Origin of the sequence: Hydrogenophaga sp. (assembly GCF_050250835.1) — a bacterium.
Classification (GTDB): domain Bacteria; phylum Pseudomonadota; class Gammaproteobacteria; order Burkholderiales; family Burkholderiaceae_C; genus Hydrogenophaga.
On sequence record NZ_JBFWNX010000009.1, the window covers coordinates 1 to 41,421 of the forward strand.

Below are 41,421 nucleotides of genomic sequence, written 5' to 3' on the forward strand. Positions count from 1 at the left end.
CGGGGGGCAGCGACCCGCGCAGCGGCGGAGCGTGGGGGCCAGGGGCCAGCCGCCGGGCCGCCCCAAGGCAGGCCCAGCCCCCTCGGGGGGCAGCGACCCGCGCAGCGGCGGAGCGTGGGGGCCAGGGGCCAGCCGCCGGGCCGCCCCCAAGGCAGGCCCAGCCCCCTCGGAGGGCAGCGACCCGCGCAGCGGTGGAGCGTGGGGGCCAGGGGCCAGCCGCAGGGCCGCCCCCAAGGCAGGCCCAGCCCCCTCGGGGGGCAGCGACCCGCGCAGCGGTGGAGCGTGGGGGCCAGGGGCCAGCCGCAAGGCCGCCCCCAAGGCAGGCCCAGCCCCCTCGGGGGGCAGCGACCCGCGCAGCGGCGGAGCGTGGGGGCCAGGGGCCAGCCGCAGGGCCGCCCCCAAGGCAGGCCCAGCCCCCTCGGGGGGCAGCGACCCGCGCAGCGGTGGAGCGTGGGGGCTCTACCTCTCCGGCCACATCACGCCGGTGTCGCTCAGGATCGCGTCCAGCGGCACGTCGTGCGCTTCGGGTTTGAGGTGCGGCAGGTAGCCGAAGTCGTAGCCCAGGCCCACCGTGAAGGGTTTGGGTTGCAGGCTGGCCAGCGTGCGGTCGTAGAAACCGCCGCCATAGCCCAGGCGAAAACCACCAGGCCCATAACCGACACAGGGCACGAAGATCAAGGTGGGTTCGATGATTTCGGTGTCCTTGGGTTTGGGAATGCCATAGGCGTCCTCTTCCATCGGGCAGCCGGGGTACCAGGTATAGAAGGTCAGCGTCTTGTCGATCTTGTTGACCACCGGCAGGCCGATGCGGCGATGCCGCTGCGCGCCCTGCGCGTCCTCTTCCAGCCCCGCCTCCTGCCAGCGGAACAGCGCGGGCAGCGGATCGAATTCGCCCTTGATTGGCCAATAGGCACCAATGACTGCATCGGGCCGCTCGATCAGCCACACCCGCATGACACGCTGCAGCAAGTCGTTGCGCAGGTTGCGGTCCGCCAGAGCCTGGCGCTTCTCGATCAGCGACTTGCGCCACTCGATCTTCAGCGCAGCCGCCGATCCTTCAGCGGGCGGTGTGTGGGGTCGTGAGGCACTGTGACCGTCTTTGTTGTCCATAATCAGCGCATGAAACGGGTTGGTATGACACAGGGAATTCAGCAGCGGATCGCAGGCAGCTGGCGGCTCATTATGGCGGGCGCGCTGCTGCAAGCCGGCGTGGCTGGTGCGCAGCCCGCTTCGGGCGGGGCGGATGCCGCCTTGCTGGAGATGCGCGAAGCCTTCCGGCGCAACAACACGGCGCAGCTCGCCAGCTTGCTGCCCCAGGCTCGGGGCCATGCGCTCGAACCCCTGGCCCAGTACTGGAACATGCGGCCGCAACTTGAATCCGCCAGCCCGACCGACGTCCGCGCTGCGCTGGCCCGCATGGCCGGCACCTATTGGGAAGACCGGCTGCGCAACGACTGGCTGCTGCTGCTGGGCAAGGCGCGCAACTGGACCGACTTCGAAACCGAGTTGCCCAAATTCCGCATGCAGGACGACCGCCAGGTTCGGTGCTATGGGCTCATGCTCGATGCAGCGGCCGGACGCATCGCCTCCGAAGCCGCAGCTGCGCAGGTGCAGGCCAACTGGCTGGCCCAGCGCGAAGCGGAAGACGGCTGCGCCACCGCCGCGCAAGCCCTGCTGGCCAGCGGCCACCTGAAGCCCGAAGCGGTGTGGCAGCGCGCGCGCCTGGCCATGGATGCCAACCGCCCGCGTGTGGCCAGCCAGGCGGTGGCCCTGCTGGATGCCGAGCGGGCACAGACCGTGGAACAAATCGCGAACGATCCGGCGAAGTACCTGGACCACAAGATCACGGCCCTGCGCACACCCACCAAGGAACTGGTCACGCTCGCCATCATCCGCCTGGCCGCCAGCGACCCGACGGCGGCGGCGGTCGAGGCCGACCACGTGCGCTGGAAAACGCAGCTCACCCGGGAAGAGCGAAGCTGGATCTGGGGGGTGATCGGCAAGCGCGCGGCGCAAAAGCTGCAGACCGAAGCGCTGAGCCATTTCGCCAACGGCGAAGACCGTTTCATGCACGACGAGCATCTGGCCTGGAAGGCCCGCGCCGGCATGCGTGTGGGCGCCTGGAGCGATGTGCGCGACGCCGTCAACGCCATGAGCGACGTCCAGCGCAGCGATCCGGCCTGGGTGTACTGGAAGGCACGCGCGATACAGGCGCTCAGGCTGCCCGACCCGATCGCCGCGAACTCGCAGGCCAACGCGCTGTTCGAGTCCATCGCCGCCCCACGCGGCTTCTACGAACTGCTCGCCATGGAGGCACTCGGCCTTCCGATCGCCGTGCCGCCCGCCCCTGAGGCGCCAAGTGCCGACGAGATCGCGGCGGCCCAAGCGAACCCCGGCCTGCGCCGTGCACTGATCGCCATGCGGCTCGGCCTGCGCAGCGAAGGCGTGCGCGAATGGAACTACACGGTGGGACTGCACACGCCGGGCGGCATGCCCGAGCGCGAACTGCTGGCGGCCGCCGACCTGGCCTGCCGCGCCGAGCTCTGGGACCGCTGCATCAACACCAGCGAGCGCACGCCGCTGGTGCTGGATCACGCTCAACGCTACCCCATGCCGCACCGAGACACGGTGGTCCCGCGCGCGAAAGAGATCGGACTGGATCCTGCCTACGTGTACGGCCTGATCCGCCAGGAAAGCCGCTTCATCGTCGAGGCACGCTCGGGCGTCGGCGCCTCCGGCCTGATGCAGGTGATGCCCGCCACCGCCCGCTGGACCGCTCGCAAGATCGGCCTGACCGACTTCAAGCCCGGTCAGATCACCGAGCGCGACACCAACATCCTGATCGGCACGGCCTACCTCAAGTTTGCGCTGGACGATTTCGAAGGCTCACTGCCGATGGCGGCCGCCGCCTACAACGCCGGGCCCAGCCGCTCACGCGCCTGGCGCAACGGCCCTACGGTGCCAGGCGATGTGTGGGCGGAGAACATTCCCTTCGAGGAAACACGCGACTACGTCAAGCGGGTGCTGGCCAACACCACCCACTACGCCGCCATCATCACGGGGCAGCCGCAATCGCTGCGCGCGCGCCTGGGCACCGTCGGGCCGCGCTCGCAGACGGCACAGGCCATCAACACCGAACTGCCATGACGACACCCATCGGAAACGTCCTTGTCCTCGGCGGTACCGGCTTCGTCGGCCGCCACGTCTGCGAGAAGCTGCACCGCCAGGGTTGGCGCATCACCGTGCCCACGCGGCGCGCCATCAACGCCGCACAGGTTCAACACCTGCCGCGTGTGACGGTGATCGAGGCCGACGTGCACGATCCCGCGCAACTGCTCAGCCTGCTGCAGGGTCAAGACGCCGTGGTGAATCTCGTGGCGATCCTGCACGGCAGCGAAGAGGCTTTCGAGAAGGTCCATGTGGAGCTGCCGCTGGCCATCGCCGAAGCCTGTGCGGCGGACGGCCTGCGGCGGATGGTGCACGTCAGCGCACTGGGGGTGAGCCAGGATGCACCTTCGCGCTACCAGCGCAGCAAGGCGAACGGCGAAGAGGTCTTGCGCGGAGCCAGCCTGGACCTGACCATCCTTCGTCCCAGCGTGATCTTTGGCGCCGGGGACCGCTTCCTCAACCTGTTCGCCCGCATGCAGGCGGTGCTGCCACTGGTGCCGCTGGCCGGCGCCAGTGCGCGCTTCCAGCCGGTGTGGGTGGAAGATGTGGCGCAGGCGGTGGTAGCCAGCCTGCGCGACACCGACCTGCCCATGAGCAGCGTAGGCCAGACCTTCGAATGTGCCGGGCCCGAGGTTTTCACGCTGGCCGATCTGGTGCGCATCGCCGGGCGCCATGGCAGTCGCCAGCGCGCGGTGCTGCCGCTGCCCGACGCCCTGGCGCGGCTGCAGGCGCGCGTCATGGAAATGCTGCCGGGCGAGCCGCTGTTGAGCCTCGACAACCTCGACGCCATGACAGTGGACAACGTGGCCACCAACCAGTGGCCCGGCCTGGCTTCGCTGGGCATCGCTGCCGCCAGCGTACACACCGTGGCCCCCACCTACCTGGGCGATCATGGCGCCCGCAGCCGGTTGCTCGCTTACCGTCATTCGGCCCGTCGTTAAGGCATTTGGAGAACGAACCCCCCAGGGTGAGGTATTTGTTTGGCACACTTCGTCGCCTCGCCAAAAGCGAGTACTTCCAACCGACAGGAGAGCCCATGACCGCCACCCTTGTACCCTCCCCGCTGCCCACCCCGATCCAGCCCCGCGTCAGGTTGATGCAGGACAACCCAGGTGTCCGCACCGAACACCAGCGAGAGGTGATCAACCGCCTCAAACGCATCGAGGGCCAGGTGCGTGGCCTGATCGAAATGGTCGACAGTTGCCGGTCTTGCGAGGACGTGGCGCAACAGATGTCGGCCGCGCGCAAAGCCATGGACAAGGCGTTCTACCGCATGATGGCCTGCACGGTCATGGAAGCCGTCTCGGAATCGGCCACGGAAGTCGAGACCTTCCGCGAGGTGGAGCGCTCCACACGCATCCTGGAAAAATACGCCTGAGGTCTGTTTGCCCCCACGCTCCGCCGCTGCGCGGGTCGCTGCCCCCCGAGGGGGCTGGGCCTGCCTTGGGGCGGCCCGGCGGCTGGCCCTTTCTTGTTGCCCCCACGCTCCGCCGCTGCGCGGGTCGCTGCCCCCCGGAGGGGGCTGGGCCTGCCTTGGGGCGGCCCGGCGGCTGGCCCTTTCTTGTTGCCCCCACGCTCCGCCGCTGCGCGGGTCGCTGCCCCCCGAGGGGGCTGGGCCTGCCTTGGGGCGGCCCGGCGGCTGGCCCGTTCTCGTTGCCCCCACGCTCCGCCGCGAAGTGAATCAATGGGGCCTGGTTTGGCATCAATGCCATGAACAGGCCCTAACATTCCGGGATTCAACCGAGGAATCCCATGGCACTGCAGCTCTACGTCGGCAACAAGAACTACTCGTCCTGGTCCATGCGCCCCTGGGTGCTGATGAAGCAGGCTGGCATCGAGTTCGAGGAAGTGATGGTGCGCTTCGATTCCTTCGACGCGGATTCCGCCTTCAAGAAAAACCTGCGCGCCGTCAACCCGGTGGGCAAGGTGCCGGTGCTGGTGGACAACGGCTTTGCCATCTGGGACACGCTGGCGATCGCCGAGTACCTCGCCGAGATGTTCCCCCACCATCAGTTGTGGCCCGCTGACCCGAAGGCCCGTGCCCGGGCGCGCAGCGTCTGCGCCGAGATGCACAGCGGCTTCAGTGCCTTGCGCAATCACTGCCCCATGAACATCGAGGCCTCGCTGCCCGATGTGGGCCGCCTCATCTGGCGCGACAAAGCCGACGTGCGAGCCGACGTCGCGCGGCTCTGTGGACTGTGGGGCGACCTGCTCGCGACCCAGCCCGGGGGCAGCCTGCTGTTCGGCGCATTCACCATTGCCGATGCGTACTTCGCCCCGGTCTGCATGCGCATCAACACCTACGAACTGCCCGTGCCGGCCGATCTGGCGGCGTATGTGGCCCGCGTCACCGCGCTGCCCGGCGTTCAGGCCTGGATCGAGGACGCGCTCGCCGAGAAGGACTTCATCGACTTCGACGAGCCCTATCGACTTGGGCGATGAGAGGGGCGAAGCCCCCTAAACTCGCCCCATGAAAACCTACCTCGTGGGCGGCGCCGTGCGCGATGCGCTGATGGCGCGGGCCGCTGGCTCGCTCCAGGGCTCACACGTGGATCGCGACTGGGTGGTGGTGGGCGCCACGCCCGAGTCCATGGTGGCCCAGGGCTTCCTGCCGGTCGGGCGTGACTTCCCCGTTTTCCTGCACCCGCAAACGCGCGAGGAATATGCGCTGGCGCGAACCGAGCGCAAGACCGCACCGGGCTACCACGGCTTCGCGTTTCACGCGGCGCCCGGCGTCACGCTGGAAGACGACCTGGCGCGGCGCGACCTGACCATCAATGCCATGGCGGTGGCGGCCGAGCACGCCAACGAGCCCGCACACGCCCCCGTGATTGATCCGCACCACGGCCAGCAGGACCTGCACGACCGCCTGCTGCGCCACGTCACCGACTCGTTTGCCGAGGACCCCGTGCGCATCCTGCGCGCAGCGCGCTTCGCTGCTCGCTTCCCCGACTTCACCGTGGCCCCCGAGACCCAGGTGCTCATGCGCCAGATGGTCGAGCACGGCGAGGTCGATCACCTGGTGGCCGAGCGTGTGTGGCAGGAGCTCTCACGCGGGCTGCTGGAGCAGCGGCCCAGCCGCATGTTCGAGGTGTTGCGTGACTGTGGCGCACTGCAGCGTCTGTTGCCCGAAGTGGCTCGCCTGTGGGGCGTGCCCCAACGGGCCGAACACCACCCTGAGATCGACACCGGCGTGCATCTCATGATGGTGCTGGACATGAGCGCGCGCCTGAACGCGAACCTGGCCACGCGCTTCGCCTGCCTGTGCCACGACCTGGGCAAGGGCACGACATCACCGGAGGTGCTACCGCGCCACATTGGCCACGAAGCTCGCAGCGCCAGCCTGCTCAGGCAGGTGTGCGATCGCTGGCGCGTGCCGGTGGAGTGCCGTGAATTGGCCGACGTCGTGGCACGCGAACACGGCAACATCCATCGCAGTGGCGAACTCGGCGCGGCCGCGCTGGTGCGCCTGCTTGAGCGGTGCGACGCCATGCGAAAGCCCGGGCGGTTTCAAGACGTGCTACTGGCCTGCGAGTGCGACGCACGGGGCCGCCTGGGGCACGACGAAAGCGCCTACCCCCAGCGCCAGCGCCTGGCTCAGGCGCTGGCGCTGGCCCAATCGGTGGACACGGCGCAGGTCGCCCAACAGGCGCAGGCAGACGGGCTCACCGGCCCGCGGGTGGGGGAGCGCATCCAGCGAGCCCGCGTGAAAGCGGTGGCCCAGGGCATGGGCCTCGATTCGCCGGACTGACTCCGAAAAAAAAGCAAGAGCGGCAACCAGTCCCGCACCACTGCGCTTGGTCAAATGCGCACGCGGCTCGGCTCGTCGCTGCGTCTGTTACGGTAGAGGCTTGATGATCACATTCCCCAGACTGCTGACAGACCGCTCGGCCCTGTTTCTGGATTTCGACGGAACGCTTGCCGATCTGGCCCAACGGCCCGACTCGGTGCAGGTCCCCCGGGAACTCGTGCCGCTGCTGGACCGCCTGCACGATCGGCTGCATGGCGCACTCGCGTTGGTCACTGGACGTGCGCGCGAAGACATCGAGCCCATGCTCTCGCCGTGGCGCTGGCCGGCGGCGTTCGAGCACGGATCGGTCCGCCAGTCCACTCACGGCAGTTCCCTGCAGCCCGAACCGCTTGGTCTGGCCGCGGTATTGCAGGCCGCACGCAACCTCGCTGCGCATCACACCGGCTTGCTGGTGGAACACAAGCGCACGTCCATGGCACTGCACTTTCGACAGACCCCGTCGCTCGAAGCTCTTTGCGTGACCACGATGGCCTCGGCCATTGCCAACGATCCAGACCTTCAGCTGCTGCGCGGCAAGGCCGTGGTCGAGGTGAAGTCCGCCCGCGTGAGCAAAGGCCGGGCGATCGAGGCCTTCATGCAGGAAGCGCCTTTCGCCGGCCGCGCACCGGTGTTCGCCGGTGACGATGTGACCGATGAAGCCGGCTTCGAAGTGGTGCAGCGCCTGGGCGGCGAAGGCATCAAGGTGGGCGATGGCCCCACCTGCGCGCTGCACCGCTGCCCCAGTCCCGACGCTTTGCGAACCTGGCTGTCCGACTCGCTGCACACCCACACCCCCACGCCATGAAGCCTGAAGATAGCCCGTCCGTCGCACGCGGATTTGCACCGCCCACCGCCGCTTCTCTTTCGCTGGGCGTGGTCGGCAATTGCGCCTTCAGCGCATTGATCGACCCTCACGGCCGAGTGGTCTGGAGCTGCCTGCCACGCTTCGACGGCGATCCAGTGTTCCACGCCCTGCTGGGCGGGGAAGACGCCCAGCAGGGCTCGTTTGCGATCGAGATCGAGGACCTGGCCGAGGCGCGCCAGCGCTATGAACCCAACACGGCGGTGCTGGTGACCGAGCTTTGGGATCGACACGGCCAGGGCATCGCCATCACCGATTTCGCGCCGCGCTTCCTCTCGCGCGGCCGCTACTTCCGCCCCACCATGCTGGTGCGCCGAGTGCGCCCGCTGCAAGGTGCGCCACGCATCCGCGTGAGCCTGACACCGCGTTTCGACTGGGGGCGCCAGGAGCCCACCATCACCTCGGGCAGCAACCACATCCGATACGTGGGCGACCAGCAAACGCTGCGCCTGCAGACCGACGCGTCGATCAGCTATGTGCTGGCGCGCGAGCCCTTCCTGCTCACACGCGAACACAACTTCCTGCTCGGCCCGGACGAAACCCTGGAAGGCGGCATCGGCGACACGGCACGTCATTTCGAGCAGGAAACGCTGGCCTACTGGCGCGGCTGGAGCCAGCGCCTGGCGCTGCCCCTGGAATGGCAGGACGCGGTGATCCGCGCGGCGATCACGCTCAAGCTTTCGCTGTACGAGGACACGGGCGCGATCATCGCCGCCATGACCACCAGCATCCCTGAGGCGCCGGGCACGCAGCGCAACTGGGATTACCGCTACTGTTGGCTGCGCGATGCCTTCTTCGTGGTGCGCGCGCTCAACAGCCTGGCCGAGGTCGGCACCATGGAGGACTACCTTCGCTGGCTGGCCAATGTGGTCGTGGGCGCGGGCGGCGGACATGTGCAACCGTTGCACGGCATCGGCCTGGAGCGTGAGTTGCCCGAGCGCATCTGCGAAACGCTGCCGGGCTACCGGGGCATGGGACCGGTGCGCGTGGGCAACCAGGCGCAGGAACATTTTCAGCACGACGTGTACGGCAACATCGTGCTCGCCGCCGCACAGGCGTTTCACGATCGCCGCCTCCTGCACCCGGCGGGTCAGGCCGAGTTCGAGCGGCTGGAGGCAGTGGGCGAGCAAGCCGTTCGCATCCATGACCAGCCCGACGCAGGAATGTGGGAGCTGCGCACGCGTGCGCGCGTCCACACCAGCTCGGTGCTGATGTGCTGGGCCGCCTGCGACCGCCTGGCCAAGATCGCCCACACGCTGGCCCTGCCGGAACGCACGGTCTACTGGCGGCGGCATGCCGATGCCATGCGCGAACGCATCCTTCACGAGTCGTGGAGCGAGGAACGCCAGGCCTTTGCAGAAAGTTTTGGCGGCCGCGACCTGGACGCCAGCGTGCTCCTGATGGCCGAGGTCGGGCTCATCGACCCCAGGGACCCGCGCTTCATCTCAACGCTCGACGCGCTGGAGAAACACCTGTGCGACGGCCCGTTCATGCGCCGCTATGAAGCGGCCGACGACTTCGGCAAACCCGAGACCGCGTTCAACATCTGCACCTTCTGGCGCATCGACGCGCTGGCGCGCATCGGCCGCGTGGCCGAGGCCCGCGCCATTTTTGAAACCATGCTGGCCGCACGCAATCCGCTGGGCATGCTCTCCGAAGACACCCACGCCACCACCGGCGAAATGTGGGGCAACTTCCCACAGACGTATTCCATGGTGGGCATCATCAACGCGGCGGTGCGCCTCTCTGCCGACTGGGACACGGTGATCTAGATGGGAAGACTGGTCGTCGTCTCCAACCGCATTGCCGATCCGCGCAAGACCGCCTCGGGCGGGCTCGCTGTGGCACTGGGTCAGGCACTGGAATCGTCGGGCGGGTTGTGGTTCGGCTGGAGCGGCAAGGTGGTGGAGGATGGCACGCCCGGCGAAGGCGAGGTCCATCTGCATGCCGCGGGCAAGGTGCAGCTCGCCACCGTGGACCTGAGCCGAGAAGACCACGACAGCTACTACCTGGGTTACAGCAACGGTGTGCTGTGGCCGGTGTTTCACTACCGCCTGGACCTGGCCGATTTCGATGCCGGCTACATCGGTGGATACCGGCGCGTGAACCAGATGTTCGCGCACAAGCTGGCCAGTCTGCTCCAGCCCGACGATGTGATCTGGGTCCACGACTACCACCTCATTCCGCTGGCCGCCGAACTGCGCGCCATGGGCTGCAAGCAGCGCATGGGCTTTTTCCTGCACATCCCGCTGCCACCGCCCTTGATTCTGGCCGCTGTGCCCGAGCACGACTGGCTCATGCGCTCGTTCTTCGCCTACGACCTGGTGGGCCTCCAGAGCGAAGCCGATGTGGCGCACTTCGCTCGCTATGTGGGCACTGAAACGCCGGCCGACATCCTGGGCGAGCACGAATTCCGCGCCTACGGCAAGACGCTGCAGGTGCAGGCTTTCCCGATCGGCATCGACGTGGACGAGTTCATCGAACTCGGCAAGGGCCGCGAATCGCGGGACATGTACGAACAGATGCGCACGGAATATTCGCGCCGGCGCCTGTTGCTGGGCGTGGAGCGCATGGACTATTCCAAAGGCCTGCCGCAACGCCTCAAGGCGTTTCGCCAATTGCTGCAGGAATACCCGGAAAACCTGGGCAGCGCCACGCTGATCCAGATCGCCGCGCCCAGCCGCGAGTCGGTGGACGCCTATGCCGCGCTGCGCCAGGAGCTCGAGAGTCTTTGCGGCGCCATCAACGGCAACTTCGGCGAACTCGACTGGATGCCGGTGCGCTACATCCACCGCAGCGTGGCGCGCAAGCGCCTGCCCGGCCTGTACCGCGCGGCCAGCGTGGCACTGGTCACGCCGCTGCGCGACGGCATGAACCTCGTGGCCAAGGAATTCATCGTCGCCCAAGACCCTGAGGACCCTGGCGTGCTGGTGCTCTCGCGCTTTGCCGGTGCGGCCGAGCAGATGCGCGAAGCCTTGCTGGTCAACCCTTACGACACCTCGCGCACGGCGCAGACCATCCAGCGCGCCCTGCAGATGCCGCTGGAAGAACGCCAGCGCCGCCACCAGGCGCTGCTGGCGCAGACCAGGGCGAACGACGTGCACTGGTGGCGCGAGCGTTTCCTGGCCGCACTTGCGGCCATTCCCGCTCCGTAATCCATCCTCGCCGCAGGCGCCGGTCGCAAGGCCGGCGCCTGCTTTGCTTTTTCTTTCTCTGGAGGAACTTCCCCATGACCGACAACTTCATCGACATCGCCAGCCGCTGGTGGATCAGCCTGGGTGGCGCCGCCGCCAGCCTCACGCGCATCGTGGTGATCATCCTGGCGGCCTGGTTGCTCGTGATCGTGTTGCAGCGTGCCGTGCGAACCCTGCGCGAGCGCATCGCCAACCGCATGGACGACCGCGAGGCCGTCAAGCGCGCGCAGACGCTGGGCCGCGTGTTTCGCTACCTGGTGGCCGTGGTGGTGAGCCTGGTGGCCGGCATGCTGGTGCTGGCCGAGCTCGGCGTCTCGGTGGCCCCGATCCTGGGTGCGGCCGGTGTGGTGGGCCTGGCGGTGGGTTTTGGCGCACAGAGCCTGGTCAAGGACTACTTCACCGGCTTCTTCCTGCTGCTGGAGAACCAGATCCGCCAGGGCGACGTGATCAGGATCGGTGACCACGCGGGATCGGTCGAAGAAGTCACCCTGCGCTACGTGCAGCTTCGCGACTACGACGGCAACGTTCACTACGTGCCCAACGGCACCATCAGCACCGTGATCAACATGTCCCGCGGCTTCAGCAACGCGGTGATGGACATTGGCGTGGCCTACCGCGAAAACGTGGACGAGGTGATGCAGGTGATGCGCGACGTGGCCGCCCAGATGCGGGAACAACCGGACTACCTGGGCAAGATCCTGGCCGACCTCGAGATCGCTGGCGTTGACAGCTGGGGAGACTCTGCCGTGGTGATCCGCTGCCGCTTCCGCACGCTGCCGCTGGAGCAATGGGGCGTCAAGCGTGAGTATTTGCGCCGGCTCAAGGCGGCGTTCGACGCCAAGGGCATCGAGATCCCCTTCCCTCACCTCACGGTGTACGCAGGCCAGGACCGCGACGGCAAGGCGCCCGCCTTCGCGCTGCGCCAGATGGCCGAGACCTGAGGAATCCCACGGTGGCCGTGGGATATCGGCCCTGAGCGCTGGTGGGACACGGCCGCGTGTGCCACCATGCGGCCAACCCATCCCACCACCATGGCCGCCCGAAATCCCCTCAACCGCTCGCTGGCGGACGGCATCCGGCGGGTGGGCTTTCGCAAGTGGTACGAGCGTGAGCTGCTCTCCAGCCATGCCCACATGCTTCTGGCCCTGCTCTCGGTGGTGGCGTTGCTGGCCAGCCTGGAGGCCATCGGCGGCGCCACTTCCGGCGAACGGTTCATGAATGTCGGCTTCGTGGTGCTCTGCGGCGCCATAGCGCTCTGGGCCTTGCGGCGTTACCTCTACCTGCTCATGCACGCCGAGGAAATGGCCAACCAGGCCAATTGCCCGCAATGCAAGTCCTACGGCCAGCTCCAGCTGATCGAGGCCCAGCACCGCCCAAATGCCGGCTGGGTGCCGGTGTGCTGCAAGCGATGCGGCTTCAACTGGAAGCTCGACGACGACGACGACAGCGGCGCCTGAGCGCGGCTCAGCCCAGGGTGTCCAGCGCGCACGCCGCACCGACCAGGGCGGGCGGCTGTTCCGAGGCAATCACCCACACGGGAATGGCGGCCAGGTAGGCGTGAAAACGCCCCTTCGCTTCAAACCGCTCGCGAAAAGGCGAGGTGTCGAACCAGGTGCCCAGGCGGGGGACGATGCCACCACCGATGTACACCCCGCCACGCGCACCCAGCGTGAGCGCCAGATCGCCAGCCACCGCCCCCAGGAGCGCACTGAACAGGTGCAGGGCTTCTTCGGCCTGCGGGTGTCGGCCTGCACGCGCGGCTTCACTCACCGCAGCAGCGCGGTCCAGTCCGGCGGGGCTGGCGCCGTCGGCCTCGCACAGGAGCATGAAGGTGTCGAACAGCCCCGGCCCGCTGAGCACGCGCTCGGCCGAGGCATGGCCATGCCGGCGCTGGAAGCCTTCCATGACCAGGCGCTCGCGGGGCGTGGCCGCCGGCAGGGTGACGTGCCCCCCCTCGCCCTGGAGCGGCACCCAGCCGCCACGACCGTCGGGCAGCAGGCCGGAGACGCCCAGGCCGGTGCCCGCGCCCAGCAGGCCAATGGCCGCGCCCGACTGCGGGGGGCCGCCGCCCACCTGGCGCAACGCTTCGGCCGGCAGGTGCGGCAGGGCCAGGGCCAGGGCGGTGAAATCGTTGATCACACGCAGCGTGCGCAAGCCGAATTCGGCCTTCAGTGCGGCCTGGGAAAACGACCAGTCGTGGTTGGTCATGCGCACCGCGTCGCCCGTGACCGGGTTGGCCATGGCGATGGCCGCCACCTGGGGCCGCAACGTGCCCAGCCCGTCGAGGTAGGCACGAAGGGCGTGCTGCAGGCTGGGGTGCTCGGCCACGGGCAGCACCCGGACCCGCTCGATGGGTGCGCCGGCGCCCGCCTGCCAGGCGAAGCGGGCATGGGTGCCGCCCACGTCGGCCAGCAAGCGGCCAGAAAGGGGACTCGAAGACATGGATGCGGAGGGTCTGGCTGTTGAAGGCCACACCATACCGCGTCGAGCGCTCGCGCGTCAGGCGCCCCGATGCGATCGCACCCAGCGCACGATATCGGCCGCGCCCATGGCGCCAGCCTGGCGTGCGACCTCGCGCCCACCGACGAACAACGCCAACGTGGGAATGCTGCGAATCTGCAGCCGCGCGCCCAGCGCCTGGGCTTCCTCGGTGTTGACCTTGGCCAGGCGGATGGCCGGTTCGAGTTGTTGGGCTGCGGCTTCGAACTGAGGCGCCATGGCCCGGCAGGGGCCGCACCAGGGTGCCCAGAAATCGACCAGCACCGGCACGTCGGAACGGGCCACATGCTTGTCGAATGCCGCCTCGTCCAGCGCCACGGGGTGTCCGTCGAACAGGGGGCGATGGCACTTCCCGCAATCGGGCGCCTGGGTCAGCGCCTCCCGGGCCACTCGGTTGGTGGTGTGGCAGTGGGGGCAGACGACGTGCAGGCGATCGGTGGACATGAGTGGCTCCGTGAGGGTATGGCTCCCAGATGGTCGCCAGGCGACGGAATTCAAGCCGGGTCAGATCACCTGGGCGATGAGGCTGGCCACGAAACTCAGCAGGATGGTGGTGGTGAAGGGCAGGAACCACTCGCGGCCGAAGGCCTTGAAGCGGAAGTCGCCGGGCAGCTTGCCAAAGCCCAGCTTGTGCAGCAGCGGCGTGAACCAGCTGATCAGCAGCAGGGCCAGGAAGATGACGATCATCCAGCGGATCATGCTCAGACCTTCACAGTCGATGGGTGCGGTCGCCCGCCGAGAAACCCAGCGGCACCCAGTCCGCCGCACCGCCGGAGGGTGCCAGCGCCAGTACCTTGAAGAGCTCGCCCATCTCGTGCTCGTTGAGCAGCTTCTGCATCATGACGTTCTGGCGCACGTCGGCGCGCGCTGCCAAGTCCAGCAGGCCGCAGTTCAGCAGAAAGCGGCCCTGGCTGGTGTAGCCGATCACGTCCAGCCCCGCTTCCTGTGCGGCCAGGGCCACGCCGGTGAAGTTCACATGGGCGGTGATGTCCTTCATACCCACATCGGCCAGGGGCTCGCTGTCGCTGCGGTGGCCTCGGTGGCAGATCAACGTGCCCATGGTGCGCTGCGGGTGGTAGTACTCGGCCTCGGGAAAGCCGTAGTCAAGCAGGAAGGCGGCGCCGCGTTCCAGGCGATCGGCCAGGGTCCGCACGAATGCCTCGGCCTGGGGATGGATTTCGGTGAGGTAGTCGTGCTCGCCAGTCACCCCCAGTGGCGGGCGCAGTTCGGTAGGTCGGTCGGCCCAGGCGAGCTGGCCGGCGCCGTCCAGCACGACGCCGCGTTCAAACCACGCGCCACCCTGGCGCGCCAGCAATTGCACCGGCATGGCGTCGAGCACCTCGTTGCCCAGCACCACCCCGTGCAGCCGCTCGGGCAGTGCGTCGACCCAGTGCACCCGGCCCGCGTGCGCTTGCAGCGTGGCGCGCTGGCGCTCGCGCAGGCTGCCGGAAAGATCCACGATGGTGTAGCGTGCGGGCGCCTGGCCGAGCACGGCCAGCGCATCGAGCACCTGCCGCGCCAGCGCACCGCTGCCGGCGCCGAATTCCCACACCTCTTCGGTGCCGGTGGCCGCCAGCGCCTGCGCCACCTGGCGGGCCAGCGCGTGGCCGAACAGCGGGGTGAGCTCGGGCGCGGTCACGAAATCGCTGCCGTCCTGGGGCAGATGGCCGAACTTCGGCGCTTCATTGGCGTAGTAGCCGAGGCCGGGTTCGTACAGGGCCAGTGCCATGAAGCGGTTGAAAGGCAGCCAGCCACCCGCCTGGGCGATGGCCCCGGCCACCCGCGCCAGGAGGGGGCTCGCTACACTCTCGGGTTCTGTTGCCATGGGGGTCCGCACCCCCGGATTGTCCGTCATGTCCAGCACCGCCTCCCCAATCCACTCCACCCCGCGCACCGTGCTCGTCACAGGCGCGGGCAAGCGTCTGGGCCGCGAGATCGCGCTGGCGCTGGCGGGCGCAGGCTGGAACGTCGCGGTGCACCACCGCCAGTCGGTCGACCAGGCCAATCGGACGGCCGCAGATTGCGAAGCCCTGAACGGCCGTGTTGGCGGCGCCCGGTCTTTTTATGCCGACCTCGGCGAAGAGACCAGCGTGCGCGCCCTGCTGCCCGCCGTGGTGGCGCATTTCGGGCAGCTGGATGCGGTGGTCAACAGCGCCTCCACCTTCGAGCACGACAGCGCCAGCAGCTTTGGCTTTGCCGCCATGGAGCAGCACCTGCGCGCCAACACCGGCGCCGCCGTGTTGCTGGCACAGGCGCTGCACGAGCACCTGCAGTCGCGCGAGACCGAAGGCGCGGTGGTCAACCTGCTGGACCAGAAGCTCTGGAACATGAACCCTGACTTCTTCAGCTACACGCTCTCCAAGGCCGCCCTGCAAGCCGCCAACACCATGCTGGCGCTGGCCCTTGCGCCGCGCGTGCGCGTGGTCGGTGTGGCGCCTGGCCTGACGCTCACCAGCCACTTGCTGAGCGACGAGAAGTTCGCCGAACTGCACCGCCAGTCGCCACTGGGACGCTCGTCCACCCCGCAGGACGTGGCCGCCACCGTGGTCTTTGCGCTGGACAACCGCTCCATCACCGGCACCACGCTGCTGGTGGACGGCGGCCAGCACCTGATGCGCTTCGAGCGCGATTTTTCCCTGATGTGATGTCCATGAACGCCAAACAAGCGGGGACGCAGATCCTCACGCTCACCGGCCTGCGCTTCAACGCCAACCTGGGCATCCTGGACCACGAGAAGTCCACACCGCAGCCCATCCAGGTGGACGCGGAACTCAACCAGGGCACGCAGCCGCTGCTGCCGCACGACGACGACATCGGCCATGTGCTGGACTACCGCAAGGTGCGCCAGATCATCATTGACGAATGCACCGCCGAGCACGTGAACCTGCTGGAGAGCCTGATCGGCAAGCTCACGCGCCGGCTGATGCAATTGCCTGGCGTGATCGGCGTGCGGGTGAAGATCGCCAAGCTGGAAATCTTCGAGGACTGCGAAGTGGCCATCCGGATGGAGAGTGGGCAATGGTGAGCACTCCACCTGCCAGGCCTTGAATCAAGCATGGTTTGACAAGTTATTCATTTTTCATAACTTGTCAAACTTCAGTAGAATCGCCCGCATGAACCCGATCCGCAACCCCTTCGCGCCTGGCGCGGGCACGCCGCCGCCGGAACTGGCAGGGCGCGATGCGCTGCGCGAATCGCTGCGCATCGCACTGGAGCGCGCGCGCATCGGGCGCCCCGCCAAGAGCGCCATGCTGGTCGGGCTGCGCGGCGTGGGCAAGACCGTGTTGCTCGACCGCGTGCGCGACGACGCGGAGGCCGCCGGCATTCATACCGTGCGGCTGGAAGCACCGGAAGGCCGGTCGCTGCCCGCATTGCTGGCGCCCCAATTGCGGCAGGCCCTGCTCAGGCTGAGCCAGACTGAGGCTGCCAAGGCGTTTGCCATACGCGGTTTGCGCGCACTGGCCGGCTTCGCCAGCCGCCTGAAGGTGACCTACAACGACATCGAGGTCGGCATCGACTACGAAGCCGAGCCGGGTCTGGCAGACAACGGTGACCTGGAGCACGACCTGCAGGCCCTGATGGAACAGGTCGGCCTGGCGGCGAAGGCGGCGGGCACCGCGCTGGCGATCTTCATCGACGAGCTGCAGTACGTGGAAGAAGCGCAACTGGCCGCGCTGATCACCTCCCTGCACCGCACCGCCCAGCGCCAGTTGCCGGTGGTGCTGGTGGGCGCTGGCCTGCCGCAATTGCGCGGCCAGCTGGGCAACGCCAAATCGTACGCCGAGCGCCTGTTTGATTTCCCCGAAATCGGCGCGCTGCCCAGCGATGCCGCCACGCAGGCGATTGAAAAGCCGTTGCACGACGAAGGCGTGGAGATCACGCCGCCGGCGATCAAGGAAATCCTGCGCCTGAGCCAGGGCTATGCCTATTTTTTGCAGGCCTGGGGCAGCCACACCTGGCTGGCTGCAGAAAGCAGCCCGATCGGGGTCGATGTGGTCCGCAAGGCCAGCGTCACGGCGGTGGCTGCGCTGGATGAGGGATTTTTCCGCGTGCGCTTTGACCGCTGCACGCCGAAGGAAAAAAAGTACCTGCGAGCCATGGCATCGCTGGGCCCGGGCCCGCACCGATCCGGCGACATCGCCAACTGCCTGGACGAAAAGGTCTCGTCGCTTGCACCGACCCGAAGCTCGCTGATCACCAAGGGCATGGTCTGGAGTCCGACACATGGCGATACGGCATTCACCGTGCCCATGTTCGACGAATTCATGCAACGCATCATGCCCGGTGACAGCTGGCGATAGCCGCCGGAAAAAGGAATCCGATGAACACCGAACTCGAAAACCACAAACTTGAAAAACGCCTGTGTCGCGAGGTCGGGCGCGCCATCGTGGACTACAACATGATCGGCGAAGGCGACCGCGTGATGGTCTGCCTGTCGGGCGGCAAGGACAGCTACGGCATGCTCGACATCCTGCAGAAACTGCAGGCGCGCGCACCGGTTCGATTTGAACTCATCGTGGTCAACCTGGACCAGAAACAGCCCGGCTTTCCGGCCGACGTGCTGCCCGCGTACCTCACGAAGCTCGGCGTGCCGTTCCACATCGAGAACCAGGACACGTACTCCATCGTCAAGCGCGTGATTCCCGAAGGCAAGACCATGTGCAGCCTGTGCAGCCGTTTGCGCCGGGGCATCCTGTACCGCGTGGCCAGCGAACTGGGCGCGACCCGGATTGCGCTAGGCCACCACCGCGACGACATCCTGCAGACCTTGCTGCTCAACATGTTTTTCGGCGCCAGGCTCAAGGGCATGCCGCCCAAACTGGTGAGCGACGACGGGCAGCATGTGGTGATCCGCCCCATGGCCTATGTGGCCGAGAAGGACCTCGCCCGGTGGGCCGAGATTCGGCAGTTCCCCATCATTCCCTGCACCCTGTGCGGCAGCCAGGACAATCTGCAGCGCAAGCAGGTGAGCCTGATGCTGCAGGATTGGGAGAAAAAATTCCCCGGTCGGGTCGAGAACATGTTCACCGCGCTTCAGAACGTGGTGCCCAGCCACCTGATGGACCGCACCCTGCACCCCTTCGCCCGGCTGGAAGCCACGGGCGAACCCGATGAAAACGGCGACAAGGCTTTCGACGAAGAAGCCGTGGCAAACCCTGCCGCGACGGTGGAACGCTTTGTAAATGTCGGGAACGCCGGGACGGAACGCGCGGTCATAACCATTTCAACGACGAACTGATTTCGCCGAGCGGGCGGGTGGGACGACTGCATGACCTGGATTCGAACCTTGATTTCCGGCCTGGCGCTGCTCGCCCTCAGCGGTTGTGCCAGCGTGTTCCTGGTGGACAACCAGGTGCAGAGCTATGCGCGCTGGGGGGAACGCACGGGCGCGCCCCCCAGCGCGGCCGTGCCACAGGCACCGCAGATCTACCGCTTCGACCGCCTGCCTTCCCAGCGCCAGGGACCGGGAGCTGCCGGGCAGACCGAGATCGAGAACCTGACGGCACTGGCGCTGGCCAAGTTCGGCTGGACGCGCGCTGCCGAGGGCACCGCCGCCCCCTGGACGGTGCAGGTCAATGCCGCCACGCTTCGCCTGCCACGCGCTCCCTGGGAAGATCCCTACGACGGTTGGCGCGGCTTCGGCCCAGGTTTTGGTTTTCCGGGCCGTGACTACTACGTGACCGGCACCGGGCAGGTGATTTTCGGTCCACCCGCGATGTTCATGCGCGTGGAAACGCCGTATTACCAGCGCCAGGTCTCCATCGTGGTGCGGCATGCGGCCACCGGGCAGGTGGTGTACGAAACCCGCGGCGCGCACGATGGCCGCTGGCACAGCTCGAATGCGCTCTGGTCGGCCATGCTCGACGCCGCGCTTCGCGGCTTCCCCTCGCCGCCCGAAGGCTTGCGTCAGGTCGACATCGAAGTCCCGCGCTGAGCCATCGGCAGGTTCAGGCGGCGGGTTGTTCGAGCAGGTTGCCGATCGCCTCGCCCAGGGCGTCCATGCTGTCCTGCTTTCCCAGCACCTCGCGCACGCCGGCCTCCGCAGCCTCGGCCAGCAGCTTGTCGTTCACATGGCCTGAAACGATGGCCACACGCAGCGCCGGGCGCAGGCGCAGCATCAGACGGGCCACTTCCACACCCGACATTCCAGGCATGTTCTGGTCGGTCACCACCAGATCCACCGGCTCCTGGGGATGGGCGCGCAGCCATTCCAGCGCCGCTTCGCCCGATTCGAAGGTGGTGGCCCGGTAGCCTTGCTTGCGCAGCAGGCGGCCCACCAGAAACACCAGCGCCTCGTAGTCGTCGATGTAGATCACATGCTTGCCCGCAGCGGCGACTTCGGCGCGGCTGTCGGGCAACTTCTGCACCGGCGCCTCGTCGCCTGGCGCGGCTTCGGAAGCCAGCGGCAGGTAGACGTCGAACCGAGCGCCCTCACCCGGACGACTCTGGATCTGAATGGCACCCCGGTGCGCCTTGACGATACCGTGCACCACCGCCAGCCCCAGTCCGGTGCCGGCGCCGGGTGCCTTGGTGGTGAAGAAGGGTTCAAAAATGCGGCGCTGGGTGTCCTCGTCCATGCCGGGCCCGTTGTCGGCCACGCTCAAGCAGGCGTAGGCACCGCTGGGTATGCCACCGAGCTGCAGGGCTTTCGAGGCGTCCAGACTCACCTCGCGCAAGGCCACGGTGATGTCGCCCGACTGACCGTCCATGGCCTGCCAGGCGTTGGTGCACAGGTTCATCAGCACCTGCTGCATCTGGGTCGCATCGGCCAGCACGGGCAAGCTGCGACCGGGCAGGCGCGCCGCGAGCTTGATGCCGGCAGGCAGGAGTGAACGCATCAGACCCAGCGCCTCCTCCACCAGCGGCGTCAAGGGCTGGCGCACCATTTCCTGCGTCTGGCGCCGGCTGAAGGTGAGGATCTGCTGCACCAGCTGACGCGCGCGGATGGCCGCGCGGTTGATTTCGGTGAGGCTCTCCTGGGCTGGATGCCCCTCACCCACGTCCTCGCGCGCGAGCACCAGGTTGCCCAGGATGGCCGCGAGCAGGTTGTTGAAATCGTGCGCGACGCCGCCGGCCAGCGTGCCGATGGCCTCCATCTTCTGCGACTCTCGCAATTGCGCCTCCAGTGCCCGCTGCTGGGCCTCGGCCAGCTTGTGTTCGGTGATGTCTGTGTGCGTGCCGACCATGCGCAGCGGCCGCCCGTCCTCGTCGCGCGAGATCACCATGCCGCGCGAGAGCACCCATTTCCAGCTGCCGTCCTTGCACCGGATGCGATGCTCGTTGCGGTAGACCGGCATGCGGCCCTCGAAATGCGCCTGGCGGTCGGCCTGCATCTGGGTCACGTCGTCCGGATGCGTGCGGCTGTCGAACTCGGCGGAGAGATTGGCGATATCCGAGTCCTCATAGCCAAACATGCGCTTGATGCCGGAAGAGAAAAACTCCTCGCCGCTGAGGAGGTCCCAGTCCCACACGCCATCGCCCGCGCTCTCCAGCGCAAGCTTCCAGAGGGCCTCGTTGGCATGCAGCGCCGCCTCGGCTTCCTTGCGCGCGGTGATGTCGAGCAGCACACCCACGCGATGCGTACCCTCTGGCCCCGCGGAGACGGCGTAGGAGCGACGGTAAACCCACTTCACACGGCCATCGGGCAAGACGATGCGGAATTCGCCACCCAGGTCCACCGGACCTTTCTGGATCTCCTGCATGTCCTGTTCCAGAATGGCCTGGTCGTCGGGGTGGCGGTAGCGCGAAGCCAGCAGGGAGTCGCGCATGAGGTCCTCGGGCTCGAAGCCGTAGATGTCGCGCACGCCCGGGCTCACGTACAGGTACTCACGCTGGCCGTCAGGCCTGACGAACACGGAGAACACCATGCCCGGCACCTGGGAGGTGATCAGCCGCAGTTTTTCCTCGCTCTCGTGCAAGGCTTTCTGGCTTCGGATGCGATCGGTGATGTCCTCCACCGTGCCTTCGTAATACCGCAGACCGCCAGCTGCATCGCGCACGGCGTGCGCGTTCTCGCTGATCCACACGCGTTCGCGAGTCTTGTGCCGGTAGATCTCGGAAACGAAGCCACGCACGAAGCCATCACGGTCGAGCAAGCGCTTGAACTCCTGGCGGCGCGCCGGGTCGACGTACCACTCGACGGCGATGTTCTTCACGCCCTCGATCAGGCCGGCTTCGGTGGCGTAGCCATTGAGCGCCACCAGTGCCTGGTTGGCCCGCAGCATCTGGCCATCGGGCGAGCTTCGATACGCCCCGATCGGCAGGAAGTTGAAAAGGGTGGAAAAATCACCATCGGGCGGCGGAGGCATCATGTGCGAATTGTGTCGCAAAGACCGGCCCGAACCGGTTCCCCGCCGACGCCCGACCCGCTACAGTGCCCGCTGTCCGACCATTCCCCGAAAGCCACCCTTGCAGATCACCCGCATCCTGGCCGTGCGCCACGGTGAAACCGCCTGGAACCGCGACACCCGCATCCAGGGCCACACCGACATCGCGCTCAACGAGCACGGCCGCTGGCAGGCCCGGCGCCTGGGTGACGCGCTCAAGGATGAGCCGATCGCCGCCGTCTATGCCAGCGACCTGGGCCGTGCGTTCGAGACCGCCGAGGCCGTGGCCCGCCCCAAAGGCCTGCCTGTGGTCACCCATTCCGGTCTGCGGGAACGCCATTTCGGCCAGTTCGAAGGCCACACCTGGGCCGAACTGGAACTGCGCTGGCCCACCGAAGCCCTGGCCTGGCGCAAGCGCATGCCCGACTTCGCGCCGGCCGGGGGCGAGTCCCTGCAGCAATTCCAGCGGCGTGTGATCCCCACCGTGCTGGCCCTGGCCGCGCGGCATCCGGGCGAGCAGGTGCTGATGGTGGCGCACGGTGGCGTGCTCGACATCCTCTACCGCGCCGCCACGCGGCTGGAGTTGCAGGCCCCGCGCAGCTGGGAACTGCCCAACACCGGCATCAACCGGCTGCTCTGGTCGCCTGAGGGCCTGAGCCTGGTCGGCTGGGGCGACACCCAACACCTGCAAGTGGAAACCGGAAACACCCTCGATGAACACAGCGCCTGACACGGCCACGCGCTGGGAGCGCGCGCGAGAGTGGATCGGCCAGGGTGTGGCGGTGGTCGACACCCCCTCGCTGGTGATCGACCTCGACGCCATGGACCGCAACCTGGCGCGCATGGCGGCGTTTGCCACCGAACGCGGACTGCGCCTTCGGCCGCACGCCAAGATGCACAAGAGCGCCGAGCTTGCGCGCTTGCAGGTGGCCCACGGAGCGGTGGGCGTGTGCGTGCAAAAGACCGACGAGGCCCTGGCGCTGGCCCATGCGGGTGCACACGACATCCTCATCACCAACGAGGTGATCGCACCGCACAAGCTGCGGCGGCTCGCGCAGGCGGTGCGCGACCTGCCGACGCGCTTCGGTCTGGTGGTCGACAGCGCGCTGGGCGTGGCGCGGCTGGCCGATGCCCTGGCGGAGGCCGGGGTGCGCGGCGAGCACCGCATCGACGTCTACATCGAGATCGACGTGGGTCATGGCCGCTGCGGCGTCGCGCCGGGCGAAGCCTCCGTGGTGCTGGCACACAGCATCCTGGCCAATCCGGTGCTTCATTTTGCCGGCCTGCAGGCCTACCACGGAGCTGCGCAGCACCGGCGCCTACCGGCCGAGCGCGCCCAGGCAATTGGCGAGGCGGCCTGGACCGCCGCGCTCGCGCGCGAGCGCCTCCAGGCCGGCGGCTTCTCCGTGCCCCTGATCACCGGCGCGGGCACCGGCACCTTTGTGCTCGAAGCCTCCAGCCGCGTGTGGGGCGAACTGCAGGCAGGCTCCTACCTGTTCATGGACGCCGACTACGCGCAGAACGAGCCGGCCCCCCAGGCGCCGGTGTTCGAACATGCGCTGTTCGTGAAGAGCCAGGTGATGAGCCGCAGCGCACAGCATGCGGTGTGCGATGCGGGCCACAAGAGCCACGCCATCGACAGCGGACTGCCAGCCGTGTGGTTCCCAGGAGGGCTGGCCTATGCCAACGGTGGCGACGAACACGGCTTGCTGCGCGCCTTCGGACCTGGCGCAACGCTGCCCGACCTGGGTGAGACGATCTGGCTCGTGCCAGGCCACTGCGACCCCACGGTCAACCTGCACGATTTCATGGTGGGCGTGCGTGGCGGCCTGGCAGCCGGGCATGTGGAACGCATCATCGCGGTGGACGCGCGCGGTCACGGCTGGTAGATCTGCGCCTCCAGCCCCAGCGCCCGGATGCGCTCGGCCGCCGCCTCGGCCTCGGCCCGGGAGACAAATGGGCCGACCCGCACGCGGGTGCGCACCCCTTTGGGCATCTCCACTGTCTGCGTGAAAGCGGGCAGGCCCTCTTGCAGCAGACGGGCGTGCGCCTTCTCTGCATTGGCGGGATCGGCGAACAGTCCCACGTTGATGGCGAACGCCCTGGGCACCGACGGGCTGGCGGCAGGCCCGGAAAGCGCAGGCGGGGTGGGTGCCAGGATGGGGGCAGGCGGTGGTGCCGGTGGTGGTGGCTCCTGCAACACCGGTGTCACCTCGGGTGGCGCAGGTTCGGGCGGCGGCGGTTCTACGACGACTTCCTGGGGCCTGTCCGCCGGCGCGGGCGCGGCTTCTGGCGCTGAAGCCGTGGGCTCGGGAGCGGGCACCACCGGCACCGATACCGCTGAGGCGGCTGGCTCAGGCGGCACCTTGGCGGGCGCGCCCGTCGCGGCCACCGGCACACCCGTCCAAGCGACGTAGCCCCCCACCAGCGCCCCCACGAGCAGCGCATTCAGCGCCACCAGGACCCAGAGTCTTTGCCGCGTGCTGGCCTGCTTCTCCAGCGCCTCACAGGCTTCACGCACGGTGCGGGCCTCTCGCACGGCACGCGTCATGCGCCGACGCGTCTCGGCATGGAGCCAGGCGTTGCCGTAGGCGCCGGGGATGGCAATGCACAGCGCCAGCATCGCGCCCAGCACGCCCCACTCCACGGCCGGCGGCCAGTGCAGGAACCGCCGCGCCAGGCCAAGGATGAGCAGGGCCAGACCCTCGGCGCACGCCACATACACCAGCGCGGCCAGCCAGACCTGACGAAACGCCAGCCAGTTGAGTGTGAGCAGGCCGGCAGCCCAGTTCCAGGCCGGGCTGGCGCGGCCGGCTTCGTCAAAGCGCGCAAACAGCTGGAGATAGTGCGCGGTGTTCACCGGGCCAAGGGCGGCGCGGTAGAGCGCGGCGGTGGCGCTCTCCGGGGCAGTCGCGGCAGGCGGCGAGGGGGCGGACATGCCCGATTCTGGCATGGGGCATGCGGGTTGTTGCCAGCCTCCGGCAGCGGTGAACCTGGCCACAATGCGCGCATGCCCGACCTCTGCCCAACCAGCGTCTCATGAGCCCCAGCCAGATCATCGTGCTGGCCACGCCGGTCTTCTTTGCCCTCATCGCGCTGGAGTACGCCATCGGCCTCAAGCGCCGGCGCAACACCTACCGGCTCGATGACGCCATCTCCAGCATCGGCCTGGGCATGCTCAGCCAGATCAGCGCGGTGTTCACGCGGCTGCTGCGCGTGGGCCTCTACACCGCCGTCTATTCCACGGTGGCCCTCTGGCCCGATCACGCGTTCTGGACCTCCTGGACCGGCTGGCTGCTGGCGCTGGTCTTCTACGATTTCTGCTACTACTGGCTGCACCGCGCCGGGCACGAGACTGCGCTATTCTGGGCCGCGCACGTGGTGCACCACCAGAGCCAGGACTACAACCTGTCCACCGCGCTGCGCCAGACCAGTTCAGGTGCGCTGCTGGGCTGGGTGTTCTACCTGCCGATGGCCGTGGCGGGCGTGCCGCCGCTGGTGTTTGGCGTGGTCGCCCTCATCGACCTGCTCTACCAGTTCTGGGTGCACACCGAGCAGGTCGGCAAGCTCGGCTGGTTCGACCGCTGGTTCTGCAGTCCATCCAACCACCGCGTCCACCATGCCGTGAACGACCACTACCTCGACCGCAACTACGGCGGCATCCTCATCGTCTGGGACCGCCTCTTCGGCAGCTTCAAGGAAGAAGACGAAAGGTGCGTGTACGGCACCCGCAAGCCACTGAACAGCTGGGACCCTGTGTGGGCCAACGCCGAGGTGTACTGGGGCTTGCTCAAGGACTCGTGGCACGCGCAACGCTGGGCGGACAAGGTGCGCGTGTGGTTCAAGCCACCGGGCTGGCGGCCTGCCGATGTGGCGGCGCGTTTCCCTTCGCCCAATTTTGACCTGGCTGCCGTGCAGCGATACGCACCCCCCATGACACGCGGCGTGCAGGTGTTTTCGGCGGTGCAGTTCGCCCTGTTGCTCGGCGGCGTGGCTGGTTTCCTTTGGTTTTCCGACGGCTGGCCCCTGGCGCGCAGCGCGGTGGTGTTCGCTGTCCTGCTGGTGGCGCTGTGGGCCATTGGCGCGGTGATGCAGGGGCGCATCGGGATGGGCGAGGCACTGCTGATCGAATGCAGCGCGATGTCGATGGCGTGCGCAGCGCTGGGCTGGGTGGAGCTGCACCGCGTGTTCAAGCCCCTGGCCATGCTGGTGGCGATGGCGGTGGTGCTGGGCCATGCACGCGGCGCGGGCGGCCTGAAGCGGGCCAGCGGTTTGCTGCTGGGCGCGCTGACGCTGTGCCTGGCTGGTGACACATTCCTGATGTTCCCGGGCTACTTCATTCCCGGACTTGTGTCCTTCCTGCTGGCGCATCTGATCTACATCGCCCTGTTTCGCCAGGAGGTGCCGTGGTTCCCGAGCCGACGCGCGCTGGTGGCCACGCTGGGCTTTGGCCTGGCCATGTTCGTCTTTCTCTGGCAGGGCGGTCTGCCGACCACGCTGGGGGCGCCTGTGGCGGCGTATGTGCTGGTGATCGCGCTGATGGCCGCACAGGCCATCGGCCGCGCCTCTGTGCTTCGAAGCCCTGCAGCGATCGGGGTGGCCGTGGGCGCGGGTTTTTTCATGCTCAGCGACACCTTGCTGGCGATCAACAGATTCGTCTCACCGCTGCCGATGTCACAGGTGTGGGTGTTGAGCACCTACTACGTGGCACAGGTCCTGATCGTGCGAAACATGTTGCGATCCGAGTCTGTTCCAGGCAAGCACTGACGCACGGACGCCCGCTCAGCGGGCCAGGGGCGTGGCTTCGTCGCGCGAAATGCGTCCGTCCACCAGCTCCACCAGGCGGTCGCAGCGCGCCGCCAGCCGCGGGTCGTGCGTGACCACAACGAAGGACACCCCGCGTTCGGCGTGCATGCGCCGCAACTGAACGAACACCTCGTCAGAGGACGCAGTGTCGAGGTTGCCGGTGGGCTCGTCGGCCAGCACCAGCGGCGGCTCCATCACCAGCGCGCGCGCGATCGCCACGCGCTGCTGCATACCGCCTGAGAGCTGCGATGGCCGCTTGTCCATGGCATGGGCCAGGCCCACTGCATCCAGCAACTCGCGCGCTCTGGCCAACTGGGCGGCACTCACCCGACCTTCGGCCATGAGCGCGGGCATGGTCACGTTCTCCAGCGCGGTGAAGGCTGGCAACAGGTGGTGGAACTGGAACACGAAGCCCAGCAGGTTGCGACGGCGCATGGTCAGGCCGTTGTCGTCGAGTCCCTGCACTTCTTCACCCTGGAAGCGGTAGGTGCCCGAACTCATGCGTTCAAGCAGCCCGATGATGCTGAGCAAGGTGCTCTTGCCTGAGCCAGAAGGGCCGATGAGCGCGATGAATTCGCCCGGCATCAGGCGCAGGTTCAAGCCGTGCAATACCTCGGCTTCGCTCGGCAGGCCGGGGTTGTAGGTCTTGCGCACCTCGCTGAGTTCGATCAGGGGCGCCGGGTCGATGGTTGCGGACATGGCTTACATGCGAATGGCCTGGCCTGGGTCCATCGCCGCCGCGCGCCGGGCCGGCGCAATGGCCGCCAGCACGCCGCACACCGTGGCCAGCACGGCCACTTGCAGTGCCAGCAAAGGTGGCAGTGCGATGGAAAACAGCGGCAGCCCGTCGGAGCCACGCACGAAGGTGGTGAAAACCCAGATCATCAACACGGCCAGCGCAACGCCGAGCACCGAGCCGACCGCGCCCACGACCGCACCCTGCACCAGGAACACCCGCAGGACCTGGGCTCGGGTGGCGCCCATGGCGCGCAGAATGCCGATCTCCCGCCGCTTCTGCACCACCGACACCACCAGCACGCTGGCGATGCCCAGCACGACCACCACCAGCACCACGCCCCGGATGAGACTGGTGCTCACCGATTGGGCGTTGAGGGCCGACACCAGTTGTGCGTTGCTTTCCTGCCAGCTTTCCAGCTGGTAAGGCAGTTGCCGTCGCAGCTTGTCGGCCAGTCCCTGCGCCGCCCAAACGTCCTTTACCGTGATGTCGATGTTGGTGGCACCACCGGGCAGGCCAAGCAGGTTCTGTGCACCTCGCAGTGGCAGGATCACGGTGCGCCGGTTGAGCTCCTTCACACCAAAATCGACCAGCGCGGTCACGCGCACCGATTCGCTCAGCGCGGCGGACTGCACCGTCAGGCGATCACCCACGCGCACGCCCAGGTCGGCGGCCAGATCGCGCCCCACAACCGCCTCGCCAGGCGCCAGGCGTGCCGTGCCACTCACCACCTTGCTGCGCAGCCCGACGATGCGGTCGTACCGGTCCAGCTCGACCCCGAACAGCGAGATCGACTGCGTGGCTTCGCCGCGCAGCGCCAACGCTCCGCCAGCCACCATGGGGGACACCGCTGCGATGCCGGGCAGCCGCTCCAGCTGCGGCACCAGCGCCTGCCAGTTGGCCACCGATCGCAAACGCTGTGCTCGCGGCTGGGCCTCCGTCAACGTGGTCGTCCCGGGGGGCCTGTCGGCGGGCGGTGCCACCACGTCGTCGGGCGCACTCAGGGTGATGTGGGCCTGTGCGCCCAGCGTCTTGTTGAGGGTGTTGGTCTGCAGGCCACTGATCAGCGCCGAAATGTAGGCGATCACCGCCACACCGGCGGCCACGCCCACGATGATCAGCACGGTCTGCATGCGCCCCTCGCGCAGAAAGCGCATCGCAACCCGCCGCTCGAATCCCAGCCAGGTGCTCATGTGCGTGGCTCCACTTCGCTCAACGTCCCATGGCATTGGTCAGCGCGGCACCGGCGTCGGGAGATGCGGCACCCGACGCCATTCGCTGGCCCGGCTGCCAGGGCACAAGGCGCACGCGCACCCGGTCACCGGCCTGCGCATGGTCGTCCACCAGCACGACATCGCCTTCGGCCAGGCCCTCGACCACCTCCGCGGCGTCGAGGGTGCGCAGGCCAAGCTTCACGGCGCGCCTTCGGGCATGGCCCGCCTCATCCACCAATACGGTGGCGGTGCCGTCGGGCGGCGCGGTGCGCAATGCGGCCAAGGGCAGGACCAGCGCCCGCTCGCGCCGCGCCGTTTCCACCTCGACCGACACCGTCATGTCCTCGCGCAAAAAAGCCGGTGCAGGCGCATCCAGCGAGAGCTTGACTTCTATGGCGCCACGCTGCGCGTCGACCGAGGGAGCAATCGACAGCACACGCGCTGCCAGCGGCTGCCCGGAAAACGCGTCGGCCACCACCCGCGCAATTTGTCCGGCCTGAAGTTGATCCAGGAAACGTTCGTCCACCTGCGCGCTGATCTGCGTGGGTCCGGCCAGCGCCAGTCTCAGCAGAGCTTTGCCGGGCTGCACGATCTGGCCGGGCTCGACCTCCCTCTGCAAAACTTGCGCATCGGCTGGCGCCAGCAGCGTGGCTTGCGCCAGTCGGGCCTGGGCCGCCTGGCTGGTGGCCTGCGCCACGGCCAGCTGGGCCTGAGCCTGCACGAGATCCGTCCCGGCCTCTTCATTGGCCCGCACCTGGGCCCGCGCACTGGCCTGCTGGGCCTGGGCGACCTCCAGGCTGCGACGGACTTCATCCAGACGCGAGGCGCTCAGGAAACCTTGTGCCACCAGCTGTTCCGTGCGGATGAGTTCGGCTCGGGCAGCACGCACGGTGGCATCGGTCTGGGCCAGCGCGGCCTGAGCCGCCGCGCGCCCGGTGCTGCGCAAGCCCGAGAGCCGGGCGGCGGCCTGGCGCTCGGCCGCCACCGCCTGCGTGAGTGCGGCAGCGAGCTCATCGGACTCCAGACGCAACAACACGTCGCCTCGCCGAACGCGTGCGCCCTCTTCGACCAGCACCTCACCCACCCGGCCCGTGATGGTGCTGCCAATCTCCACCCGCGACAAGGTGGCCACGCGGGCCGAAAACTGCAGGCTGCGCACCAAAGGCGCCGACTGCAGCTCCACCCCTTCCACCCTGGGATGGCGCCAGAGCCAGCCAGCCCACAAAGCGATCACCAGCAGCGCCCCTGCCGCACCCCATCCCCAGCGGCGTTGAGCGGAAGACAGGGTCATGGGTGAAACGGCGTCAGGCGCCGGGCTGGAACAGCTCGCCGTCGGCAGAGGGCGGCGCCACCCCCAGGTGCCGATACGCCGCCAGTGTGGCGATGCGACCGCGTGGCGTTCGCTGCAGAAAGCCCTGCTGGATCAGGTAAGGCTCGATCACGTCCTCAATGGTGTCGCGCTCTTCGCCGATGCTGGCGGCGATGTTGTCCAGCCCCACCGGACCGCCATCAAAGCGGTGAATCACCGCCTCAAGCAACTTGCGGTCCATCAGGTCGAAGCCCTGCGGGTCCACGTCGAGCATGGCCAGCGCGAGGTTAGCAATTTCTTTGGTGATGGTGCCGCTGCCTTTCACATCGGCGTAGTCGCGCACACGCCGCAACAGGCGGTTGGCAATGCGCGGCGTTCCGCGTGAGCGGCGCGCGATCTCGAAACCGCCCTCTTCCTCCATGGGTGCATTCAGCAAGCCGGCGCTGCGCCTGACAATGCGAGCGAGTTCTTCCGATGTGTAGAACTCCAGCCGCGCCACGATGCCGAAACGATCGCGAAGCGGGTTGGTGAGCATGCCGGCGCGGGTGGTGGCGCCCACCAGCGTAAAGGGTTGCAAATCCAGCTTGATGCTGCGCGCTGCCGGCCCTTCGCCGATCATGATGTCGATCTGGTAGTCCTCCAGCGCGGGGTAAAGGATTTCTTCGACGACCGGGCTGAGCCGGTGAATCTCGTCGATGAAGAGCACGTCGTTGGCTTCGAGATTGGTCAGCAGTGCGGCCAGGTCCTTGGGTTTCTCCAGCACTGGCCCGCTGGTCTGACGCAGGTTCACGCCGAGCTCCTGCGCAATGATGTGCGAGAGCGTGGTCTTGCCCAGGCCCGGCGGGCCGAACAGCAGCACGTGGTCCAGCGCCTCGCTGCGCTTCTTCGCCGCACCGATGAAGATTTCGAGTTGCTCGCGCACCTTGAGCTGGCCCACGTATTCGTCGAGCAGCTTGGGGCGCAGCGCGCGCTCGATGGCCTCTTCCTTCGGCGAAGCGGGCGCGGCAGACACCACGCGTGGCGCGGGAGCGAAGTCGTCGGTCTGGATGGTCATCGTGTCACTTCGCCAGAGCCTTCAACGCCAGCTTGATGCCTTCGCTCACGCCCACGTCCCTGGGCAGCGCCTTGAGTGCAGTGGCGGCGTCCTTGTCGCTGTAGCCCAGCGCCATCAGTGCCTGCTGGATGTCGCTCTGCACGTCGCTCTGCGCCGGTCCGCTGCCTGGCAGGCTCAGATCGGCACCCAGCTTGCCCTTGAGCTCGAGCAGCAGGCGCTCGGCGGTCTTCTTGCCGATGCCGGGCACCTTGATGATGCGGCCGCTGTCCTGCGCGCTGATGGCTTGCGACAGGTCGGCCACGCTCATGCCCGAGAGCACGGAAAGTGCCGTGCGCGGACCCACGCCGCTGATCCTGATGAGCTGGCGAAAGGCCTCGCGCTCGGGCGCGGTGCCGAAGCCGTAGAGAATCTGGGCGTCCTCACGCACCACGAAGTGCGTGAGCAGGGCCACTTTTTCGCCTGTGCCAGGCAGGTTGTAGAAGGTGCTCATGGGCACGTCCACCTCGTAGCCCACGCCATGGCAGTCCAGCAGGATCTGGGGCGGGTTTTTCTCCAGCAGCGTACCGGTCAACTTGCCTATCATCGGAACATCCTTTTGAGGAATTATCGGCTTGATTCTCAGACACACCTTCTCCCCGCCCGACAACACGCGCATGGCGCACCTGTGCGGCCCCATGGACAGCCACATCCGCAGCATCGAGGCGGCGTTGCAGGTGAAGGTGGCGCACCGCTTCGAGCAGTTCCGCATCGAAGGCCCCAAGGCCAGGGCCACCCAGGCGCTGGAGACACTGCAGGCGCTCTACGAAATGGCGAAGAAGCCGATTCCGGCCGAGCAGGTTCAGCTCATGCTCAGCGGTGACACCGCCCTGGCCGATCCTGGCGATGGCGCCCTGGCCATGCAGACGCGGCGCGGCGAGGTGCGTGGACGCACACCGAACCAGGCGCGCTACCTGGAAAACATGGCCACGCACGACATCACCTTTGGCATCGGTCCGGCCGGCACCGGCAAAACCTACCTCGCCGTGGCCTGTGCGGTGGACGCGCTGGAGCGCAGCGCGGTGCAGCGCATCGTGCTCACCCGCCCGGCCGTGGAGGCCGGCGAGAAACTGGGTTTCCTGCCCGGCGACCTGGGCCAGAAGGTGGATCCGTACTTGCGCCCGCTGTACGACGCGCTCTACGACCTGATGGGTGCGGACAAGGTGCAGAAAGCCTTCGAGCGCCAGCAGATCGAGATCGCGCCGCTGGCCTTCATGCGCGGGCGCACGCTCAACCACGCCTTCGTGATCCTGGACGAAGCCCAGAACACCACCGCCGAGCAGATGAAGATGTTCCTCACCCGCATCGGCTTCGGCAGCAAGGCCGTGGTCACGGGCGATGTGAGCCAGATCGACCTGCCGCGCACGCAGCTCAGCGGCCTGATCGACGCCGAACGCGTGTTGAAGCGCGTGCAAGGCATCGCCATCACCCGCCTCTCCAGCGCCGACGTGGTGCGCCACCCTCTGGTGGCGCGCATCGTCGACGCCTACGAAGCGCGCTCGCCGGCGACAGAAGATGCGCCCGTGGTCAAACGTGCCCGGCGCAGCGCCTCTTGAGAAACATCCACCCCATGCGAAACACCCGCCTTTCATGCCTTCTTCTGGGTCTGTTCATGGTCGGCAGCGCGTCTGCCCAGGAGACCAGCCCACCGCCGGCAAGCCCACCGCCCCTGATGTTCAGCAGCCAGACCGTGCAATACCGCTGCGACGGCGGCGCGGAAATCGAGCTGGTCTACCTCAACCTGGGCAACGGCAACGCCTTCGCGGCGCTGCACCACCAGGGACGCACCGTGATGCTGCAAGGCCGCCGTGCCACCACCGGCGTGCGCTTCATCGCGCTGGACGAGCAGTACAGCCTGCGCTGGTACACGCAAGGCATGAAAGGCGAGCTCAGTTTCCTGGCTGCCGATCACACCGCGCAGGAGAAGACCTTGCTGGCCAACTGTTTCGCCCAGCCCGCCAGGAAGCGCTGATGGCCTTGCCCACGCTCTCGCTCTCGCTGCAGTTTGGTGATCTCGCCGATGCAGCCACGCACCGCGCGGCGCTGCCACGCCACTGGGTGACGCGCTGCATCCGCCACGCACTCGAAACCGACGCCGAGATCACCGTGCGCGTGGTCGATGCCGAGGAAGGCCAGGCGCTGAACCGCGACTACCGCGGCCGGGACTACGCCACCAACGTGCTGACCTTCGACTACACCACCGAGCCCATCGTGACGGCCGACCTGGTGCTGTGCGCGCCGGTGGTGGCCCGCGAGGCCGCAGAACTGAAGAAGTCGCTGGCGCAGCACTACGCGCACCTGCTGGTTCACGGCACGCTGCACGCCCAGGGCTGGGATCACGAAACCAGCGAAGTGGATGCCGAGGAAATGGAAGCTCGGGAAACCGGGATCCTGGCTGGCTTGGGCCAACCGAACCCTTACGCCTGACCGCGACCGTTCGCCCTGAACCTGTCGAAAGGCTCACGCGTGCGGGTGGGCGAAGGCTTCGACAGACCCGGTCCGAACGGTATGCGGCGTCAGGCGGTGATCCGCAGCGGGATCGTCACCGGTCCATCGTTGACCAGGTGCACCTTCATGTCGGCGCCAAAACGTCCGGTCTGAACCACCGGGTGCGCCGCGCGCGCGGATCTCACAAATGCCTCGTAGAGCGCCTCCCCCAGCTCAGGCGGCGCAGCGCCAGTGAAGCCCGGCCGGTTGCCGCTCTTTGTGTCGGCCGCCAGGGTGAACTGGCTGACGATCAACAAACCGCCAGCCACGTCCTGAAGGCTGCGGTTCATCTTGCCGGCCTCGTCGCTGAAGATCCGCAGCTTCAGCACTTTGGCCAGCAGTCTCTCGCCCACGCCTTCGGTGTCGTCCGGCTCGGCGCACAGCAGCAACAGCAATCCAGGACCGACGGCGCCCACCGTCTCACCATCAATGTCCACGCGGGCCTCGCTCACCCGTTGCAGCAGCGAGATCAAATCAGGTCCTTTTCATCGTCGAAATGCGCTTCCACATCGCTGGGCAGCAACTGAATGGTGGCACGCAGGCCCGGCACCGCGCTCATCAGCGCCTGCTCCACACTCGTGCGCACGGCAGCAGCCCGCCCGAGCGACCAGTAGGCGGGCATGTGCATGTGCAGGTCCAGAAAGCGGCGTTGCCCGGCCTTGCGCGTGCTCAGGTGATCAAAGCGGATGATGGCCGCTTCGCCCTCGCCGGAGGCGAACCCGGCCAGCGTCTGCTGAATGGCCGCCATCACCTCGGGCTCCACGGCCTCGTCCATCAGACCTTGAGAAGAGCGCCACATGAGGTGAAAGCCTTCCTTGAGGATGTTGGCCGCCACGGCCATGGCCACCACCGGATCGAGCCAGAGCCAGCCGCTGAAATGCACCAGCGCAATGCCCAGCACCACGCCGGCCGATGTCCAGACGTCGGTGACCAGGTGTCTGGCATCGGCCTCCAGCGCAATGGACCGATGTTCTTTGGCAGCGCGGAACATCACCCAGGCCAGCAGCCCGTTGAGCGCCGAGCTCAACACAGAAAGAGCGAGCCCCCACCCCACCTGCTCGATCGGCCGGGGATCGAACAGGCGGTGTCCGGCGGCCCAGATGATGCCGAGCGCGGCCGCAATGATGAGGATGCCCTCGAAGCCCGACGAAAAATACTCGGCCTTGTGGTGACCATACGGGTGCTCCTCGTCGGCCGGGCGTGTCGCGATCGTCACCATCACCAGTCCAAACACCGCGCTGGCCAGGTTCACCAGCGACTCCATGGCATCGGACAGCAGGCCCACCGAGTCGGTGACGACCCAGGCCAGCGTCTTGAGCGCGATGGTGACCACCGCCACGGCAATGGACGCCATCAGCAGACGCTGCGGGGTCAGCAGGCGGGACTCGGCAGGTGTCATGCACCACATTGTGCCGGTAGGCCGGCGTGCCAGAATCGCCCGCATGCGGCAGTCCTGGCAATCGCTCAAGTGGTGGATGCCCGCCGGGGTGGCGATCGCCCTGGGGGGTGCGGTGTGGCTGGCCCAGCGCTCGCTGGCCGAGCAGCACGCGATGTTCGAGACCGATGCGCGCATCGTGCACCGCCTCCTCAGCCAGCAGGTGGTGCAGCACGACGCCATCCTGGCCACGCTGGCCCTGTTGCAGCCCGCAGGCGTGGGCACCGCCAACTCACCGCCCGAGCAGCGCCTGCCCGCACTCTATCCTCAGATTCTGGCCGTGCAGCGGCGCGATGCGGGCCAGGACTGGCGCGACGCCGCGCTGGCCGAGGCCGAAACGGCATCGCGCCAGGCCCGTCGTGCCACCCTGGCCTTGCCGGACCTGAGCAGCGGCCGCTACCGCATGGTGCTGGCAGCCACGCCCACCAGCTACGCGGTCACCATCGACCTTCGCGCCATGGTGCCGTGGACCGAATGGCCAATGCAGCGCGAGAGCAGCCCGGTGCGGGTGTCGCTGGTGCACGCGGGCAGTGAACACGTCATTCAACCCGGCGCCCTCTCGGCAGCGGGTGGCCCGGGCTGGCGCTTCGAGTTCCACAAGGTGGTGGCCGCCGAGAGCCAGCCGTTCGACGTGGTCGCGGTGCGCGAAGTGGGCTGGGGACAATTGCCTTGGGGCCGCATGCTGGCCTGGGTGTTGACCGTCGCGGTGCTGCTGGCAGCCTTGCGGCATCTGCAACGCCAGCGCAACGAACGCCGCCGCGCCGAAGAACTGCTGCGGCTCGGCCAGGTGGGGCGCCTGAACACGCTGGGCGAACTGGCCGCCGGCATGGCGCACGAGCTCAACCAGCCACTCACGGCCGTGCTGGCCAACGCGCAGGCGGCCCAGCGACTGCTCAACGACGACCCGCCCGCCATCGACACGGCGCGCGGCGCCATGGCCCAGGCGGCCGAACAGGCACGGCGTGCCGCCGACGTGGTGGGCCGCCTGCGCCGCGCGGTGGAGCGCCCCGACACCGCCGGCCGGCAACAGGTGGTGGACCTGGCCGAAGCGGTCCGGCACGCGCTCTATCTGCTGGAGCCTGAATGCCGACGACGTGGGGTTGCGCCGCTGCTGGAAGGGCCGCAGAGCCTGATGGTGCAGGCCGATCCGGTGGCGCTCGACCAGATCGTGCACAACCTGATGCTCAATGCGCTGCAGGCGCTGGAACTGGTGGACGCAGGGGCGCGACGCCTCACGTTGACACTGCATGCGCTGGATGGCAAGGCCGATTTCGCGGTGACCGACAGCGGCCCCGGTATTGCCCCAGACGTGTTGCCTCGCCTGTTTGAGCCCTTCTTTTCCACCCGCAACGGTGGCCTGGGCCTCGGCCTGAGCCTGTGCGAATCGCTCGCCCAGGGCATGGGGGGCACGATCATGGCGGCCAACGCACCGGGCGGTGGCGCGGTGTTCCACCTGCAACTGCCCACAGCCCCGGGCACCGCGGCATGAGCACCGACACCCTCTCGCCCACGGTGCACCTGATCGACGACGACCAGGCGGTGCGCGAAAGCCTGGCCCTGCTCATCGGCACCGTGGGCCTGCGCGTGCAAGCCTGGAGCGACCCTCTGAAGTTCCTGGCCGACTTCGACCGCGAGGGCATCGGGGCCATCGTGCTCGACGTGCGCATGCCCGGCATCAGCGGCCTCGCTGTGCTCGACACCCTGGTGACACAGGGCGTGGACCAGCCGGTGATCATGCTCACCGGCCACGGCACAGTGGAGATGTGCCGGCGCGCCTTCAAATCGGGTGCGGCGGAATTTCTGGAGAAGCCAGTGAACGACGAGGCGCTGCTGGAGGCGCTGCAGAACGCGGTGCACCAGCATGTGCGTTCGCGCCAGCGACATCAGGCCGACCGGACAGCCCGCGAACGCTATGCACAGCTTTCCGAGCGAGAGCGCGAGGTGCTGGGCCTGATCGTCGAAGGACTGACCAACAAGGAGATCGGCCGCGCCCTGGGCTTGTCGCCGCGCACGGTGGAGACACACCGCGCGAACTTGTTTGCCAAGCTGCAGGTGGCGTCGCTGGCGCACCTCATCCGCCACTACGCCGCGCTGGTGGACGCCGACGACGCGGCCGACGGCGGCAGCACTGCGTAGTTCTACGGAGGTAGGCGCGTAACCGTCCGAATGGTGGCGGCGGGCGCGAATTTCTACAGTGCTCCCACGGTTGATCGAACCGTTGCACAACACCGGAGAACACCCCCATGCAAGCCCTCGCCAAAGCGTCCATCCTCGCTCTTTCCCTCACCGCCGCCGCGCTGGCCAGCGCCCAGAGCGTGCGCATGGAAAGGAACATGTCGCTCGAACTCGCTGGCCAGATCGCCAGCGCCACCGTGGCCGCCTGCAGCGCCGCCGGCCACAACGTGACGGCCACCGTGGTCGATCGTGCCGGCGGCGTGCGCGCCGTCATGCGCGCCGACAACGCCGGCCCTCACACACTCGAAGCCAGCCGCCTGAAGGCCTACACCTCCGCTTCGGCCAAGAACACCACGCTGGCCATGATGGAGGCCGCGCAGAAAAACCCCGCCGCCGCCAACCTGGTGAACATCCCCGGCTACCTGCTGCTGGGCGGCGGTGTGCCGGTGAAGGTGGGCAACGAAGTGATCGGCGCGGTGGGCGTGGGCGGTGCGCCCGGTGGCCACCTGGACGAGCAGTGCGCCGTGGCGGCGCTGGACAAGTTCAAGGACCAACTGAAATGATGCAGCGTCGCGCCATCCTGACAGGGTGGATGGCCCTGGTCGCCACAGTGCCAGTCTGGAGCCAGGTCGGACCGAGCAAGGCCGAGGCGGCCGCCTACACCGGCCTGCACGCGGCGGCTCACAGCGGCGATGCCGCCAAGATCGCACGACTGGTGGCCGGTGGCGCGCCGGTGAACGCAACCGACGGCCATGGCCGCACACCGCTGCATGTGGCGACCTTCGCCCGACAGCGCGAGGCGATCCGCGCCCTGGTGAAGGCGGGCGCGGACATCAACCGCCTGGAGAACGACCGTTACGACGGCGTGACCATCGCTTCGGTGGCCGACGACGAGGAAACCTTGCGTGTGCTGCTGCAACTGGGCGCCAGCGCCAAGCAGACCACCAGCCGTTACGACGGCACCGCACTCATTGCCGCGGCGCACCTGGGCCACGACGGCGTGGTGCGCCAGCTCATCGCGGCGGGTGCGCCGCTGGACCACGTGAACAACCTGCACTGGACAGCGGTGATCGAGTCCATCGTGCTGGGTGATGGAGGGGCGCGGCATCAGTCGACCTTGAAAGCCTTGATCGACGCCGGGGCCAATTTGCAATTGACGGACCGCCAGGGCCAGACACCGCTGACCCTGGCGAAGTCAAGAGGCTACGCGGCCATGGCCATCCTGCTGGAAAAGGCCGGGGGACGGTGAGCTTCTTCGCCCGCAGATCGAAGAACCACCCCCCCGCAAAGCCGGCTACCCCAATGAAACCCGAGCGAACTTCCGCTTCCCCACCTGCACCACATAGGTCCCGGCAGACAGCTTCAAACCTTTGTCGCTGATCACCGCGCCATCCACGCGAACGCCAGAACCGTCGATCAAGCGATTGGCCTCGCTGGAAGAAGGCGCAAGGCCCGCCGACTTGAGCAACGATGCAATGCCCAGCGGCGCGCCCGACAACGACACCTCGGGAATGTCGTCTGGCACACCCCCCTTGGATCGGTTGATGAAATCCTGCTCCGCCGCATCGGCCGCCGCCGAGCTGTGGAAACGCGCGGTGATCTCCTTGGCCAGCGCCACCTTCGCATCCTTCGGGTTCGCCCCTTCGGCAATCGCCTTCTTCAGCGACTCGATGTGCGCCAGCGACTTGAACGACAACAGCGTGTACCAGCGCCACATCAGCGTGTCCGAGATGCTGAGCACCTTGGCAAACATCGAGTTCGCGTCTTCCGTGATGCCGATGTAGTTGTTCTTGCTCTTGGACATCTTGTCCACGCCGTCCAGCCCCTCCAGCAGCGGCATGGTCAGGATGCACTGCGGCTCCTGACCGTACTCGGCCTGCAGGTGACGCCCCATCAGCAGGTTGAACTTCTGGTCCGTGCCGCCCAGTTCCAGATCGCTCCGGAGCGCCACCGAGTCGTAGCCCTGCATCAGCGGGTACAGAAACTCGTGCACGCTGATCGGCGTGCCGGCCTTGAAGCGGTCGTGGAAATCGTTGCGCTCCATCATGCGCGCCACGGTGTACTTGGCCGCCAGCTGGATCATGCCCATCGAACCCAGCGGCAGACTCCATTCGCTGTTGTAGCGAATCTCGGTGCGCGCCGGGTCCAGCACCAGGCTGGCCTGCTTGTAATAGGTCTCGGCGTTGGCCTTGATCTGCTCGGGCGTCAGCGGCGGCCGCGTGTTGTTGCGACCAGAAGGGTCGCCGATCAGGCTGGTGAAGTCACCGATCAGGAAGATCACCTGATGACCCAGATCCTGCAACTGGCGCATCTTGTTGAGCACCACCGTGTGGCCGATGTGAATGTCTGGCGCGGTGGGGTCCAGCCCCAGCTTGATGCGCAACGGTTGGCCCGTGGTTTCCGACTGTGACAATTTTTTGACCCAGTCGGCCTGAGGTAGCAATTCTTCGCACCCGCGCAAGGTCACGCTCAGCGCCTCCCTCACGCCGTCCGTCAGCGCACCCCCCGGGTGTGTTTCGTTCGGAATACTTTCGGGTTCGTTCACGGTGGAGTTCATACGCGTTTTCTCGAATGCGGAAGAGGCTGCGGTGGCTATACTGCGCGCCCAGGGTGACAGATTTTAGTTGGCGCGCTTTTTGCACGATAACAAGGGCATCTCGTCATCCGCCGAGCCATCGAGTGAACTTGTTCCGACTCGACCGCTCTTTTTTTGTGTGCCATTGCTCCACCGACCGTGGGCAAGCCCTTGCCGGGAACCCCGATTTTGATCCGTCCGCTACTCCACACGCTGGCACAGCTTCTTGATGCCACGAGCCAGAGCCTCTCCAGGCACCCCCGCCGCATCATGGGCGGCGTCGGGGTGTTGCTGCTGGGCACCGGCGTCACCGCCTTCGGCATCGCACCGCTGGCCCCCGATGCATCCGACCTGCCGGTTCACCAGGTGATCGAAGCGCTCGACACGTCCTCCCTGGTTCAAGGCCAGCTGGCCGGCACCGGGTCCGCGCCCGCACTGGTGCTGTTCCGCAGCGAAACCACGCGCCGTGACGACACCGCCCAGAGCCTCTTGCAGCGCCTCGGCGTGAACGACACCCAGGCTCAGGCCTTTCTGCGCAGCGACCCGGTTGCCCGCCAGTTGATCAATGGCCGCGCAGGCCGCCTGGTCAGCGTCGAAACCTCCGATCGCCAAACGCTGCTGCGACTGACCGCGCGCTGGCTCGCCTCGGATGAAGGCGCCTTCACGCGCCTGGTCGTCGAACAGACGCCTGCGGGTTTCAGTTCCCGGCTTGAACAGGCCCCGCTCACCGCCTCTCCCCGGCTGGCCAGCGGGGTGATCCGCAGTTCGCTGTTTGCCGCCACCGACGAAGCCGGCATCCCCGACACCATCGCCATTCAACTGGCCGAAATGTTCGCCAGCAACATCGACTTCCGCCGTGACCTGCGCCAGGGCGATCGATTCAGCGTGGTCTACGAAAGCCTGGAAGCCGACGGCGAAAGCCTGCGCACCGGCCGCGTGCTCAGTGCCGAGTTCATCAACAACGGCCGCGAGCACGAGGCCGTGTGGTTCGGGGAAGCCGGTCACACGGGCGGCTACTACGACTTCAACGGCCAGAGTGCGCGGCGCTACTACCTGTCATCCCCGCTGGAGTTCTCGCGCGTGAGCAGCGGCTACGGCATGCGTTTCCATCCCATTTCAGGCGCGCGCAAGGCGCACATGGGTGTGGACTACGCGGCGCCCACCGGAACGCCAGTGCGCACCATTGGTGATGGCGTGGTCGAGTTCGCCGGGGTGCAGCGCGGCTACGGCAATGTGATCTACGTGCGGCACCGCAACAACCAGATGACCGTCTATGCCCACCTGAGTCGCATCGGCGTACGCAACGGCCAGCGCGTGAATCAGGGCGAATTCATTGGCAACGTGGGCTCCACCGGCGCGTCCACCGGGCCGCACCTGCACCTCGAATTCCGCGACAACGGCGTGCACGTCGACCCGCTGGAAATCGCCCGCCAGAGCGAATCGATCCCGGTGCCCGCCGAACTGCGCCAGCGCTTCGAAGCCGTGGCACAGATGCAGCGCTTCCAGCTCGACGCCGCTGCCAGCGTGCAGCAGGCCAGTGCTCAGTAGTAGGGGCACCCCCCTGCGCCGCTGACGCGGCTTCCCCCCTCTCTGACGCGCCTGCGGCGCTTGGAGGGGGGACGACAGCTTGGGCCGGCAAAGCCGGACCCTCGCTGTCTCTCGATGAGCGCCCAGCTCTCCGGAATGGGCTACGTTGTCCAGGGATGCCGTGGAACCGGCTTTGCCGGGCCACAGGCATCGTCCCCCCTCCAAGC

The 41,421-nt window shown here is 67.5% G+C and carries 41 protein-coding genes; 26 read left to right on the forward strand and 15 right to left on the reverse strand.

All coding sequences use genetic code 11. The annotated features are described in order from the left end of the window. Nucleotides 1-459: 459 nt before the first annotated feature. The gene (locus AB7F11_RS12380) at nucleotides 460-1,110 is read right to left on the reverse strand and encodes a 5-formyltetrahydrofolate cyclo-ligase (protein ID WP_428291183.1); all 651 of its coding nucleotides are present in this window, start codon (nucleotides 1,108-1,110) and stop codon (nucleotides 460-462) included. Nucleotides 1,111-1,134: 24 nt separating this feature from the next. Between AB7F11_RS12380 and AB7F11_RS12385 the strand changes: the two genes are divergently transcribed. From AB7F11_RS12385 to AB7F11_RS12430, 10 genes are all read left to right on the forward strand, one after another. Further along, nucleotides 1,135-3,147 carry a transglycosylase SLT domain-containing protein gene (locus tag AB7F11_RS12385; protein WP_428291184.1) on the forward strand — a complete coding sequence of 671 codons (2,013 nt, stop codon included), beginning with the start codon at nucleotides 1,135-1,137 and terminating at the stop codon, nucleotides 3,145-3,147. Beyond that, entirely contained in the window at nucleotides 3,144-4,109 is a 966-nt protein-coding gene (locus AB7F11_RS12390; RefSeq protein ID WP_428291185.1) for a complex I NDUFA9 subunit family protein, read from the forward strand. The genes AB7F11_RS12385 and AB7F11_RS12390 overlap by 4 nt, the downstream gene beginning before the upstream one ends. 95 nt (nucleotides 4,110-4,204) lie before the next feature. Next, nucleotides 4,205-4,546: a metal-sensitive transcriptional regulator gene (locus AB7F11_RS12395; protein WP_428291186.1), complete on the forward strand. Its 342-nt coding sequence runs from the start codon at nucleotides 4,205-4,207 to the stop codon at nucleotides 4,544-4,546. A 374-nt stretch (nucleotides 4,547-4,920) separates the two neighbouring features. Then, nucleotides 4,921-5,610 (forward strand): glutathione S-transferase family protein, encoded by a 690-nt coding sequence (locus tag AB7F11_RS12400; protein ID WP_428291187.1) that lies wholly within the window; start codon nucleotides 4,921-4,923, stop codon nucleotides 5,608-5,610. A 28-nt stretch (nucleotides 5,611-5,638) separates the two neighbouring features. Next, nucleotides 5,639-6,919, forward strand: coding sequence for a multifunctional CCA addition/repair protein (locus AB7F11_RS12405; protein WP_428291188.1), 1,281 nt, complete (start codon nucleotides 5,639-5,641; stop codon nucleotides 6,917-6,919). 103 nt (nucleotides 6,920-7,022) lie between these two features. Beyond that, nucleotides 7,023-7,763, forward strand: coding sequence for a trehalose-phosphatase (gene otsB / locus AB7F11_RS12410; RefSeq protein ID WP_428291189.1), 741 nt, complete (start codon nucleotides 7,023-7,025; stop codon nucleotides 7,761-7,763). Further along, nucleotides 7,760-9,592, forward strand: a complete 1,833-nt coding sequence (locus tag AB7F11_RS12415) for a glycoside hydrolase family 15 protein (RefSeq protein WP_428291190.1) — start codon at nucleotides 7,760-7,762, stop codon at nucleotides 9,590-9,592. The genes otsB and AB7F11_RS12415 overlap by 4 nt, the downstream gene beginning before the upstream one ends. Next, nucleotides 9,593-10,975, forward strand: a complete 1,383-nt coding sequence (gene otsA, locus AB7F11_RS12420) for an alpha,alpha-trehalose-phosphate synthase (UDP-forming) (RefSeq protein WP_428291191.1) — start codon at nucleotides 9,593-9,595, stop codon at nucleotides 10,973-10,975. A gap of 74 nt (nucleotides 10,976-11,049) precedes the next feature. Further along, nucleotides 11,050-11,955 (forward strand): mechanosensitive ion channel family protein, encoded by a 906-nt coding sequence (locus AB7F11_RS12425; RefSeq protein ID WP_428291192.1) that lies wholly within the window; start codon nucleotides 11,050-11,052, stop codon nucleotides 11,953-11,955. A 90-nt stretch (nucleotides 11,956-12,045) separates the two neighbouring features. Next, the gene (locus tag AB7F11_RS12430) at nucleotides 12,046-12,471 is read left to right on the forward strand and encodes a hypothetical protein (RefSeq protein ID WP_428291193.1); all 426 of its coding nucleotides are present in this window, start codon (nucleotides 12,046-12,048) and stop codon (nucleotides 12,469-12,471) included. Between the two features lie 7 nt (nucleotides 12,472-12,478). Here AB7F11_RS12430 and glk read toward each other — a convergent pair whose 3' ends face one another. From glk to AB7F11_RS12450, 4 genes are read right to left on the reverse strand one after another with little or no spacing between them, the layout of a single operon-like run. Continuing rightward, on the reverse strand, nucleotides 12,479-13,456 hold the full coding sequence (gene glk / locus AB7F11_RS12435) for a glucokinase (RefSeq protein WP_428291194.1): 978 nt from the start codon (nucleotides 13,454-13,456) through the stop codon (nucleotides 12,479-12,481). A 57-nt stretch (nucleotides 13,457-13,513) separates the two neighbouring features. Next, nucleotides 13,514-13,957: a thioredoxin TrxC gene (gene trxC, locus AB7F11_RS12440; RefSeq protein ID WP_428291195.1), complete on the reverse strand. Its 444-nt coding sequence runs from the start codon at nucleotides 13,955-13,957 to the stop codon at nucleotides 13,514-13,516. 60 nt (nucleotides 13,958-14,017) lie between these two features. Then, nucleotides 14,018-14,212, reverse strand: coding sequence for a DUF2905 domain-containing protein (locus AB7F11_RS12445; RefSeq protein WP_428291196.1), 195 nt, complete (start codon nucleotides 14,210-14,212; stop codon nucleotides 14,018-14,020). Nucleotides 14,213-14,222: 10 nt separating this feature from the next. Beyond that, on the reverse strand, nucleotides 14,223-15,338 hold the full coding sequence (locus AB7F11_RS12450) for a class I SAM-dependent methyltransferase (RefSeq protein ID WP_428291197.1): 1,116 nt from the start codon (nucleotides 15,336-15,338) through the stop codon (nucleotides 14,223-14,225). 28 nt (nucleotides 15,339-15,366) lie between these two features. Between AB7F11_RS12450 and AB7F11_RS12455 the strand changes: the two genes are divergently transcribed. From AB7F11_RS12455 to AB7F11_RS12475, 5 genes are all read left to right on the forward strand, one after another. Next, nucleotides 15,367-16,158, forward strand: coding sequence for an SDR family oxidoreductase (locus tag AB7F11_RS12455; RefSeq protein WP_428291198.1), 792 nt, complete (start codon nucleotides 15,367-15,369; stop codon nucleotides 16,156-16,158). Further along, on the forward strand, nucleotides 16,158-16,538 hold the full coding sequence (locus tag AB7F11_RS12460; RefSeq protein WP_428291199.1) for a dihydroneopterin aldolase: 381 nt from the start codon (nucleotides 16,158-16,160) through the stop codon (nucleotides 16,536-16,538). Before AB7F11_RS12455 ends, AB7F11_RS12460 begins: the two co-directional genes overlap by 1 nt. Nucleotides 16,539-16,626: 88 nt before the next feature. Further along, on the forward strand, nucleotides 16,627-17,814 hold the full coding sequence (locus tag AB7F11_RS12465; RefSeq protein WP_428291200.1) for an AAA family ATPase: 1,188 nt from the start codon (nucleotides 16,627-16,629) through the stop codon (nucleotides 17,812-17,814). Nucleotides 17,815-17,834: 20 nt separating this feature from the next. After that, a complete protein-coding gene (gene ttcA, locus AB7F11_RS12470; protein ID WP_428291201.1) occupies nucleotides 17,835-18,752 on the forward strand; it encodes a tRNA 2-thiocytidine(32) synthetase TtcA in 918 nt (305 codons plus the stop codon). 30 nt (nucleotides 18,753-18,782) lie between these two features. Beyond that, nucleotides 18,783-19,448, forward strand: a complete 666-nt coding sequence (locus AB7F11_RS12475; protein ID WP_428291202.1) for a DUF4136 domain-containing protein — start codon at nucleotides 18,783-18,785, stop codon at nucleotides 19,446-19,448. A gap of 13 nt (nucleotides 19,449-19,461) precedes the next feature. On the opposite strand, the gene AB7F11_RS12480 is transcribed toward AB7F11_RS12475, so the two are convergent. Then, a complete protein-coding gene (locus tag AB7F11_RS12480; RefSeq protein ID WP_428291203.1) occupies nucleotides 19,462-21,825 on the reverse strand; it encodes a hybrid sensor histidine kinase/response regulator in 2,364 nt (787 codons plus the stop codon). A 97-nt stretch (nucleotides 21,826-21,922) separates the two neighbouring features. Here AB7F11_RS12480 and AB7F11_RS12485 point away from each other — a divergent pair, with 97 nt between their 5' ends. Together AB7F11_RS12485 and AB7F11_RS12490 are read left to right on the forward strand one after the other, a co-directional pair. Beyond that, the gene (locus AB7F11_RS12485; protein ID WP_428291204.1) at nucleotides 21,923-22,570 is read left to right on the forward strand and encodes a histidine phosphatase family protein; all 648 of its coding nucleotides are present in this window, start codon (nucleotides 21,923-21,925) and stop codon (nucleotides 22,568-22,570) included. Further along, a complete protein-coding gene (locus AB7F11_RS12490; protein WP_428300022.1) occupies nucleotides 22,554-23,729 on the forward strand; it encodes a DSD1 family PLP-dependent enzyme in 1,176 nt (391 codons plus the stop codon). Before AB7F11_RS12485 ends, AB7F11_RS12490 begins: the two co-directional genes overlap by 17 nt. On the opposite strand, the gene AB7F11_RS12495 is transcribed toward AB7F11_RS12490, so the two are convergent. Continuing rightward, on the reverse strand, nucleotides 23,717-24,778 hold the full coding sequence (locus AB7F11_RS12495; RefSeq protein WP_428291606.1) for an SPOR domain-containing protein: 1,062 nt from the start codon (nucleotides 24,776-24,778) through the stop codon (nucleotides 23,717-23,719). The two genes, AB7F11_RS12490 and AB7F11_RS12495, sit on opposite strands and share 13 nt — an antisense overlap. Nucleotides 24,779-24,879: 101 nt before the next feature. Here AB7F11_RS12495 and AB7F11_RS12500 point away from each other — a divergent pair, with 101 nt between their 5' ends. Beyond that, nucleotides 24,880-26,607 (forward strand): lysoplasmalogenase family protein, encoded by a 1,728-nt coding sequence (locus tag AB7F11_RS12500; RefSeq protein ID WP_428291605.1) that lies wholly within the window; start codon nucleotides 24,880-24,882, stop codon nucleotides 26,605-26,607. A gap of 15 nt (nucleotides 26,608-26,622) precedes the next feature. On the opposite strand, the gene AB7F11_RS12505 is transcribed toward AB7F11_RS12500, so the two are convergent. Genes AB7F11_RS12505 through ruvA form a run of 5 tightly spaced genes read right to left on the reverse strand, consistent with a single transcriptional unit; the run spans nucleotide 26,623 to nucleotide 31,542 of the window. Further along, complete coding sequence (locus AB7F11_RS12505) at nucleotides 26,623-27,345, reverse strand: ABC transporter ATP-binding protein (protein ID WP_428291604.1); 723 nt, start codon at nucleotides 27,343-27,345, stop codon at nucleotides 26,623-26,625. A 3-nt stretch (nucleotides 27,346-27,348) separates the two neighbouring features. Continuing rightward, nucleotides 27,349-28,575: an ABC transporter permease gene (locus tag AB7F11_RS12510; RefSeq protein WP_428291603.1), complete on the reverse strand. Its 1,227-nt coding sequence runs from the start codon at nucleotides 28,573-28,575 to the stop codon at nucleotides 27,349-27,351. A gap of 19 nt (nucleotides 28,576-28,594) precedes the next feature. Continuing rightward, the gene (locus AB7F11_RS12515) at nucleotides 28,595-29,887 is read right to left on the reverse strand and encodes an efflux RND transporter periplasmic adaptor subunit (RefSeq protein ID WP_428291602.1); all 1,293 of its coding nucleotides are present in this window, start codon (nucleotides 29,885-29,887) and stop codon (nucleotides 28,595-28,597) included. A gap of 13 nt (nucleotides 29,888-29,900) precedes the next feature. Next, entirely contained in the window at nucleotides 29,901-30,959 is a 1,059-nt protein-coding gene (gene ruvB, locus AB7F11_RS12520; protein WP_428291601.1) for a Holliday junction branch migration DNA helicase RuvB, read from the reverse strand. 4 nt (nucleotides 30,960-30,963) lie between these two features. Then, nucleotides 30,964-31,542 carry a Holliday junction branch migration protein RuvA gene (gene ruvA / locus AB7F11_RS12525; RefSeq protein WP_428291600.1) on the reverse strand — a complete coding sequence of 193 codons (579 nt, stop codon included), beginning with the start codon at nucleotides 31,540-31,542 and terminating at the stop codon, nucleotides 30,964-30,966. Between the two features lie 28 nt (nucleotides 31,543-31,570). Here ruvA and AB7F11_RS12530 point away from each other — a divergent pair, with 28 nt between their 5' ends. The 3 genes from AB7F11_RS12530 to ybeY are packed head-to-tail and all read left to right on the forward strand — an operon-like array spanning nucleotide 31,571 to nucleotide 33,422. Then, entirely contained in the window at nucleotides 31,571-32,551 is a 981-nt protein-coding gene (locus AB7F11_RS12530; RefSeq protein WP_428291599.1) for a PhoH family protein, read from the forward strand. A gap of 14 nt (nucleotides 32,552-32,565) precedes the next feature. Next, nucleotides 32,566-32,967, forward strand: coding sequence for an MliC family protein (locus AB7F11_RS12535; RefSeq protein ID WP_428291598.1), 402 nt, complete (start codon nucleotides 32,566-32,568; stop codon nucleotides 32,965-32,967). Beyond that, entirely contained in the window at nucleotides 32,967-33,422 is a 456-nt protein-coding gene (gene ybeY, locus AB7F11_RS12540; protein ID WP_428291597.1) for an rRNA maturation RNase YbeY, read from the forward strand. Before AB7F11_RS12535 ends, ybeY begins: the two co-directional genes overlap by 1 nt. 89 nt (nucleotides 33,423-33,511) lie before the next feature. On the opposite strand, the gene dtd is transcribed toward ybeY, so the two are convergent. After that, nucleotides 33,512-33,955, reverse strand: a complete 444-nt coding sequence (dtd, locus tag AB7F11_RS12545) for a D-aminoacyl-tRNA deacylase (protein WP_428291596.1) — start codon at nucleotides 33,953-33,955, stop codon at nucleotides 33,512-33,514. Beyond that, complete coding sequence (locus AB7F11_RS12550; RefSeq protein WP_428300025.1) at nucleotides 33,952-34,890, reverse strand: cation diffusion facilitator family transporter; 939 nt, start codon at nucleotides 34,888-34,890, stop codon at nucleotides 33,952-33,954. The genes dtd and AB7F11_RS12550 overlap by 4 nt, the downstream gene beginning before the upstream one ends. On the opposite strand from AB7F11_RS12550, the gene AB7F11_RS12555 reads away from it, so the two are divergent. From AB7F11_RS12555 to AB7F11_RS12570, 4 genes are all read left to right on the forward strand, one after another. Further along, on the forward strand, nucleotides 34,880-36,406 hold the full coding sequence (locus AB7F11_RS12555) for a sensor histidine kinase (protein ID WP_428291754.1): 1,527 nt from the start codon (nucleotides 34,880-34,882) through the stop codon (nucleotides 36,404-36,406). The genes AB7F11_RS12550 and AB7F11_RS12555 overlap by 11 nt on opposite strands. After that, nucleotides 36,403-37,053 carry a response regulator transcription factor gene (locus AB7F11_RS12560; RefSeq protein WP_428291753.1) on the forward strand — a complete coding sequence of 217 codons (651 nt, stop codon included), beginning with the start codon at nucleotides 36,403-36,405 and terminating at the stop codon, nucleotides 37,051-37,053. The genes AB7F11_RS12555 and AB7F11_RS12560 overlap by 4 nt, the downstream gene beginning before the upstream one ends. Nucleotides 37,054-37,160: 107 nt before the next feature. After that, complete coding sequence (locus AB7F11_RS12565; protein ID WP_428291752.1) at nucleotides 37,161-37,655, forward strand: GlcG/HbpS family heme-binding protein; 495 nt, start codon at nucleotides 37,161-37,163, stop codon at nucleotides 37,653-37,655. Further along, nucleotides 37,655-38,341, forward strand: a complete 687-nt coding sequence (locus AB7F11_RS12570; RefSeq protein WP_428300024.1) for an ankyrin repeat domain-containing protein — start codon at nucleotides 37,655-37,657, stop codon at nucleotides 38,339-38,341. The genes AB7F11_RS12565 and AB7F11_RS12570 overlap by 1 nt, the downstream gene beginning before the upstream one ends. Before the next feature lie 45 nt (nucleotides 38,342-38,386). On the opposite strand, the gene tyrS is transcribed toward AB7F11_RS12570, so the two are convergent. Next, nucleotides 38,387-39,649, reverse strand: a complete 1,263-nt coding sequence (gene tyrS / locus AB7F11_RS12575) for a tyrosine--tRNA ligase (protein WP_428290287.1) — start codon at nucleotides 39,647-39,649, stop codon at nucleotides 38,387-38,389. A 207-nt stretch (nucleotides 39,650-39,856) separates the two neighbouring features. Here tyrS and AB7F11_RS12580 point away from each other — a divergent pair, with 207 nt between their 5' ends. Next, a complete protein-coding gene (locus tag AB7F11_RS12580) occupies nucleotides 39,857-41,215 on the forward strand; it encodes a peptidoglycan DD-metalloendopeptidase family protein (RefSeq protein ID WP_428290286.1) in 1,359 nt (452 codons plus the stop codon). The last annotated feature ends 206 nt before the right edge of the window (nucleotides 41,216-41,421 follow it).

What these genes read in the sequence shown, in the direction of transcription:
- AB7F11_RS12380 (WP_428291183.1), bottom strand. Translation starts at nt 1,110, where the DNA reads ATGGACAACAAAGACGGTCACAGTGCCTCACGACCCCACACACCGCCC.
- AB7F11_RS12385 (WP_428291184.1), top strand. Translation starts at nt 1,135, where the DNA reads ATGACACAGGGAATTCAGCAGCGGATCGCAGGCAGCTGGCGGCTCATT.
- AB7F11_RS12390 (WP_428291185.1), top strand. Translation starts at nt 3,144, where the DNA reads ATGACGACACCCATCGGAAACGTCCTTGTCCTCGGCGGTACCGGCTTC.
- AB7F11_RS12395 (WP_428291186.1), top strand. Translation starts at nt 4,205, where the DNA reads ATGACCGCCACCCTTGTACCCTCCCCGCTGCCCACCCCGATCCAGCCC.
- AB7F11_RS12400 (WP_428291187.1), top strand. Translation starts at nt 4,921, where the DNA reads ATGGCACTGCAGCTCTACGTCGGCAACAAGAACTACTCGTCCTGGTCC.
- AB7F11_RS12405 (WP_428291188.1), top strand. Translation starts at nt 5,639, where the DNA reads ATGAAAACCTACCTCGTGGGCGGCGCCGTGCGCGATGCGCTGATGGCG.
- otsB (WP_428291189.1), top strand. Translation starts at nt 7,023, where the DNA reads ATGATCACATTCCCCAGACTGCTGACAGACCGCTCGGCCCTGTTTCTG.
- AB7F11_RS12415 (WP_428291190.1), top strand. Translation starts at nt 7,760, where the DNA reads ATGAAGCCTGAAGATAGCCCGTCCGTCGCACGCGGATTTGCACCGCCC.
- otsA (WP_428291191.1), top strand. Translation starts at nt 9,593, where the DNA reads ATGGGAAGACTGGTCGTCGTCTCCAACCGCATTGCCGATCCGCGCAAG.
- AB7F11_RS12425 (WP_428291192.1), top strand. Translation starts at nt 11,050, where the DNA reads ATGACCGACAACTTCATCGACATCGCCAGCCGCTGGTGGATCAGCCTG.
- AB7F11_RS12430 (WP_428291193.1), top strand. Translation starts at nt 12,046, where the DNA reads ATGGCCGCCCGAAATCCCCTCAACCGCTCGCTGGCGGACGGCATCCGG.
- glk (WP_428291194.1), bottom strand. Translation starts at nt 13,456, where the DNA reads ATGTCTTCGAGTCCCCTTTCTGGCCGCTTGCTGGCCGACGTGGGCGGC.
- trxC (WP_428291195.1), bottom strand. Translation starts at nt 13,957, where the DNA reads ATGTCCACCGATCGCCTGCACGTCGTCTGCCCCCACTGCCACACCACC.
- AB7F11_RS12445 (WP_428291196.1), bottom strand. Translation starts at nt 14,212, where the DNA reads ATGATCCGCTGGATGATCGTCATCTTCCTGGCCCTGCTGCTGATCAGC.
- AB7F11_RS12450 (WP_428291197.1), bottom strand. Translation starts at nt 15,338, where the DNA reads ATGGCAACAGAACCCGAGAGTGTAGCGAGCCCCCTCCTGGCGCGGGTG.
- AB7F11_RS12455 (WP_428291198.1), top strand. Translation starts at nt 15,367, where the DNA reads ATGTCCAGCACCGCCTCCCCAATCCACTCCACCCCGCGCACCGTGCTC.
- AB7F11_RS12460 (WP_428291199.1), top strand. Translation starts at nt 16,158, where the DNA reads ATGTCCATGAACGCCAAACAAGCGGGGACGCAGATCCTCACGCTCACC.
- AB7F11_RS12465 (WP_428291200.1), top strand. Translation starts at nt 16,627, where the DNA reads ATGAACCCGATCCGCAACCCCTTCGCGCCTGGCGCGGGCACGCCGCCG.
- ttcA (WP_428291201.1), top strand. Translation starts at nt 17,835, where the DNA reads ATGAACACCGAACTCGAAAACCACAAACTTGAAAAACGCCTGTGTCGC.
- AB7F11_RS12475 (WP_428291202.1), top strand. Translation starts at nt 18,783, where the DNA reads ATGACCTGGATTCGAACCTTGATTTCCGGCCTGGCGCTGCTCGCCCTC.
- AB7F11_RS12480 (WP_428291203.1), bottom strand. Translation starts at nt 21,825, where the DNA reads ATGATGCCTCCGCCGCCCGATGGTGATTTTTCCACCCTTTTCAACTTC.
- AB7F11_RS12490 (WP_428300022.1), top strand. Translation starts at nt 22,554, where the DNA reads ATGAACACAGCGCCTGACACGGCCACGCGCTGGGAGCGCGCGCGAGAG.
- AB7F11_RS12495 (WP_428291606.1), bottom strand. Translation starts at nt 24,778, where the DNA reads ATGTCCGCCCCCTCGCCGCCTGCCGCGACTGCCCCGGAGAGCGCCACC.
- AB7F11_RS12500 (WP_428291605.1), top strand. Translation starts at nt 24,880, where the DNA reads ATGAGCCCCAGCCAGATCATCGTGCTGGCCACGCCGGTCTTCTTTGCC.
- AB7F11_RS12505 (WP_428291604.1), bottom strand. Translation starts at nt 27,345, where the DNA reads ATGTCCGCAACCATCGACCCGGCGCCCCTGATCGAACTCAGCGAGGTG.
- AB7F11_RS12510 (WP_428291603.1), bottom strand. Translation starts at nt 28,575, where the DNA reads ATGAGCACCTGGCTGGGATTCGAGCGGCGGGTTGCGATGCGCTTTCTG.
- AB7F11_RS12515 (WP_428291602.1), bottom strand. Translation starts at nt 29,887, where the DNA reads ATGACCCTGTCTTCCGCTCAACGCCGCTGGGGATGGGGTGCGGCAGGG.
- ruvB (WP_428291601.1), bottom strand. Translation starts at nt 30,959, where the DNA reads ATGACCATCCAGACCGACGACTTCGCTCCCGCGCCACGCGTGGTGTCT.
- ruvA (WP_428291600.1), bottom strand. Translation starts at nt 31,542, where the DNA reads ATGATAGGCAAGTTGACCGGTACGCTGCTGGAGAAAAACCCGCCCCAG.
- AB7F11_RS12535 (WP_428291598.1), top strand. Translation starts at nt 32,566, where the DNA reads ATGCGAAACACCCGCCTTTCATGCCTTCTTCTGGGTCTGTTCATGGTC.
- ybeY (WP_428291597.1), top strand. Translation starts at nt 32,967, where the DNA reads ATGGCCTTGCCCACGCTCTCGCTCTCGCTGCAGTTTGGTGATCTCGCC.
- AB7F11_RS12555 (WP_428291754.1), top strand. Translation starts at nt 34,880, where the DNA reads ATGCACCACATTGTGCCGGTAGGCCGGCGTGCCAGAATCGCCCGCATG.
- AB7F11_RS12550 (WP_428300025.1), bottom strand. Translation starts at nt 34,890, where the DNA reads ATGTGGTGCATGACACCTGCCGAGTCCCGCCTGCTGACCCCGCAGCGT.
- AB7F11_RS12560 (WP_428291753.1), top strand. Translation starts at nt 36,403, where the DNA reads ATGAGCACCGACACCCTCTCGCCCACGGTGCACCTGATCGACGACGAC.
- AB7F11_RS12565 (WP_428291752.1), top strand. Translation starts at nt 37,161, where the DNA reads ATGCAAGCCCTCGCCAAAGCGTCCATCCTCGCTCTTTCCCTCACCGCC.
- AB7F11_RS12570 (WP_428300024.1), top strand. Translation starts at nt 37,655, where the DNA reads ATGCAGCGTCGCGCCATCCTGACAGGGTGGATGGCCCTGGTCGCCACA.
- tyrS (WP_428290287.1), bottom strand. Translation starts at nt 39,649, where the DNA reads ATGAACTCCACCGTGAACGAACCCGAAAGTATTCCGAACGAAACACAC.